The following is a 57,196-nucleotide window of genomic DNA, read 5'->3' as shown; positions in this document are numbered from 1 at the left end:
TCGCCCTCGAGGCCGCCGAGCGCGCCCTGTCCCGGGCTGCCGCCGAACGTGATCGCCTGAGCGAGCGGCGCTCCCAGGTCTCCCAGGAGGTCTCGGACGCTCGCCGCGCCCTGGACCGGCTGAGCGCCGAGCTGTCGGAGGCCACGGCCTCGGCCCACCAGGGGCAGATCGCCGCAGAGCAGACACGCTTGCGCGTCGAGGATCTGCAGCGGCGCGCCCTGGAGGAGCTGTCCCTCGAGCCCGAGCAGCTGCTCGCCGAGTTCGGTCCGGAGACGCTGGTGCCGATGCTGCCGCTCGACCCCGATCAGGTCGACAAGGCTGCGGCCGCCGAGCCGAGCGCGTACGTGCGCGCCGAGCAGGAGCGTGCCCTTGCGAAGGCGCAGAAGGACTTGGAGAAGCTGGGGCGCGTGAACCCCCTGGCGCTCGAGGAACACGAGGCGCTGGCCTCGCGGCACAAGTTCCTCGTGGACCAGGTGCAGGATCTTAAACAGTCGAAGGCGGACCTGCTGCGCATTGTGCAGGACGTGGATCGCCTGGTGGAGGAGGCCTTCGCGTCGGCCTTCGCCGAGACGCGCGAGCAGTTCGAGCACGTGTTCGGCGTGCTGTTCCCGGGCGGGGTGGGCGACCTGGTGCTGACCGACCCGGACGACATGCTGACGACCGGCATCGAGATCGAGGCTCGGCCCGCGGGCAAGAAGGTGAAGCGCCTGTCGCTGCTGTCGGGCGGCGAGCGTTCCCTGGCCGCGATCGCGTTCCTGGTCGCGATCTTTAAGGCGCGTCCGTCGCCGTTCTACGTCATGGACGAGGTCGAGGCCGCCCTGGACGACATGAACCTGACGCGCCTGCTGGCGATTTTCAAGGAGCTGCAGGAGACCTCGCAGCTGATCGTCATCACGCACCAGAAGCGCACGATGGAGATCGCGGACGCCCTCTACGGCGTCACCATGCGCGACGGTGTCACGACGGTGGTCTCCCAGCGCTTGGCGGACTAGGGTAAGGGTCCTCGCGTGAAAGGCCGTTGCTTCTACTCGCGATGACACCGCCTTCAAAGAAAATGAAGACAGAATTTGGACTTGAGAGGAGAGGGTAATGAGCAACAAGCAAGAGGGGACCTACCGTCTCGCGGGAGGGATCACCGTTACCGACGCTGATCTTGAAGCGGATGCTCAGCGCTTCGAAGCGGGCGAATGCGACGGAGCGTGGAAGGTTCTCCCGGAGCGCCCGCCGCGCTCAGGCCTCGACCCTCGTTAGCGTGCCGTGCGTGAGCTCATAGATCGTGTCCACGTAGGGCAGGATCGAGCGATCGTGCGTCACCATGATGGCGCTCTTGTTCTGTGACTTCACTTCCTTGCAGATCAGCTGGGCGATCTCCTGGCCGCGATCCGGGTCCAGGCTCGCGGTCGGCTCGTCTGCCAGGATCAGCTGCGGGTTCCCGATGAAGGCGCGAGCGATCGCCGCGCGCTGCTTCTGGCCACCCGACATCTGGCGCGGATACTTGGCGTAGGAAGCCTCAATACCCAGGTCCTCCATGAGGGAACGGACCTCGGCCTGACGCGCGGCCTTGTCCTTCTCGCCCTTGAGCTTCGCGACCAGCTCGAGCTGGTCGCCGATGCGCATGTAGGGCAGGAGCTGGTGGTCCTGGAAGATGAAGCCCAGCAGCTCCAGGCGCTTGCGCGTCCACTGCTTCTGGCTCAGCTGTGTGAGGTCCTGGCCGGCGATGGAAATGCGCCCCTCGTCGGCCGACAGCAGCAGGCCAGCGATGGACAGGAGCGTCGACTTTCCGGAACCTGAGGGCCCCAGGATCGCCACGAACTCACCGGCGTCGGCGCTCAGGCTCAGGCCACTCAGCACGCGGTGCGTCTGGTCGCCGTCGGCGTAGGACTTTCCGATCGAATCCAGTTCGATGATTGCCACTTTATTCTCCGTTTCCGCCGATGACTTCGATGGGATCCACCTTCTTGATCTTCAGCAGCGACAGCGCGCCGCACAGGATCGACGTCACGACGAAGCTGATCGCGACGGTGACGCTGTCTGCGAGAGTCATGATCGACGGGACGGTGCTCGGCAGGAACGGCGCCATGGCGGCGGCGAGGCCGAGGCCGATCACGACGCCGATGATCGAGATGATCGTCAGCTGGGAGATCTGAATGTAGGTAATGGTGCGCATCGGCATGCCAATCGCCTTCAGGACACCGAACTGGCGCAGCTTCTGCAGGGTGAGGATGTAGAAAAAGACGCCCAGGATCGCGGACGAGGCCACGAGGAGTACCCACGTGATCATCTTGAGCGTGAGGTTCTGGGCCTTGTAGCCGGGGATCTTGTCGATGACCTGCTGGCGGTCGGCGGTCATCAGGTGAGTGGGAAGGGCGTCCTCCGCAATCTCATCCGAGGTCACGACCGTCTGGGCCTGCCACCGGTAGTTCGGATCCGTCTTGGTACGCATACCCGCGTAGGTCTGCGAGCTGACGAAGCCGATGTCGCTGTATCCGTAGTTAGCCCTCTTGGCAAAGGCGACGACCGTGAGCTCCTGCTCCGAGATCTTGTCAATCACTCGATCGCCGACGCGGACGCCCTCGTTTTCAAACGCGCTGTCGAGGATGACTTCGTTATCCCCGAGCATGGAGATCGTCAGGTCGGAGTCGATGAGGGTCGGCTGGAGAACGTTACCGTCGTTGTGATCCGTCGCGAAGTACGTGATGTCCAGGGTGTTCGAGTCGTCGCCCTGGGTGATAGTCGCGCGCTGGATGACGAGGCTCGCGTAGTCGCGCATCCCGGCCGCTTCGAGGGCGTCGATGTCGTCGGAAGTCACCGACGAATAGGGGATGACGCCATCGGAGTCCGTCGACAGGACGTAGGTGAGGGGACCGTAGTTCGCGATCTGCGCGGACACGGAGGCGGCGAGGCCGTTGGTGAGGCCCGAGAGGAACACGACCATGAACATGAGCGTGGCGATCAGGAACTCGATGAGAACGAACTTCTTTGGTTGATATGTAATTTCGTTCCACGCTATTTTCATGGCTTTGCTCCAATGCGGGCGAAAGTGTGTCAGCTCGCCACCTTTTGTGCCCGAAAGCGGCTCGCAACTGTACCACGCGGTTTTTGACAGGCGCGCGAGGGAGATGTGCGACAGAGCGGGTCAGGGGTGGTTTCGTGACGTAGTCGTCGCAAATGGGCACAACAACGATGCGCACAAGAAAAACGCGGGCGGGGACCCCGTTGGTCCCCGCCCGCGCCTTCACGCCGTGCGTCCCGCCGCCGCGGGGGGCTCGCTCTCAGTCGTTCATGAAATGACGTTCGTCCAGGATCTGCGCGCCGCCGCCCACCAGCGAGGGCAGGTGCTCGTTTGCGTGGTGGCCGCAGAAGTACAGCTGGCCACCCGAAGGCATCGTCGCACGAACCCAGGCGCGAGCGCCGCAGGCGTCGCAACGATTTGCCGCATTCAGCTGCGGCTCGTCCAGTACGGGGCGTTCAAGAGTCTGTGCGTTCATGCTTCCATCACACACCATCACCCCGCCCCGTGCACCCCTGTTCACCCGGGGCGCAATCGACCGCCCGCACGCCGACACAATGAAACGGGGGAGTGGAAATCACTCCAACGACAGCCCCAACACGCCCCGAAACGGTACCCACCAGCGCGATCTGGCCCCGGCCTCGTCAATCGTGGAAAGCGTCCCAGAACCGGCGCCACGCGCACCGTTGGCCACAAACGAGCGCCCAGCCACATATGATGCACATCGTGACTCCTACCGACGCATCCGACTACAACGCACGGCACCTCTCGGTCCTCGAGGGGCTCGAGGCCGTGCGCAAGCGCCCCGGCATGTACATCGGCTCGACCGACCACCGTGGCCTCATGCACTGCCTCTGGGAGATCATCGACAACGCGGTCGACGAGGCCCTGGAAGGCCACTGCGACACGATCGACGTGCGCCTGCACCCCGACCACTCCGCCTCCGTCGCCGACAATGGCCGAGGCATCCCCGTTGACATCGTGCCCGGTCAGGGCCTGACGGGCGTCGAAGTCGTCTACACCAAGCTCCACGCCGGCGGTAAGTTCGGCGGCGGCTCCTACGCCGCCTCGGGCGGCCTCCACGGCGTCGGCGCCTCCGTCGTGAACGCCCTGTCGGCCCGCCTCGACGTGCAGGTCGACCGCGGCGGCAAGACCCACGAGATGTGCTTCCGCCGCGGCGAACCCGGCGAATTCGACGACTCGAAGCAGCGCACCCCTAACTCGCCCTTCAAGCCGTTCGTGGACGGCTCGACCCTCAAGACCGTCGGCAAGGTGAAGAAAACCCAGACCGGCACGCGCGTGCGCTTCTGGGCGGACTTCCAGATCTTCCCGTCCACCGAGGGCTTCTCCTGGGAGAACCTGCTGGCGCGCGCCCGCCAGACCGCGTTCCTCGTGCCCGGCCTGACCATCAACTGCTACGACGAGCGCGGCGAAGAGGAGCTCCACGAGAGCTTCCGCTTCGACGGCGGCGTCGTCGACTTCGCGAACTGGCTCGCCTCCGACGGCCCCGTCACCGACACGTGGCACATCACGGGCGAGGGCACCTACAACGAGACCGTGCAGGCCTTGGACTCCGAGACCGGGCACCTGCGCGCCACCGAGGTCGAGCGCACCTGCGAGGTCGATATCGCGCTGCGCTGGGGCATCGGCTACGACACGACCGTCCAGTCTTTCGTCAACATCATCGCCACCCCCAAGGGCGGCACCCACGTCACCGGCTTTGAGCAGGCGGTCCTCAAGACCCTGCGCGCCGCGATCGACAAGAACGCCCGTAAGCTCAAGGTCGGTGCGAAGGACGGGCGCCCCGAGAAGGACGACGTCCAGGCCGGCATGACCGCCGTCATCACCGTGCGCTTCCCCGAGCCCCAGTTCGAGGGGCAGACCAAGGAGACGCTGGGCACGCCCCAGATCCGCACCGTCGTCAACCGCGTGGTCTCCGACTGGCTGAAGGCCAAGTTTGCCTCCTCCAAGCGCGACGACAAGCAGCAGACCTCCCTCCTCATGGAGAAGGTCGTTGGCGAGATGAAGGCCCGCGTCTCCGCGCGCCTGCACAAGGAAATCTCGCGTAAGAAGAACGCGCTCGAAACCTCCTCGCTGCCCGCCAAGCTCGCGGACTGCCGCCTCGAGGACGTCGAGGAGACCGAGCTCTTCATCGTCGAGGGCGACTCCGCCCTGGGCACGGCCAAGGCCGCGCGCAACTCCCACTACCAGGCCCTGTTCCCGATTCGAGGAAAGATCCTCAACGTGCAGAAGGCCTCGACCGCGGACATGCTGGCCAACGCCGAGTGCGCCAACATCATCCAGGTGATCGGCGCGGGCTCGGGCCGTACCTTCGACCTGTCTCAGGCTCGCTACGGCAAGGTCATCCTCATGACGGACGCCGACGTGGACGGCGCGCACATCCGCACCCTGCTGCTGACCCTGTTCTTCCGCTACATGCGACCCATGGTCGAGGCCGGCCGCATCTACGCTGCTGTCCCGCCCCTGCACCGTATCGAGGTTGCGGGCAAGGGGCGTAAGAAGCGCGAGTACATCTACACCTACTCTGAGGACGAGCTGCATCGTAAGCTCGCCGCCCTGCGTCGCTCGGGCCGCACGTGGAAGGAACCGATCCAGCGGTACAAGGGCCTGGGCGAGATGGATGCCGACCAGCTCGCGGAGACCACGATGGACCGGGCCCACCGTTCGCTGCGTCGCATCACGCTGGCGGACGAGGAAGCCCTGCGTCAGGCTGAGGATGTGTTTGAGCTGCTCATGGGCTCGACCGTGGGTCCGCGCAAGGAGTTCATTGTCGAGGAGTCCGCGGGGCTGGATCGTACGCGTATCGACGCGTAATGACGGGCGTAAGTGCCCGCGTTCTGCACAAACGTTCATGTGTGTTGACCATATGTCAAGCATCAGTGTGACTAAAGGCCCTATCAGCCGGTAGGATGTTACGCATGACAGGACTTGCGCAGCGACTCACGCCGCCCGGGTCCGTCCCGTACCCGGGCAATCACCTCGGGTTGCGCTGGCGGCCCATGATCGGCCGCGACGCGCCCGCCGTGTACGCACTCATCTCCCTGATCGAAGACGACGACAACGCCATTCGGCGCACCTCCGTCGAGGACATTGCGGACATGATGGAGGGCGAGAACGGACGCGACTGGGTCGACACGATCGTTGGTCTCGACGCGAAACGAAACATCTGCGCGGTGGCGTCCGTGCGCGTGCTGCGCGGTATCCATGAGGCTGCGACCGCCGTCGTCAGCGCCTTCATTCACCCGCACTGGCGTGGTCGAGGTGTGGGGCGCGCCCTGCTCTACTGGCAGGATGGACGCGCCCGACAGATGCTCGTCGAGGAATTCGGCGCCGAGTCCGAGGTGCCGGTGTCTATCTCGAATCTCGTCGACGCGCACATGACCGACCGCCGCCGCCTCTACATCGCGGCCGGTTTCTTCGCCAAGCGCACCTATCAGGTGATGTACCGCGACCTTGCGGGCGGCGAGGTCGCACCGCAGCCGCGTCACGGCTACCGGATCCTGCCGTGGAATCAGGTTCCGCAGGATCAGATTCGTGCCATCCATATGGAAGCTTTCCAGCAGGCGTTCCGTTCCCCACTGCGTGCCCTGTGGTGGGACGATGCGATGAACCACTTCGACCCGCGGTGGTCTTTCGTCGCCGTCGATTCTGAAGGCGAGGTGGTCGGCTACGCGATCACGGGTCGCCCCGCGCAGCGCTGGGTGGCAACGGGTCGTCCGGAGGCCTACGTCTACCTGCTGGGCGTCGCGGAGGCTCACCGTGGTCGTTCTGTGGCGACGGCCCTCGTGGGGCACACGGTTGCGGCAGCGTCGGCCTCGGGAGCGTGCCGTATCGGCCTGGATGTCGACATGTCGAGTCCCGATGGCGCGCATAATATCTACGAGCACCTGGGCTTCGTCGATGAAGCCGCCGAGGTTTATTACACGATCGACCAGTAGAGACGGAAGGAGGCGAGCATGAGCATTCCTCTCGCGCAGCGAGCAAATGCCCCCGAGTTCGTCCCCTTCCCGGGCGAGCATCATGGGATCGAGTGGGAGCAGCTGACGGCAGCTCACCACGTCGGTCTTTCTGCTCTTTTCGCCCGTATGGAGGCTCGCGACAACCCGCCGTATCGCACGAGCCCCGACGAGGTTGAGGAGATGCTCTCGGGTGCATCGCAGTGGCGAGGCCTCGTCGGCATCGCCCGCAAGGGTATCGCGGCCGGTCGCATCGTCGCCTTTGCGCAGGTGGTCCTTCGTTTCCCCGGGCGCGTGGAGTGCGTGTGCGTCGGGGGAGTGGATCCCGACTTCCGGCGCATCGGCCTCGGCAATGCGATCGTCGACTGGCAGGAGGGTACCGCCCGACAGATGCTCGCTGGTGTCGAGGGTGACGCCCCGGCTCAGATCACCTGTCACGTCGAGGCCGGCCAGGACGATCTTGAGGCTCAGCTGAAGGTGCACGGCTTCCGTTGGGCGCGCACCTACTACGAGCTGCGTGCCTCCCTGGATGACCTGCCGCCGGTGCCCGACCTTGGGTCGTACATGAGCATCGAGGCCTGGGAACCTCAGTGGGAGGAGCCCGCTCTGCGCGCCGCAAACCGGCTCAATGAGTCCGAGTGGGGTCGTCCTCCGCTGACGCAGGAGCAGTGGATGCAGGGGCGCACGGCCTTTGCTCCCGAATGGTCTTTCGTCGCCGTTGACCGGACGGGCGATCGCCCCCGCGTCGCGGGTTTCCTCCTGGCCTCGCGTTACGAGCAGGATTGGGCGGCTCTGGGCTGGCGCGAGGGGTACATCGATCAGATGGGTGTGCTCTCGCAGTGGCGTGAGAGCCGTGTTGCGGATGCCCTGATCCTCGCGTCGATGTGGGCGCAGAAGCGCGACGGTATGGATCGCGCGGGCACGGGAGTGGGGTCTGCGAACCACACGGGCGCGCTCGCCATCTACGACTACCTGGGCTTCCGCACGGTGGGACAGACCAGGCTCTACGCCATCGAGATCTGACTGTCGTTTCGCATGGTGGATGTTTCCGCGCATCCTCTTGTGTTAGCGTCGTCACTTTTTTCTCTCTGATGGGATCATTTCTTCCGGTTTTCTTTTCAGTTTTCACATAAATGATCCCTAGGTCCTAATTGTCTGACCAATTAATTTTTTAGGCTCCCAGCAGAGGCCACGAGCGGCCTCGGCGCCACGCGCGTCCCTTCCCCACAGTGCGGAGCCAGCATGACTACGAAGTCGTCAGCACCAACCAAGTCCATTCCGCCTCTGGTCATTCGAAGCGCCATTGTTGCCTCCCTCGGCGGCCTGCTCTTCGGCTTTGACACAGCGGTCATTTCCGGCGCGGAAGAAAAGCTCACCGAGCTCTACGCGCTCTCCTCTATGGGTGAGGGCATGATCGTTGCCATTGCAACCATTGGCACGATCTGCGGTGCTATCGTCGCCGGAAAACTCGCCGACCGCTTTGGCCGTAAACCCATCCTCTTCTGGATCGGCATCCTCTTCGGCGTGGGTGCACTGGCCACGGCCCTGGCGCCTGTGCCCACCCTGGTGACAGCTGCTGACGGCACGGTCTCGGCCTCGTCCGCCTTCCCGATCACCTTCTTCATGGTGTTCCGCTTCCTCGGCGGCGTCGGCGTCGGCCTGTCCTCCGTGGTCGCTCCCATTTACACCGCCGAAATCGCCCCCGCCCGCGTGCGCGGACGCCTGGTCGGCCTGGTCCAGTTCAACATCGTCTTCGGTATCCTCCTGGCCTACGCCTCCAACGCGGTCATCCGCGAGATTGCGCACGAAGACACCGCGTGGCGCTGGATGCTCGGCGTCATGGCCGTCCCCGCCGTCTTCTTCCTCATCTTCCTGGCCACCGTCCCCGAGACGCCGCGCTGGCTGCTGGCTCACGGACACGAGGAACGCGCCGTGAAGATCTCCGAGCGCCTCACCTCCACGCAGGAAGAAAGCAGCGAGCAGATCGCCGAGATGAAGGCGCAGATCGCCGAGGACGCCGCCGGCGGCAAGGTCGCCTTCTTCACGCGCCGCTACCGCAAGGTCATCCTCATGGCCTTCTGCATCGCGATGTTCAACCAGCTCTCCGGCATCAACGCGATCCTCTACTACGCGCCCAAGGTCATGAAGCTCGCCGGCGGCGCCGCCGTGCTGGGTGATGCTTTCCCCTACATCGGCTCCGTCATCGTCGGCCTCATGAACCTGATCGCCACCATGGCCGCCCTCACCGTCATCGACCGTATTGGCCGCCGCCAGCTCATGATCGTCGGCTCGATCGGTTACCTGATCTCGCTTGGCTTCCTCGCCGGCATGATGTTCGCCTACGAGGGTGGCTACTTCGAGGAGGGTAGCGCGGCGCCCGTGTGGCTCATTCTCCTCGGCCTGCTCGGCTTCATCGCCTCCCACGCCTTCGGTCAGGGATCGGTCATCTGGGTCTTCATCTCCGAGATCTTCCCGAACCGCGTGCGCGCGCGTGGCCAGTCGCTGGGCTCGCTCACGCACTGGGTCTTCGCCTTCATTACCACCTACGCCTTCCCCGTGCTCACCGATAAACTCGGTGGTGGCTACGCTTTTGGAATCTTCTTCCTCGCGATGGTTGGTCAGCTATTCTGGGTGCTGAAGGTCATGCCCGAAACCAAGGGCATTCCGCTCGAAGAAATGGAAGAGAAGCTGGGGTTGACCAATGACTAGGATCGTGAACATCGGGGAAGCTCTCATCGATGAGATCACCCGCCCAAACAGTGAACCCGTCGAGGTTGTCGGGGGATCGATGCTCAACGTTGCCGCCGGCCTGACCCGGCTCGGCCACGAATCCGAGCTGGCGACGTGGTTCGCCCGTGACGCTCGCGGCGACAAGGTGCGCGCTCACGCCGAGGCCGCCGGCGTCACCCTGACGCCCGGTAGCGACGGTGCCGAGTTCACCACGGTGGCTCACGCTGCCGTCGACGAGAAGGGGCACGCCACCTACGAGTTCGACCTGTGCTGGGATGTGCCCTCCGTCGAGGATCCCGACACTGTTGGACACGTGCACACCGGCTCCTACGTGGTCGTCGTCGAGCCCGGCGCTGACAAGGTCCTGGCCGCCGTCAAGCGCCAGGCCATCCGCGGAACCGTGTCCTACGACCCGAACATCCGCCCGGCTCTCCTGGGCACGCCCGACGAGGCCCGCCCGCACGTCGAGGCGATCGTGGCTCTCGCGGACGTTGTCAAGGCGTCGGACGAGGACCTGAAGTGGCTGTACCCGGGCCGCCCCGTCGAGGACGTCCTGCGCGAGTGGCTGCAGTCCGGTCCCTCCCTGATCCTGTGCACACGCGGTCCGTGGGGTGTCTACATCCTGACCGCCGCCGAGCGTGACATGCTCGTCGTCGATCCCCTCGACGTCGAGCTGGTGGACACCGTGGGCGCGGGCGACTCGCTCATGGCCGGCCTGATCTCCGGCCTGGTGGATGCGGGTCTACTGGGCTCGGCCGAGGCGAAGCAGCGCCTGCGCGAGGCCTCGTGGGATCAGATCCTGCCCGCCATTCACCGCGGCATCATCACCTCCGGCATCACCATCTTGCACCAGGGCGCGTACTCGCCTACGCGCGAGGAGGTTGCCGGCATTCTGGCCGCCGACCCGACGCTGCGAGGCTGATGGGGGAGCGTTCCTCAACTGATGGGTGTGGGCCCGGCCGATTGGCTGGGCCCACACCCATATCCGCATGGATCACGAAAACGGTGGGGTGGCCGGGAGCAATCCCGGCCACCCCACCGTCATGACTAGAAGGGGGCGTCAGCCGATCGACGCGATCGCGAAGGTGATCGGCACGCCCGAGCCGTCGCGGCGCTCGTCCTCGGCGGGCAGTTCAATGGGCGAACCATCCGCGGACGCGGCGCGTGCCGGCTTCGTGCCCACCCACGCGATATCGAGTCGATCCTCACCGCGCAGGAAGCGCTGGCAGCGCACGCCCTGGCCGCCTCGGCCCTTCGCCGGGTAGCACTCGAAAGGCGTCACCTTCACCGTCGTCTGGCCCGTGCCCGGCAGTGCGCCCAGAGCGGCGGCCACAGTCACGACGACGGCGTCGATGGGAGCCTCGACCACCCAGAAGCCCAAGGCCTCGGCACCGGCGTTCAGCTTCATACCCGCCATGCCGCCGGCCGTACGACCCTGCGGGCGAACCTTCGCAGCGGGGGTACGCAGCAGCTGCGCGTCCGACGAAATAAACACCAGGTCCGCCTCGTCCGAGCAGCGATCGAAGCCCACTAGACGGTCACCATCCTCCAGGGCGATGACCTCCCACTCGTCGCGCTGCAGCACGTCCGGGCGCAGGCGCTTGACCGTGCCGCGAGCCGTGCCCATCGCGACCACATCGGTGCCCTCGGGATCGAGCAGACCCACGGCGGGAACGTCCGTGTGCAGCAGGAGTGACGCAGGCATCGCCCCGGCAAGGGACAGGCCCGTCTCAAAGCGGGGGAGTGCTGGCAGATCCACGACGTCGATGCGGTGGGCGATGCCGTCCTCCGTCACCACGGCTACCTGCGAGCGGGCCGTCGACGGCAGCTGCACGCGCCAGCCGTCCGACGCCGCGCGAGGTCCGGGCTCAAGGGGATCCCCGCCCTCGACGCGGGCGAGAGCCCCCGAGGAGGACAAAACCACGACGCACGGGTCATCCGGGATCTGCAGGTCCAGGCCCTTGCCGGAACGCGACACCGACGGCAGGGCCGCCAGTGCGGCATCGTCGGACGCGGCTCCCACGGGCGTGCCCGTCGAGGCCAGCAGCAGCGTGCGGCGCGGCGTGCCTAGGCGATCCGAGACCTCGCGCAGCTCCTTCTTCACGAGCGCGCGCAGCAGCTCCGGATCCTCCAGGATCTCGCGCAGCGACGCGATCTTCGCCAGCAGCTCGTCGCGCTCAGTCTCCAGCTCGATGCGTGAGAACTTCGTGAGGCGACGCAGGCGCAGCTCGAGGATGTAGTTCGCCTGCGCCTCGGACAGGTCGAAGGCCGTCATGAGGCGCTCGCGCGCGATCTCCGCGTCGTCGGAGGAGCGAATGATGGCGATGACGTCGTCGATATCCAGGATCGCGATGAGCAGGCCCTCGACCAGGTGCAGGCGATCCTCGCACTTCTTCAGGCGGAAACGGCTGCGACGCGTCGTGACATCAAGGCGATGATCCAGGAAGACCTGCAGCATCTCTTTGAGGCCCAGCGTGCGCGGCTGGCCGCCCACGAGCGCCACGGCGTTGATCGAGAAGGAATCCTCCAGCGGCGTGCGCTGGTAGAGCTGCTGGAGCACGGCCTCGGGGTTGAAACCGTTCTTCACCTCGATGACCAGGCGCAGGCCGTGGATGCGGTCCGTGAGATTCTGAACCGAGGAAATGCCCTTCAGGCGTCCCGCGTTCGCGTTTTCCTTGATCTTCTCGATGACCTTTTCGGGACCGACCATGTAGGGCAGCTGCGTGACGATGATGCCCATCTTGCGGGCGGTCACGCGCTCGATCTGGACCTTCGCGCGGGTCTTGAACGCGCCTCGGCCCGTCTCGTAGGCCTCCTTGATGCCCTCGAGGCCGACGATGACGCCACCCTCAGGCAGGTCGGGACCCGGAATGTAGCGCATGAGGTCGGCGACGGACGCGGAGGGGTTATCCAGCAGGTGAATGGCGCCCGCGATCGTCTCCGACAGGTTGTGCGGGGCGATATTCGTCGCCATACCCACGGCGATGCCCGAGGCGCCGTTGACCAGGAGCTGGGGGAAGGCCGCCGGCAGGACGTCGGGCTGCATGAACTGGTTGTCGTAGTTGGGGACGAAGTCGACCGTGTCCTCGTCCAGGCCCGTCACGAGGTCCAGCGCGGCGGGTGCCATGCGTGCCTCGGTGTAACGCGCGGCGGCCGGGCCGTCGTCCAGAGAGCCGAAGTTACCGTGCCCATCGACCAGGGGAACGCGCAGGTTGAAGGGCTGCGCGAGGCGCACCAGGGCCTCGTAAATCGCGGAATCGCCGTGCGGGTGGAGCTTACCCATGACCTCGCCGACCACGCGCTGGGACTTCACGTGTCCCTTGTCGGGGCGCAGCCCCATCTGATCCATCTGGAAGAGGATGCGGCGCTGTACGGGCTTGAGGCCGTCGCGCGCGTCGGGAAGCGCGCGCGCGTAGATCACGGAGACGGCATACTCCAGGAAGGACCCACGCATCTCATCGGACACGTCGATCTCTGTGATGTTCTCGTCCTTCTCAGGGATGTCGACGACCTGGTCCTTCTTAGCCATACGCGCAATTATTGCGCGGCTTGGCGCTCATTTCGACTGGCGCGCCGCTTCGGGGCACAATTGGGGCATGGACACATGGACCCGTATCGAACGTGGGGGCTTCTACCCCAAGGCGGTGCAGCGCGCGCTGCGCCGGGCTCTGGGCGCCGCGGAGCCGCTGGCGACGCTGTGCCAGGTGGATACGGGTTTCGACCGCGGATCGGTATTCCGGCACCTGACCGTTGCCTCGCTGACGGACCGCGCCATCGTCCAGCTGCACGTTGATGAGATGGACGGTGGCTCTGCGACGATCGCGACGGCTGTGCATCGGGTGGGTGACATCGCCGGATACTCCACGATGGAGGTCTACACCGACCCCGAGAACGCGAGCGGCCTGTCCGAGATGACGATTGCGCTGGACCTGAAGGGCGCGCGCCGCCTCGAGCTCGAGCCCGCTCGCTGCGATGACCCCAATTGCATGGCCGACCACGGCCTGGCGGGCACGTCCTTCCCCGACGATATGACCTTCCGGATCTCTGCGGCCGCCGACGGCCAGGATGCCCTCGACGAGGCCATGGTCTTCGTCGATCATCTTGCGCGCCTGATGGGAACCCGCAGTGAGTGAGCGCGCGCTGACACTGGACCTGCCCGGCGCCGACCTGCCCGGCGCGGGGGATCCGGTCATCACGGACATCGTCGCGGGTGCCCTTTCGTCGATTGATGCTGATTTGCCCGGTGCATCTGCTCAGGCGGCTGCATCCCTCGGGATCGAGGACGGGGCTGAGCAAGTCCTCCTCATCCTGGTTGACGGCCTCGGGTACGAACTGATCCAGGACTACGCCGGGCATACCCCGACGTTGCGCCGGCTGCGCGGGGACATGCGGTCGATCCACACGGTCGTTCCCTCGACGACGGCCGCGGCCATCACGGCTTTCGGGACGGGTGCTCGCCCGGGTGCGACCAACATGGTGGGCTTTTCCGTCGCCTACGGTGGCGGCGTCATGAACCTGCTGGCCATGGAGGGTGGGCCCGCGCCCACCGAGTGGCAGCCCACCCCCACGTACTTTGAACGCCTCGCCGCGGTGGGCGTGTCCTCGGCGGTCATCTCGCCGGCTCGTTTCGCGGGATCCGGGTTGACGGGTGCCGCACTGCGCGGAGCGCGTCACGTGCCTGCGGAGACGCTCGATGAACGCGTGAGCGCCGCCCTGCGCGAGCTGCGCGCGGGAACGCCCGTGGTGTACCTCTACTGGTCCGAGATCGACCACGCCGGCCACGGCTCGGGCGTCGGCTCGGACAGCTGGATCGGTGGCCTCGAAGAGTTCGATGCGGGCCTCGCCCGGCTGTTGAGGTCGCTGCCCGCGGGCGTGCGCACCGTCATGACGGCTGACCACGGCATGATCAACGTCGACGCCACGCAGATCCTCGACGTCGCATCCACGCCCGCCCTGCGCGATGGCGTGCGCATCATCGCGGGAGAAACTCGCGCGGTGCACGTCCACGCCGAGGAAGGACGCGCCGACGAGGTGGAGGCGCGCTGGCGCGACGTCCTGGGGGAGAGCGCCTGGGTCGTGTCCGGTGACGACATCAGCACCCTTATCGGTGCGGGTGACGGTGCGTCGGTTATCGGAGACTTCCTCGTTCTCGCACGAGGCCGGGGTGGAGTCGTCGACTCACGCACGCAAAGCGCTTCGGCGATTGCTATGCCCGGTGTGCATGGATCGCTCACCTCCACGGAAATGCGCATTCCCGTCATCGTGCTGTCGTGAGCGCACTCGCTCAGATACGACCAGTGGCCGCCCTCGGAGGAGAGCGGCCACGACGACAAACGATTGCTTAGGACTTCGAGCCGAATAGGATCTCGTCCCAGCTGGGCACGGACCTGCGGTTCTTCTTCGACGACGCGCGGGCCATACGCGAGCCCGTGACGCCCTGGGACGGCACGGCGCCCGTTGCGCCTTCCTCCGCCTTCGCGGGAGCCGTGTCGACGGGAGCGACGGCCTTCATGGGAATCGCCGACGTCGACTGCTCCTCAGCCTTGGGCTCATCTGCCGTGTCATCCTCGGAGGAAGCGGGGGTATCGGAGAGCCAGGGCAGGACGCCCGACGAGGCCGGGGCCTCGTTCTTCTGCGACCGCGAAGCCACGGGGATGGAGCCGGTTGCGGCGGGGCGAGCCGAAGGAATCTGGCCGGTCGCGGGGAAGAGCGCGTCTTCGGAGGTCTGTGCCGGTGCCTCAGACTTCGTGCGAGCCGACGCGAGCGAATAGATGCGGGCCGAAATGGGACCGGTGGACGTGTCGGGTTCGGTGACCTCCGGCTCGTCCTCGCCAGCGATTGCGGCCAAGTACTCGGCTTCCTCGTCCACCTCGTCGTCCAGATCCAGGTCAATCTGCTGGCGCTTGCCGCGCACGGCGTTGAGCTGATCGACGATTGCCTCGCGGTTACGCAGATCCTCCTCGTCCGGATCCGGAGTGGGAGCCGTGCGAGGCAGGGGAGTGAAGATCGACGCCGTCGGAGAGACGGACACCTGCTCGGTCAGCCACTGAGCCTCTTGGTCGATAGCCTCCAGTGAGCCGGAATTCGACAGATGCCAGTGGGCCGCATGCTCTGCGGCGCCCTGCACGAAGGTCACGATGATTTGCCAGGGCTCCCCGGCCTCGCGGGTCGCAGACCATTCCAGGGAAGCCGGGTCGACGCCGCGTGCGGCCAGGCGATCGACGACGAGATCACCCATCGTCGGGCCACCCTCGCCGACGCGAACGGCGCGCGCACGGGTGAGCGCATAATCTTTTTCGGCCTGCACGGGAGCCTCAAAACGCTCGACCGCGCTGACTTCCATTCCGTGTTCGGACGCAATCTCCTGAGGAGTTGCGCCAGCGCGCAGGAGGGCCTGAATGTCACGAGGAGCGAGGGTAGGGCGAGCGGGAGCAAGCTCCACCCGCGGACGGTCGCGGCGCGTCGCACCGCGGAGCTCGTCCGAGATCAACACCGAATAGCGTTCACCCTGGGCATCGGTGAGCACCAGGGACTCGCCATCGGCGCTGGTCCCGAGCAATTCGAGCTCAATCATCACTTCCTCCTCAAACGTCTAGGTCGAATCGTCTCAAATAATGCAAAGAATGTCGCGTAGCTGGGCGCGTGTCACACATACGATGGCACATTACTCTCACAAGTGTTATCCTCCCTGCGCATAGACCACTCGCGCAAACCGGCTCGAGAGGCGAAAGGGGAGAACCATGGCAACCGATTACGATGCGCCGCGCAAGAACGAAGACGAGGTCGCAGAGGACTCGATCGAGGAGCTGAAGTCCCGTCGCAACGACGCCGGCTCCGCCGAGATCGAGGAAGACGAGAACGAGGCCGCCGAGAATTTCGAGCTTCCTGGCGCTGACCTGTCAAAGGAAGAACTGACCGTTCACGTCGTTCCCCGTCAAGAAGACGAGTTCACCTGCTCGCAGTGCTTCCTCGTGCACCACGCGTCGCAGCTCGACCACGTGGACGCCAACGGTGCCCCCGTGTGCACCGAGTGCGCGATGTGAGGTAGGACGATGTTCGGACGCAACAAGAAGAACGCTGAAGAAGACATCGAAGAGGTCGAGGTCCTGCCTCGCCTCAGCGACGAAGATGCGGACATCTGGAGTGAGCCCGGTCCTCGCAACTACGGTGAGGTCGACGCCTCCGACGGCTACGTCGACATGGGATCCATCCTGTTCCCCGCGGTTCAGGGCATGCAGCTGCGCACGCAGGTCGCCGACGACGGAACGACCGTCCTGCAGATCCTCGTCGTTCTCGGTAGCTCCGGCATCCAGATGAGCGTCGCCGCCGCGCCCCGTTCCGGTGGCGTGTGGGAGGAACTGCGCGAAGAAATTCGCAAGGGCTTCGAAGACCAGGGCGCCAAGGTAGCCGACTACCCGACGCGCTACGGCAACGAGCTCCTCGTCGACATGCCAATGCAGATGCCCGACGGACGCTCCGCGACCTCGCGCATGCGCATCATCGGCCGCGAAGGCGACCGCTGGTTCGCCCGCATCGACATCCTCGGCCCCGCCGCCGCGAACGCGGAAGCCGGCGTCGAGATCGAAAAGGTCATCGACCGCATCATCGTGCGACGCGATGAGCACCCGCGCACACGCCTGGAGCTGCTCCCGGTACACCTGCCTGCGGGTGCCCAGGAAGCCTGACATGGCCTCGTGGATCGCTCGGGTCGGCGCGGCACTCGGTCTCGACAAGGACACGCGTTCCCTGGACGCTGCCCTTGACGAGGACTCGGCGCGCGCCGCCCGCGGGGTCACGCCCATCCGCGACGTGACTGACCGCTCTCATGTGCTCGTGTTCGGCACGCTGCTGGGTATGACGTACCCGCCCGAGGAGGGAGCCCAGCGCGTCCTCGTTGCGACCCTGTACGACGGTACTGACACCCTGGAGCTGCGCTGGCCTGGCCGCGCGTCCATTCCCGGGCTCAGCGTCGGCCAACGTCTCGAGGCCGAAGGTACCGTCGGTCGCGTGGGCGAACGCCTCGTCATCATTAACCCCCTCTATCGCGTGATCGCGGGGGAAGGCTGATGCCGACCCCACGCTGGATGAGTCAGGCAACCTCCGATGACTTCTCGTGGTCCGACGCGCTCGGAGGCACGCGCGGCGTCATCGAAGCAACCGCACCCGGCCTCGTGTTCGTTGTCGTGTACGTGGCCACGCGTGCGCTCGTCCCCACGCTGATCGCGGCGTTGTGCGTCGCGCTTCTTGCCTGCGTGATCCGCCTCGTTCAACGCCAGGGGCTCCAACAGGCACTGTCCGGGCTGTTCGGTGTCGCCATCGGCGTCATCTTCGCGGCCGCGACGGGGCGCGGAGAGAATTACTTCGCGTGGGGTATTGTCACGAACATCGCCATGGCCCTCGTATTCGCCGTGTCCGTTCTGCTCAGGAGGGGCCTCGTCGCCCAGTTCTACGGCCCGCTGACCGGACTGCCCAAGGGGTGGCAGTCAGACCCCACGTACGCGGACCTGCGCCGCAGCTGCAGCTTGCTGACGTGGATGTGGGCCGGTATCTTCGCGCTGCGCGTCCTCGTCCAGGCACCCCTCTGGCTCGGCGGACAGGTCGCGGCGCTCGGCGTGGCCAAGCTGATCCTCGGCCTGCCGCTCTTCGGGCTCGGCGCCTGGGCCACGTGGTGGGGCCTGCGCCGTTACTCCTCGTCCTCCGATGATTCCTCCGACTCCGGGGAAGCGACCAACTGACGCAGGTCCTCCAGCTCGGCGGTGTCCGCATCGGGCACGAGAAGCAGAAGCTCATCGGAGGCCTCGAACACGTCGTCGGCGCTTGGCGTGATCGGACGGCCGTCGCGTAGGAGCGCGGCGAGGACCGAACGGGCCGGCAGCGCCAGGGAATGGACGCGCTTGCCCACAACCGGGGAATCCTCGGGCAGGATGAGCGCGTGCATCGACACGGCGGCCGTGTTGAAGGAGAACAGGCGCACCGGAACGCCCACCGACACCGCCTCCTCGACGAGGGATGTCATAATGCGCGGCGTCGACACGGACACATCCACGCCCCACGCCTGATCGAACAGCCACTCGTTCTTCGGGTTGTTCAGGCGAGCAACCACGCGGGGGACCGCGAATTCGGTCTTGGCCAGCAGGGAGATGACCAGGTTCGCCTTGTCGTCGCCGGTCGCGGCGACCATCACGTCGGCCTCGTCCACGCCCGCGTCGTGCAGCGCGTCAGGCGAGCACGCGTCGGCGAGCACCCAGTCCGCGTCTGCCACGGACGAGATGCGCAGCTTCTCGGGCATGTTGTCGATCAGGGTGATGTCGTGTCCGTGAGCGAGCAGTTCCAGGGCGACGCTGCGGCCCACCGATCCGGCTCCAGCAATCACAATCTTCATGCTCACACCTCCGTCTTGGGCGAGTTAGCCAACTGGTCGCGCAACTGCGCGGTCTCGGTCCCGTTGATCGCGAAGTACAGCTGATCATGCTCCTGGACCACGAGGTCCGGCGACGCGGTGCGGATGGATCCCAAGCGCGATGTGAAGACGATGCGGCAGCCCGTGAGCTCCTCGACGACCTGGAAACTCAGGCCGTACCATCCGGGGGAAGGTGTCGCGTTCACGAGGCCGACCTCGCCGGTTGGGTGGGACCAGATGAGCGATGCATCCGGAGGGAGCAGGCGGCGCATCACCGACTCGGTGGTGCGCTGCACCGAGGCGACCGTCGGAATGCCGAGGCGCTCGTACAGATAGGCGCGCGTCGGGTCGTAGATGCGCGCGACCACGTGCTCGACGTGGAAGACCTCACGTGCGACGCGCGCGGCGATAATGTTCGAGTTATCACCCGACGAGACTGCCGCAAACGCATACGCGTCCTTGATGTTCGCTTGACGCAGGCAGTCGCGGTCCATGCCCACGCCCGTCACGCGACGACCGGAAAAGTCCGGGGAGAGGCGCGAGAAAGCCTTGGAATCCTGGTCAATAACCGCCACGGAATGGCCCGCAGCGTCCAACGTTGATGCCAGGCGAGCGCCGACGCGCCCGCAACCCATGATCACAAAGTGCACGACTACCAAAGTACTCCGGTCCTCGCGTAATAGCCAAGTGTGCGCTTCGCCGCTGCCACTGGACCGTCAGGTGGACTACGCTTAACAACCGTGACGAACTTGTTGGCCTACGCAAAGCGCGTGCTCATCGGGCGCCCGATGCGATCGGACGCGATGGGCCACCAGCTTCTCCCCAAACGCATCGCCCTGCCGATCTTCGCGTCGGACGCGCTCTCCTCGGTCGCCTACGCGCCCGACGAAGTCCTCCTTACCCTCGCACTCGCCGGTTCGATGGCCGCGCTTCAGTCCGTGTGGGTGGGCGTCGTCGTCGCGATCGTGCTTGCGGTCGTGGTCGCGTCGTACCGTCAGACGGTGCACGCCTACCCGTCGGGCGGTGGCGATTACGAGGTCGTCACCACGAACCTGGGCCGTTCCTGGGGCCTGCTCGTGGCCTCGGCACTGCTGGTCGACTATATCCTGACGGTTGCCGTCTCGATCTCGTCGGGCGCCAGCTACATCACGACCGCCGTCCCGGCTCTCCTCGGCCATGAGGTGCCGATCGCGGTAGCGCTCGTCGTCATCCTGGCGACCCTGAACCTGCGCGGCACGCGCGAGGCCGGCGGAGCGTTCGCCGTGCCCACGTATCTGTACATGGGGGCCATCGGCCTCATGGTCGTCGTCGGTTTCGCGAAGATGGCGACGGGGCACCTCGGCGAGTCGCCCACCGCCGCCTACGACCTCGTGACTGCGCCCGGCCACGCGGACGGCCTGGCAGGGCTCGCGGGAGCCTTCCTGCTCATGCGCGCTTTCTCCTCGGGCTGCGCGGCTCTCACCGGCGTTGAGGCCATCTCCAACGGCGTGCCCATGTTCCGCCGCCCCAAGTCCCGCAACGCGGCGACCACGCTGGCGATGCTCGGTCTGATTGCCGCCTCAATGATGATCTCGATCCTTGTGCTGGCGCGCGCGACCGGCGTGAAGATCGTCGACGACGCCGCGACCCAGCTGACCTACCAGGGCGCGCCCGTCCCGGAGAACACGCCGATCGATCCGGCAATCTCGCAGATCGCCTCCGCGGTGTTCGGTCAGGGATCGATCCTCTTCATCCTCATCACCGTTGTCACCGGCTTCATTCTGGTGCTCGCGGGCAATACGGCGTTTAACGGCTTCCCGACGCTGGCATCCGTCCTGTCGCGCGATTCCTTCCTGCCCCACCAGATGGTGCGCCGCGGCGACCGCTTGTCGTACTCGAATGGCATCGTCGTTCTGACGGTCGCCGCGATCGCGCTGATCGTCGGCTTCCAAGCGCAGACGACGCGCCTCATCCAGCTCTACGTTGTCGGTGTCTTCATTTCCTTCACGCTCTCGCAGCTGGGCATGATCAAGCACTGGAACCGGCAGCTGCGCACGCGCCAGTCCGGTCAGGAACGCATGTCCGTCCTGCGCTCGCGCGCCGTCAACATCGTCGGCTTCATGATGACCGGCCTCGTGCTCATCATCGTCCTGGCCACGAAGTTCACGCACGGCGCGTGGATCACCCTGCTGATGATCGCTGTTGCCTTCGGTATCCAGATTTCGATTCACCGCCACTACGAGACGATCCGCTCGCAGCTGCGCGTGGACGACTGGAACGCGCGCCGCGCCCTGCCGACCCGCGTGCGCGCCCTCGTCCTCGTGTCCTCCCTGTCCCGTCCCGCCATGCGAGCGATCGCGGCGGCTCGCGCGTCCTCGCCGACGTCGATCGAGCTCGTCTCCGTCGTCGCCGATGACGAGGAAGAAAACAAGATCCTCCGCCAGTGGAAGGCCTCCGGCGTTCCCGTGCCGCTGACGCTCCTGTCTGCGCCCTACCGTGACATCGCCTCGGTCATCCTCCAGTACGTGCGCGGGCGCCGTCGCGCGATGCCCACCGAGATGCTCGTGGTTTACATGCCGCAGTTCCTCGTCTCTCACTGGTGGGAGAACTTTGTGCACAATCAGTCGGCCCTGCGTCTGCGCGCCGCGCTCCTCGGTGTTCCCGGCGTGGTCATCACGATCGTCCCGTGGCAGCTTGGTGAGGACGACGTCGTGGAAGGCCGACAGCGCGTCAATGACCCGTTTGCGCGCGTTGCCCCGCCTTCAGATGAACCAAAGTTCCGTACCGAGCAGCCCGGCGGCACTCGCAGCGAAAGCCCCGCCGAGGAGAACGAATGAGTCCCCGTCCGTCCCGCCGTCGTCCCTCTCCGCGCCGTCGCACGGCATCCGCTCAGCCCCGCGAGGGGATCGGCGAGGTCCTCCAGCTGACCGTTGGCGAGCCTGCCCACGGTGGCGCGTGTGTCGCCCGCGATGAGAGTGGTCGCGTCGTCTTCGTACGCCACGCGGCACCCGGCGAGATCGTCCGCGCGCGGGTGACCGCCGTCCAGAAGAAGCTCGCGTGGGCGGATGCCATTGAGGTCGTTGAGGCCTCGGCCGACCGCGTCGAGTCCGTCTGGCCCCAGGCCGGTCCGGGAGGCGTCGGAGGCGGGGAGCTCGCGCACCTGACCCCGGCTGCTCAGCGCGATTGGAAGTCCCGCGTGATTGCCGGGCAGCTGCGTCGCGTGGGCGGCGAGGCCCTGTCCGAGGCCGTGGACGCCCTCGGTGGAGTGCGTGTCGCTCCTGCGCCCGGTGACGAGGATCCGGGCGATTCGCTCACCGGTCGTCGCTCGCGCATTGACGTCGTTATCGACGCGGATGGCCGCGCCGGGATGCACGAGTTCCGCGGTCGCCGCGTGATCGCGCTCGAGGACATGCCGCTGGCTGTCCCCGCGATCCGCGAACTCGGACTCTTCGATCAGGACACGCCGTGGCGTCGCCTGTGGAAGCCGGGTGACCGCGTGCGCGCGGTGGCCCCCTCAGGCGGCGATCCGGTCGTTCTCATCGGCGAGGACACGTACGCCGCCGACGGCGTGCGCATCGACGCCGACGTGTTGCGCTGGAATGTGCCCGTCGGCTCCGGCGTTGAGTCGTACTACGTGCGTCCCTCCGGCTTCTGGCAGACGCATGTGCGCGGCGCTGAGGTGCTTGCGAACGCCGTGCTGACTGCTGCGTTCGGCGCGGGCGAGGCCGGGGCTGGGCGTGCGGTCATGGAGCTGTACTCGGGCGCGGGTCTTTTTTCCGTGCCGCTCGCGCGCGCCGTCGGCGAGTCGGGGCGCGTTGTGACGCTCGAGGGTGACGAGGGCGCCGTGCGTGACGCCGGCGAGAACCTTGCTGCCTTCGACTGGGTGGACGCGTTCGCCGGAAACGTTGATCGTGAGGGAGTCGTCGACCTGTCGGGCCAGCTGGGAACGGTGCCGGACGTTGTCGTGGCTGACCCGCCGCGTGCCGGCGCGGGAGCCGAGGTGTGCGTGGCAATCGCCGCCACGGGTGCCCCTCGTGTCGTCCTGGTGTCATGCGACCCGGCGGCGGGCGCACGCGACCTGCGTACCCTCACCGAGGCCGGATACGAGCTCGAGTCACTGCAAGCTTGGGACCTCTTCCCCCACACCCACCACGTGGAGATGGTTTCGGTCCTGAGCCGCTAGCGGGTCTTCCTGCGCTCCTGCATGCGCGAGCCCCACGACGTCTGCGTGCGGGCCTCGATCGCGCGGCGCTGATCGCGGTACATGCGATCCACCAGGTCGCGCTCGGACACCCAGCCGATGACTTGGCGATCCTCATCCACGACGGGCAGCGACTGCAGGCCTGTGCGCCGCAGCGCACCGAGAACCTCGGACGGGGGAGCGGAGGCTGCCACGGCCTCGTCGATGAGAGGCAAATCCGACAGGGGAGCGTCCAGCGATCCGTCCTCCTGCGTGAGCTCAGCCAGGCGCAGCGACGACACGAGGCCGATGAAGTGCCCCTCTTCATCAACGATGGGCAGAACCGTTTCTTTCGTGCGGCGCAGGGCGGCAATCCCTGACGCGGCGCTCGCCCGGTACGAGAGTGTCTCTGGCGCCTCCGTCATCCACTCGGACGCCGCGCGAGTACCCAGCAGGGTGCCTTCGACCGGGTCGTCGAGCACATCACCGCGTCGGCGCAGCTTCTCCGTGTAGATTGTCGCGCGAGTCAGGAAACGCGACGCACCCGTCGCGATCACGACCGCGAGCATCATCGGCAGGATCAACGAGAACTGGCCGGTCATCTCCACGATGATGAGGACCGCCGTCATCGGGGCGCGCGCGGCACCCGCGAAGGCGGCTCCCATGCCCACCACGGCAAACACGCCGACGGGAGAATCGGACAGGGGAGAGACGAGATCTCCGAAGGCGGCGCCCGCCATCGCGCCGATGAATAGCGTGGGCGCGAAGACGCCGCCCGAACCGCCCATACCAATCGTGAACGACGTGAACACAGCGCGGCCCAGCATGAGGGCCAGCAGGAACGCGATCGAGTAGTTCCCCGCGATTGCCTCCTCCTCGAGCGGATAGCCCGAGCCGAACATGTACGGGAAAGCAACGAGTGCCGCGCCGAGGGCGAGGCCGAGCACGCCCGGACGCGCCCACTCCGGCAGGTGCGTGCGTGCCCACAGCCAGTCGATTGCGTCCTCCGAGGCATACAGGAGCTTCGAGAAACCGAGGCCGCACAGCCCCGCGACGAGGCCGAGGAGCGCCACCCACCAGATGTCCGACATTGACGCGAAGGTCAGGTTGTCGGCGACGCGAATGACCATCTCATCGCCCTGCAGTATGCGCGCGACCACCGAGGAGGTCACGGCTGAGAGCACGACGAAGCCGAAGGTCTCGGCCGTGAACTCGACGAGGATCACCTCGAGGGCGAACACCGCGCCAGCGAGGGGAGCGTGGAATGTGGCCGCAATGCCGGCCGCCGATCCGCACGAGGCCAACAGGACCACGCGGGAGACGGGCATGCGCAGCCACGACGCGATGGTGGATCCCAGTGACGCGCCCACCTGCACGATCGGGCCCTCGCGGCCAGCCGATCCGCCCGAGCCGATGGTGAGGGCCGAGGCCAGGATCTTGACGACCGCGACGCGCCCCGGGATGCGCCCACCCTTACGGCGCACTGCGAGCATCACCTCGGGGATGCCGTGTCCCTTTGCCGAGGGCGCGAAACGCTGGATGAGCGGCCCGTACAGCAGGCCGGCGATGGCGGGGGAGAGAAGCAGGAAGAGCCAGGGCGCCCAGCCCCACACGCCGTGCGACTGGCCGACGTGGGTCGTGTACTCGTCGAAGCCGGTGGAGACCCACGTCCACGCGCGAATCGCGAGGTTAAAGACGACGGCTGCTGCGCCGACGACTGCGCCAACGAGTGCGGAGGCGACGCCGAGCAGGGAACGATGCGCGGCGACCGTATGGCCGATGCGCAAGCGAGTCCCCGCAGCCGGTTCCTCTGGCTGCGGGGACTGACTAAGAGGTGTCACAGGTTTGCGATCTCCACGTGAATGGGGGCGTCAGTGGCGATGCCCCAGACGGTCCTGTAGAAGGCCAGCTCCGACTGCCACGCATCCTTGATGTTGATGGCCGAGCGGAAGAGGTGTCCCTCTCCTTGGTAGAGCTTGAGGGCGACCGCGTTACCGTTGGCGCGCAGCGCCTCATACATCTCCTGGGCCTGCGAGGCGGGAACGACCGGGTCGTCGGTGCCCTGCAGAAGCATGAGCGGCGCCTTAATATCACCGACACGGTTGATGGGCGAACGCTGCGCCCACACCGGGTCGGAGGTGTCATCGGTGCCGAGCAGAATCGCGTCGTAGTGCGACTCAAACTTGTGGCTGGTTTCCTTCAACTTCACCAGGTCGGCGATGCCCGAGAACGACGCACCGGCGGTGAACACGTCGGAGGAGGCAAGCGCGTTGAGCACGGTGAAGCCACCGGAAGAACGACCACGGATCGCGATTCGCTTCGGATCGACGCGGCCCAGATCGATGAGGTACTGAGCGCCGTCGATGCAGTCCTGAACGTCCATGACGCCCCAGTTGCCGTTGATGCGCTCACGGTAGGGACGGCCGAAGGACGTCGACCCACGGAAGTTTACGTCCAGAACCGCAAAGCCGCGGCTGGTCCAATACTGGAAGGGAACCTGTAGGCCGGGGCGCGCTGCGTCAGTCGGTCCGCCGTGCACGTTGACGATGAGCGGTGGCAGCTCGCCCTCGGGGGCGGTGAACTCGGGGTTCACGGGCGCGTAGTAGAAGCCGTGAGCCTCCTCGCCGTCCGAGGTTTTCCAGGTGAGCATCTCAGCCGTGGAGACGAGGGCGGTGGGCACCTCGGCCTCCGACGAGGGACGCAGCACCTTGGTCTTGCCACGCGACACCTCGATGATCGCGGGAGTGTGCGTCGCGGAATCAGCGAGGAAGACGACGCGGCCATCCGCAGCGGCGACGTTCCCGATGGGCCACCAACCGGTTGCCCACTCCTCGGCCATGCCGTTATCGATGCGCACGGTACCGATGTGCCAGACCTGGTCCTCGGCCCACGAGCACACGAGGTAGTCGTTGTCGTAGTTGTCGTAGGAGTGCAGGCCGAGCTGCCAGTGTGGGTGCGAGAACGCGTGAGGTCCCGGGTGCAGCGCGCGAGTGCGCAGACGCGAGGTCCACGCGTTCAGGTCCTCGCCCTCCTGCCACACGAAGCCCTGGGTGCGGTACAGGTTCGCCCAGCCAGAGGAGTCATCCACGTGGATGAGATCGCCGTCGAGCGTCCAGCGGGGCTCGTAGACGCATACGCCCGGGCGATCCACCAGGACGACCTCCTGATCGATGGCACCCTCGAACGTCAGGGACGCGACACGCAGCTGCGAGTACGTCCACGGCATGTTCGGGTGGTTCCACGTGATCCAGGCGATCTTCGTGCCGTCGGGGGAGACGGTCGGCGCCTGAGCGAAGTCCGTGCCCTCAAACACCGTGATGATTGCGCTGTCGTCGCGGGCGGCGGAGCCATCGAGAGGGATAGCGACAATCTTGTTGACGGGCTCGCCCGGGGCGGAGTGGTCCTCGGCCACCGCGTACACGAGGTCGCGCACGTCGGCGATCCAGAAGTCGCCGTAGCGGACCTTCGACAGGGTCGTCAGGGGACGCACGACGCGGCGTGGATCGGCCGTATCAAAGGTGTAGACGCGGCCGTCGGTCTGATCGGAGAACACGATGACGCCGTGGTGAACGGCGTATGCCTTGCCGCCGTACTCGTGCACGCGCGTGCCGACATCGGGCAGGCGGGAACCGTCGATGAGAGGCAGGACCTCGCCCGTTTCCCCCGTACCGCGACGGCGCAGCAGCGTCCCACGTCCGCCCTGGCGCGGATGCCCCTCGACCCAGTAGGTGTCGGGTCCGTCGACGCGAACCTGGGAGAGCGTGACCGAACGGGCAGTGAAAGAATCGCCCGAAATGGGGGACTTCCACAGGCCGTGGGGTGCGACGGTGACGGACATAGTGCCTCCTTAAGCGGTACGGCGAGCCAACACCACCTATCTTAGTGCGCGCGCTTGTCGCCTGCGCGGGCCGAACGTACCTGACATGCACTTTGATCTGTAGATGAGACGCTTCGGCAACTACACTGGTTCTCATGTCTGGAACACGAGAGTCACGCGACCTGCTGTCGCGCTGCAGCGCACCGCGGGAACTGCGTCGCCTGGAACGCGAGCAGCTGGACGAATTGGCGGCGGAAATTCGCGCGTTCCTGATTGACAACGTGTCGCGCACGGGCGGGCATCTCGGCCCGAACCTGGGCGTTGTCGAGCTGACGATCGGCCTGCACCGGGTGTTCCGCTCCCCGCAGGATACGATCATTTTTGACACCGGCCACCAGGCGTACGTGCATAAGCTCCTCACCGGACGTCAAGATTTCTCCTCGCTGCGTTGCCCGGGAGGCCTGTCCGGCTACCCGTCGCGCGGTGAGTCTGAGCACGACGTCGTCGAGTCCTCGCATGCGTCGGCGTCGATCGCATGGGTGGATGGCATCTCGCGTGAGAAGCATCGCCAGGGGGATCGCACCTGGACCGTGGGTGTCATTGGCGACGGCGCGCTGACGGGAGGCCTCGCCTGGGAGGCACTCAACAACATCGCGACGGCGAAAAACCGCCGCATCATGATTATCGTCAACGACAACGGTCGTTCCTATGCGCCGACGATCGGCGGTCTCGCGGCTCACCTGGACGCGTTGCGCACCTCCGCCAGATACGAGAAGGCTCTGGCGTGGGGCAAACAGCACCTGCTGAGCCACGGTACGCCGGGACGCGCGGCCTACGACGCGCTGCACGGCCTGAAATCGGGCATCAAGGACGCGCTGATGCCCCAGGTTATGTTCGAAGACCTGGGCCTGAAGTACATCGGCCCCGTGAACGGCCACGACATCGCGGCGGTGGAGACCGCTCTGCGCCGCGGTCGCTCCCTCGACGAGCCGGTCCTCGTCCACATGATCACCGAAAAGGGCCGCGGCTACACGCCGGCCGAGGAAGATATCGCTGACCGCTTCCACGCGGTCGGCCCGATTCACCCCGAGACCGGGCTTCCGGTCGCCCCCGAGCGCTTCGGTTGGACGGGAGTCTTTGCCGATGAGATCTGCGCTCAGGCCGCCTCACGCGATGACATCGTCGGCATTACGGCCGCGATGATGCGTCCCGTGGGCCTTGGCCCCATGCACGAGGCTTACCCGGGTCGCGTGATCGACGTCGGTATCGCCGAAGCCGAGGCCGTCGCCTCCGCCGCCGGCATGGCCTACCAGGGCGCGCACCCCGTCGTGGCGCTCTACGCGACCTTCCTGAACCGAGGCTTCGACCAGCTTCTCATGGACGTCGCCCTCCACCGCGCGGGCGTCACTTTCGTACTGGACCGCGCGGGCGTGACGGGCGCGGACGGCGCCTCGCATAACGGTGTCTGGGACATCGCGATGTGCTCGATGATCCCGGGCCTGCGTCTGGCAGCTCCCCGCGACGAGGAGACGCTGCGCGCACGCCTTCGTGAGGCGCTCGACGTCGATGATGCTCCCACCGTCATCCGGTATCGCAAGGGATCGCTGCCCGAGCCCATGCCAGCACTACGCAGCGTTGGGGGAGTGGACATCCTCTTCGACGAGGCAGTGGCTGATTCACGCGCTCGGGTGCTCATCGTGGGCACCGGCGCCTGCGCGCCCGATGCGATCGAGGCCGCGCGTCGCCTGTCGGCCGACGGCGTGAGCGTCACGGTCGCGGACCCGCAGTGGATGATCCCCATCTGCCCGGATCTGGCGACGCTGGCGTGGGACTACGACTGCGTCGTGAGCGTCGAGGACGGTATCGTCCAGGGCGGTTTCGGCTGGTCGCTGCGCGACGCGGTCGCGGAGACGGGTGTTCCCGTGCGCTGCCTGGGCGTGCCGCAGGGATTCCCCGAGCACGGCGACCGCGCGGCCATGATCGCGCAGTTCGGCTTCGACGCGGACGGCATCGAACGCGCGGCCCGCGAGCTCGTCGAGCGAATCGGCGAGCGCTAGATCATTCGAATCAGACGCCGAGCGCGTCGCAAATCGGGTCGAGCGTCAGATCGATCTGCCAGTCGCGCGCACCGCGATTGACCATACGCTCCTCAACCTCATCACCCGAGGGGCGCGTCGGATCCAGGGGAGCCCACGCGAGGTAGCGCTGCACCTGGGGAGCGAGCACAACCTCGGGTGCCAGACCGAGACTCGACGCGACCGAAGCGACCGCGTGACGCACCGTTCCCAGGCGCGCGGCCGAGGCCTCGTCGATGCGATTCCAGTGGCGCGGTTCCGGGATCGATCCCGGCTGCACGGGCTTGCGCTTGGGAGGCAGCTCTTCCTCCGTCATGGCGGCCACGCTGGCGAGGGCTCGCATCCACTCCTCCTCGTACTGGCGGGCAACGGGGGAGCGGAACTCGCTGATGCTCATGAGTGCGCGTTTGTTGCGCGGAGGATTCGAGGCCGCGCGCACGAGTGCGGCGTTACGGACGAGGCGACCGGGGCTCAGGTCGATGCGCTGGGCGATCGATTCGCGCGTCTCCCACAGGGCCTTGAGGACCGCGAGGCCGCGGCGAGAACGGATCTTGCCCGCGCCGGGCACGGACCGCCATCGATCAGCCTTCGGACCGGGAGGGGTGACCGACAGCGCGTATGCGAACTCCTGCTGCGCCCACTCCCAACGGCCCATCTGATCCAGCCGCTTCGAGAGGCGGTAGTACAGCTCCGTCAGCAGCTCCACATCGAGGGCGGCGTAGCGCAGCCATTCCTTGGGCAGGGGACGCACCGACCAATCCGAGGCCTGGTGATCCTTGACGAGGCCCAGGCCGAGCACCTGCTCGGCGACGGCCGCCAGGCCGAAACGCTCCAGGCCGATGAGGCGCGCCGCGATTTCGGTGTCGAAGAGAGAGGAGGGGCGCAGTCCAACCTGGCGCAGATTCGGCAGATCCTGCAAACAATCGTGCAACAGCCACACGTCCTCCACACCCGGCTGAAGCACGGACAGGTCAGGCAGTGCGTGCGTGTCGATGAGGAACGTGCCCACGTCCTCGCGGCGAATCTGCACGAGGTAAGGATCGGAGCCGTAGCGGAAGCCCTGAGCCCGTTCCACGTCCAGGGCGATCGGAGCCGAACCAGTACTCAGTGCACGAGCTGCGGCCTCAAGGTCCTTCGGGGTGTCAATGACAGCGGGGGTACCCCCACGCGGCTGCGCAATGAGCTCCGGATTATCCGTATCGCCCTGCGGCAAACCGCCGCCATTGTTGACCAGCACTCAGACTCCTTCGAGATGACGGGCAGGCACGATTCCTGCCGTCCGACGCATGACATCCGCCCAGCCGGACAGATGCTCACCAAGATACTCACTGTTCGGTGTCCACGACGCGCGGACCTCGACAAACAGTGACGATCCGCGCAACTCCAGGCCGCCGAAGGTCTCGCTCATCTCCCGGGTCACCGTGCCGGTCAAGTCGTGGAGACCAGCGCCAGCCGTGTCCAGGCAGTCGAGCATCCAGCCCCAGATTCCCTCCGAGAGCATCGGATCGCCGATCATCTCTGAGTCCACCTGTGCGCGCATCTGAGCGACGACGCGGAAGGTGCCGTTCCAACCGATCTGCTCCACGGGGTCGTGTAGGATCACCATGCGACCAGTCGATAGGGGCTGTCCAGCCTCGTCCTCGTCGGTGGTTCGCATCGCGAGCGCCGCCGTGAAGGGCGCCAAACGACGAGGTGGGGGCACCTCCTCGAGGAGTATGTGCGGCAGGTGGTCCGCCTGTCGCAGGGACAGCAGAGCCCGCATAAACTCCTCGGGCACCGCGTTTTCATTCACAAATCAAATCGTACGGGTGTCCATGCGCCTTTTGGTCCAGACGCGCCGCCAACCTTCATGTCGATAAGTAGCCGGTAGACGTACCCGGAAGGTGGTGGTCAGTGTCGGTGGCCTACAGTCCGCGCGGATTGCGCAGAATGAACGACGTGCGCGGCCCGACCTGGACGACGTCGCCCGAGTGGTACTCGTCGCGATCATCATCGCCGGCCGTGTCGACGACGGTGTGCCAGATTTGACCGTATTTCGTGTCTGGAAGCGTGAAGTCGACTGCCTCCGGAGCGGCGTTGAGCAGCAGCAGGAAATCGTCGTCGAGGATGCGGCGACCGTTCGCGTCGGGCTCACGGATGGCATCGCCGTTGTAGAAGACCATCGTCGAGCGCGCCCACGGCTGGTTCCATTCCTCTTCCGTCATGTGTGTGCCCGCTGGGGTGAACCATTCGATCTCGCCGAGCTTGGACTCACCGCCGCGCTGCGCGGGCCCTTCTAGGAAGCGCCGGCGGCGCATCACCGGATGATCGCGTCGCAGGTGGATGAGGTGACGGGTGAACTGCAGGAGCTTGTGATCGTGCTCGTCTAGGTCCCAGTTGATCCACGAGAGCTCGTTGTCCTGGCAGTACACGTTGTTGTTGCCCCGCTGGGTGCGGCCCAGCTCGTCGCCGTGAGCGATCATCGGCACGCCCTGCGAGAACATGAGGGTCGTCAGGAAGTTGCGCTGCTGGCGGTAGCGCAGCTCGATGATTTCCTCGTCATCCGTGTCGCCCTCGACGCCGCAGTTCCACGAACGGTTGTCGTTCGCGCCGTCCGCCCCGCCCTCGAGGTTCGCCTCGTTGTGCTTCTCGTTGTAGGACACGAGGTCACGCAGCGTGAAGCCATCGTGGGCGATGACGAAGTTGATGGACGCCATGGGCTTGCGACCGGTAGTGCCGTAGAGGTCGGAGGAGCCGGCCAGACGGGACGCGAAGTCGGGGAGCGAGGAGAACTCGCCGCGCCAGAAGTCACGCACCGTGTCGCGATACCTGCCATTCCACTCGGACCACAGGGGAGGGAAGCCGCCGACCTGATAGCCGTCCGCGCCCACGTCCCACGGCTCCGCGATCAGCTTGACCTGCGAGACCACGGGATCCTGGTGGATGAGATCGAAGAATGCGGAGAGTCGGTCGACCTCGGCGAACTGGCGAGCCAGGGTGGAGGCAAGATCGAAGCGGAAGCCGTCCACGTGCATCTCTGTCACCCAGTAGCGCAGCGAGTCCATGATGAGCTGGAGGACCTGAGGGGAGCTCATGAGGAGGGAGTTGCCCGTGCCCGTCGTGTCGAAGTAGTGCTGGCGATCCCCGTCGACAAGGCGGTAGTAGGAGGGATTGTCGATGCCGCGGAAGGAGAGGGTCGGCCCCATGTGGTTGCCCTCTGCCGTGTGGTTGTAGACGACGTCGAGGATGACCTCGATGTTAGCCGCGTGCAGCGCCTTCACCATCGCCTTGAACTCGGACACCTGTGCGCCGGGGTCCTTTGTAGCCGCGTAACCGTTGTGCGGGGCGAAGTAGCCGATCGTGTTGTAGCCCCAGTAGTTCGACAATCCCTTGGCCTGCAGCGTCGTATCGTTTGTGAACTGCTGGATCGGCATGAGCTCGACCGTGGTGATGCCCAGCTTCGTCAGGTGCTCGATAATCGCCGGGTGCGCCATGCCGGCGTAAGTGCCGCGCAGCTCATCCGGGATGTCCGGGTGACGCATCGTCATGCCCTTGATGTGGGCCTCGTAGATGATCGACTCGGAGTAGTCGTGGCCCGGGCTGCGATCCCCCTCCCAGTCGAAGAAGGGGTTGACGACGACAGAGTGCATTGTCGCGTCGGCGGAATCGCCGCCCTTGAGCGTGAGAGGATCATCGGCCTGATAGGAGAGAAGGTCGAGGGAATCTTTGAGCTGTCCTTCGATCGCCTTCGCGTAGGGGTCGAGGAGGAGCTTTGAGGGGTCGCAGCGAAGACCATTGCGGGGATCCCAGGGGCCGTCGATGCGGTAGCCGTAACGCTGGCCGGCCCGCACCTGCGGGACATAGACGTGCCACACGTAGGCATCGACCTCCGTCATGGGGATGCGCATTTCGTTGAGGTCGTCGTCCAAGAGGCACAGCGTCACAGACGTTGCGACCGAGGAGTAGATCGCGAAGTTCGTTCCGGTTCCGTCAAAGGTGGCACCCAGGGGGTAGGCCTTGCCAGGTCGCGTTTCCATACCGACAAGCCTCGCACGAATATGGACTGATAGGCGATAATCCGCCCGAAAATGAGCGTGTGACTTGGATAACGGGGGTTTGGTTTTGCGTTCTGGCCAGATCTTCTGTTAAGGTTTTACCCGTTGCGAAGAACGGTTGACGTTCTGAGAAACGCGGATGTGGCTCAGTTGGTAGAGCATCACCTTGCCAAGGTGAGGGTCGCGGGTTCGAGTCCCGTCATCCGCTCGGGCGATTGGCGCAGCGGGAGCGCGCTTCCCTGACACGGAAGAGGTCACTGGTTCGATCCCAGTATCGCCCACGGTCGTCCTGGTAACAGGATTGGCGGGCTATAGCCCGGCCGCACATGCGGTTCACGCGGATGTGGCTCAGTTGGTAGAGCATCACCTTGCCAAGGTGAGGGTCGCGGGTTCGAGTCCCGTCATCCGCTCTCAATCGGGAATCCACTCGATCCCATTGGGTGTGGTGGGTTGGCCGAGAGGCGAGGCAGCGGCCTGCAAAGCCGTATACACGGGTTCGAATCCCGTACCCACCTCGGGCGATTGGCGCAGGGGTAGCGCGCTTCCTTCACACGGAAGAGGTCACTGGTTCGATCCCAGTATCGCCCACCAGTAAGTCGGATCTGATGATCCGACTTCTTGTTTTTCGCGCTCCCGTCGATTGGCGACGGGAGCTTTTCTGTTCGTATTCTGTTGGCGTCGGGTGTGTCATGTGGTGCCGTGTCGTGCTTGCATATTGTGGGCCTACGCGTTGTCAAGGTTGGTCTCGAGTGGGCGTGCAGTGTGGCGTGACCCTTCGATTCGCTGACCGACCGGTGAGTTTGTCGGTGTTGTGGGGCGGTTGTTCGCTCATCAGACGACACGCCCGGGTAGCAAATTTTGTCAGTTTATAAATTAGTTCGATAAATCGTGGACATTTGCTTTTGTCGCTCGTGTTAGTTGTGGTGCCCGAGAAACTAATCGCTCCAATTCTTGACCAAATTGCAGGTGATTGGCATAAACTGGTTCGGTATGCGGCGACGCCGTCGCACATCCCGTTGACAGGAGTTTTCTATGGTTGCCCTGAAGCGCCGTCACTTAGGTGTTCTTCTTGCGACTTTCGCATTGGTTCTGAGTTTCTTCGGTCTGGCGCAGTTTGTCGGCGCTCAGGCTCCTGCGCATGCCGCTCCCTTGAGCTGCCCGGCGCCCACCACGAATGTGAGCAACAAGGTCACGTTGGATTGGGACAACGCTCAGCTCGTCGATCATGCCGGCCGCGAAACCAAGGCTGTTGGCGACTGGTGGGACCTCGGCATCAAGCTGCCGTGGAAGACCGACGGTCGTGTGAAGGCCGGAGACTACTTCACCTACGACGCGTCGATCGTCAACGCTGCGACGGGGGAGAGCGTTCTGCGCCCGAACGTTGCCCGTAAGTTCGAGGTCATCTCGAACAACGGTGTCGTCGTCGGCTGCGGCACCTGGGGTGCTGACGGCATGGTCACCGTCGTCTTCAATGAGAAGGTCGAGACCGCCGCGCAGTGGTATGGCCATGTCTCCACCAACGGCCTGACCCACTACACCGGTCCCGGCGGTGAGAAGTACACGGTCAAGCTCGGCAAGAAGGTTGAGCGCGAGCTCGACATGCTGCGCCGCACCCCCGGCGTCCCTCGCTACCAGAAGGACGGTTGGCTGAACCTCGCTGAGGATAAGGATGGCGACGAGAACAAGGCCATCATGTGGCGCGTTGTCTTCCCCGCTGGCGACAAGGCCGTGACCGGCGCGTCGATCGTCGACGAGGTTCCCGCGGGCTCCAACTGGAGCTTCAACTGTGACGTCGTTAATGAGTACACGAAGAACCACACCTACCTGGTGACCGATCCGACCACCTCCGAAGGTCTCCGCCAAGACAACGACACCTCGAAGGGCGCCTTCGGTGCTGCCGCGCAGGTCGAGTGCTCCTCGACCAAGGTGACCGTCACGCTCGCTGAGATTCCCGCGAACCAGTCCGCGATCATCCTGCTGCCCGCCCACATCGAGGGTGCGAAGCGCGCTGGCGACGTCGTGGGCGTCTTCTCCAACACCGTCAACTTCAACGTTCCCGGTGGCAAGGTTGTCGAGCCCATCACGAAGACCCTCCACTACGGTGCGGCTGCCGACGCGTACGCCCACCAGACCTTCTCGGTGACCAAGAAGGTCGAGGGAGATCTGCCCGAGTCCGCTCAGAATCTCGAGTATCCGCTGACGATCACCCTGAAGAATGACGCCGATCCCTCGGTGAACAAGACCTTCGAGGCATCCGTCAAGGCTGGAGAGACCTACACCTATCCCACGTCGCTGCCGCTGGGTACTGTCGTGACCGTTGCTGAGGGCGATCTGCCCGCCGGTGTCGGAATCACCTGGGTCGACGGCGAGAGTCGCGTGTTTGAGGCCGCCGACGGCGTGACCCTCTCGGCGGACAACCGCGAGGCTACCTTCACGCTGAGCGATGATCAGGTCTACTCGCTGACGCTGACCAACACGGTGGCACCGACCCCGACCCCGACCCCGTCCGACACTCCCTCTACGCCCACCCCGACCCCCTCGGCTACCCCTTCGCCCGCTCCGCAGCTGGCAAAGACCGGTACCGATGCGGCTGGCCTGGGTGTCCTGGCTGGAATCGTCGCGATCGCGGGCCTATCTCTCGTGGCGGCCAAGCGTCGCAGCCACTGATGATGACGATGAACCCCTGAGGTGCATGAGTGCCTGAGGGCGCACAGTGGGTGGGATGAGCACTGCTCATCCCACCCACTTCTTTGTGTGCGCTTTCTTAGTAGCGGATCATTCGTGGGGGGAGGGTGTGGGGCGTGCGGACAAAAGTCCTGTCAAAAGATGAGTCGGTGAAAATCCTGCTGAGAATGCCGCGCAGGGTAGTGGTGGACTATGTCGTCATCGCTCATCGTGTGCGGTTGCTTGTGGCGCTTATAGTGGCTTGTCGGAGCCGTTGGTGACGATGCCCAGAGGTGGGTCGCGCGTGAAATGAAAGTGAGTGGCTCATGGTCGCGTGAGATGCACATGGGCAATTTTAAGCAGAAATGTGACGAAGAGCATCATTTTGTAAAATCCGCGTTTTTCCTGGTCAAACGCGCTTGACCAGCTGTGTGGAAAATTAATTTGGTTCAATTACAGATTCCTTTTGTGAGCAATGTATATGCAGATTGAGCAGGTTTGACAGGGAAATTTTATTTAAATAGTTTTTCACTAATGTGTTGTCTGCTAGCCATTTAGCTTCGTTACTCTATAATTATGTGCTTGAGGCGGTACTGTCTCATGTCCATCGACAGGAGTATTTTATGGTTGCGTTGAAGAGCAGTCGGCTCGGCGCACTTCTTGTAGCTTTTGCTCTGCTAATGAGCTTCTTTGGCGCTTTGCAGCTGTTGACGACCCGCACGGCGTCGGCCACGGCGCTTGCGTGTCCTGCCCCCACGACGAACGTCAACAACAAGGTTGATCTCGACTGGGACAACCTGCAGCTGGTCAATCCTCAGGGTGCGGAAGCGAAGACAATCGCGAACCTGTGGGATGTCGGCGTCAAGCTGCCGTGGAAGACGAACGGTGCCGTGAAGGCCGGCGACTTCTTCACCTATGACGCGACCGTCGCCGAGGCGAACACGGGTCAGCCGATCCTGCGCCCCACCGCCGAGCGTTCCTTTGACGTCCGTTCCGCGACCGGCGTCGTGGTCGGCTGCGGCACGTGGGGCACCGACGGTATCGTCACCGTCGTCTTCAACGAGAATGCCGACGGGGCCGCCGAGTGGGCGGGCTCCGTGACGACGAGCGCCATGATTCAGTACACCGGCCCCGCCAACGAGAACTTCGTGGTGCAGGTTGGTAACAAGGTGGTCTCGCGCAAGGTCAACATGGTCGTGCGCCCCACCGGTGAAGCCCGTACCGTCAAGGAAGGCTGGATTGGCCTGAGTGACAGCGAGGATGGCGATGAGAACAAGGCCATCATGTGGCGCGTGATTCTTCCCGCCGGTGATACGGCCGTGACCGGAGCGTCGATTGTCGACGAGGTTCCCGCCGGTGAAAACTGGAGCTACGACTGCGCCACGGTGACCGACTACGTCAAGACGCACACCTTTGTCGTCGTCGATCCGACCACGCCCGAGGGTAAGCGCCTGAGCAAGGACACCTCGAAGGGTGCCTTCGGTGCTGGTTCGACGGTCGAGTGCACGCCCCAGAAGCTGACCGTGACCTTCCCTGAGATCCCTGCGAACCAGTCGGCGATCGTCGAGATTCCGACTCGTGTCGAGGGCGCCAAGCGTGCCTCCGACATCGTCGGAAAGTTCTCCAACACCGTGAAGTTCAACGTTCCCGGCAAGAAGGTTTCCCCCGTCACGAAGGTGATGCGTTTCGGTGCGGTTGCGGATGCTTTCGCGCACCAGACCTTCTCCGTGACGAAGAAGGTTGACGGCGAGCTCCCCGACAACGCGAAGGACCTCGAGTACACCCTCAACATCACGCTGAAGAACGACGCCGATCCGTCGGTCAATAAGACCTACCAGGCGACCGTCAAGGCGGGTAAGAGCTACAGCTACCCGGGAGCCCTCCCGCTGGGCACCGAGGTGACCGTCTCCGAGGGTGACCTCCCTGCAGCCGATGGCGTGACCTGGAACGAGGCCGAGAGCCGCGTGTTCGATACCGCGCAGGGCGTCACCCTCAAGGCCAACAACCGCGAGGCGACCTTCAAGCTCAGCGAGGATCACCTCTTTGCGCTGAACCTGAACAACAAGCTGGTCCCTACGCCTAAGCCCACGCCGACCCCGACGCCCACGCCGACTCCGACGCCGACGCCGACCCCGACTCCGACGCCGACTCCGACGCCGACGCCTTCGGTGACCCCGACGCCGACTCCGACGCCGACTCCCTCGGAATCTCCGACGCCCACCCCCACGCCTTCGGAGACCCCGACCCCGACGCCGACGCCCACGCCGTCGACACCCCCCGCACCGCGACTCGCTAAGACCGGTACAGACGCGACGAGTCTGGGCTTCCTGGCCGGCCTCGTGACGATTGCGGGTGTCTCGCTCGTGGCTGCCAAGCGCCGCAACGGCTGAAACAGAGCAACAGAAAACGCGGATGAGAAGATAACTCCTTCTCATCCGCGTTTTCCTTGTCTGGTTTTGGCGGGCGCTCCATGCTGGCAGGTAGAGGATCCACCGCTTGGCGCTTTGTTCGGTGCTGCACAGCGAGGACAGGCTAGAGCACGCGCAGATAGACGCGTGCCTCCCAGGGCTTCATTGAATCGTGCGGACGTACGTCGCGATCCGCCCCGTCCTGGGACCGAAGAGAGTCGACGGTGAGCGGTACATCCGTATTACCCAGGTACAGATTCCAGCGCGAGGGTGCCCATGCCTCGTCCGGGGCCGGAAAATGTGGGGTCTGAACCGAGCCCGAGAGGTTGACCATCACGAGAACTTCGCTGCCCGCCGTCCACCGACGATAGACGAAGAGCGCCGGTGAACCGACGTCGATGCGCTCGAATGAGCCCTCCGTCAGCGCGGGAACGCGGTGACGAGCATCGATGAGTGCCTTGTAATACGACAGGATCGATCCTGGATCCTGGATCTGTGCCGCAACGTTGATGGCAGCGGCGGATGGCGGAATATCGATCCATGGCTCGCTCGAGGTGAAACCGGCGGTGGGGGAGTCATCCCACTGCATTGGTGTGCGCCCGTTGTCGCGCGACATGGCGGCCAGGCCGACCGGTACCTCGTCGCCTTCGAGACCCGCCAGAAAATTGAGGGATTCGACGTCGCGGAAATCGCAGCGCTTCAACAAAGAGCCGCCGAGCATCCCTATTTCCTGCCCCTGATAGATGAAAGGTGTGCCACGTTGTAGGAAATACGCCGTGGCGAGGGCCGTCGCAGACTCACGCCAATAGCTGCCGGGGTCACCGAAACGCGACACCGACCGCGGTTGGTCGTGATTCTCCAGGTAGAGAGCGTTCCACCCTCGATCGCCGAGCGTGTTCTGCCAGCGAGTGAAAACCTCGGCCAGCTCGCCGTCGGCGAGGGGACGGGGCGAGAACTTCCCGTTTTCGAGCCCGAGATTCATGTGCTCGAACTGGATGAGCATATTGAACTCGCCGCGCTCCGGGGCGCAGAACAGCAGCGCGGACTCGGGGGATGCATTCGATGCCTCGCCGACCGTGAAGGATCCATGATGATGGGCGAACGTCCGTGCGTTCATCTCCTGCAAAAACTCGTGCAGGCGCGGTCCGTCCGCGTAGCACTCGTGGCCCACGCCGAATGGGGCGCGTGCAGGGCCGCCGTCTGGGAGGCCCGGTGCCTTGGAGATCACGTCAATGGCGTCAACCCGGAATCCATCGACGCCGCGATCCAACCACCAGTTCATCATCTCGTAGACCGCGTCGCGCACCCGTGGGTTCTCCCAGTTCAGATCCGGCTGCTCGCGGGCAAACAGATGCAGGTAATACTGGCCTGACGTTGGATCGAATTGCCACGCGGAACCACCGAAAAAAGACTCCCAGTTGTTCGGCTCCGCGCCGGGTGCACCGGGTTCCATCCCGGGGCGTGCGTTACGCCAGTAGTACCAATCGCGGCGTGGTGAGTGTGTGGAAGAAGCGGATTCGACAAACCATGAGTGTTCGACCGAGGTGTGGTTGACGACGAGGTCCATGACGACGCGCATGCCGAGCTCGTGGGCGCGAGCGACGAGCTGATCAAAGGCGTCCAGATCCCCGAAGAGAGGATCGATGTCTTGATAGTCGGAGATGTCGTAGCCGTTGTCTGCCTGAGGGGAACGGTAGATCGGGGAGATCCATACGATATCGACGCCGAGGTCCGCCAGATAGTCCAGGCGCCGATGAATCCCGTGCAGATCGCCGTAACCGTCACCGTTCGTGTCCTGGAATGAGCGGGGGTAGACCTGGTAGAGGACGGCATTTTTCCACCAGGGGGAGACGCTGGTGCGTGTCGTAGGGAGCAGATCCGGGTGGTGAATCATGAGTGCCTGCGCAGCGTTCTACTTGGTGTCGAACGTCGCGGTGGCGACGAATTGACCGGTGCTCAGGTCCTGAACGGCATTGCAGGTGAACGCAAAGGTTCCGCTCTTGCCGGAGTTAATCGTTCCCTCGAAGGTACCCTTCAGAACGTACTGCAGATTACCCTTGTCGGTCTTACCGTCACGGGAAATCGTCCAGTCCGTGATGTTGCCCGATGCCGCAGATTTACTGAGGGAATGTTTGCACTGGTCGAAAACATTGGTCTCCTCGTCGTCAGTGAGCGGGTCGTTACCGTTCTTGTCCCGAGGCTTGGAGGCGCCGTGCCCGGAACCGGAAGAAGTGCCTGAAGACGAGCCAGACGATGACCCCGAGGAGGAGCCAGACGAAGAATCTGTCGGCGCCCCAGTCGTGGGTGCTCCGGTCGCCGGAGCCTGACCCGTTGAACGAGGCCTGTTACTCGTGGCGATCACAGCGAAAACGATCATGAGGAGGATGACGAGGATGGCGACGACGATGCCGATGATCAAACCTGCGTGCGACTTCTGGCGTGGCGGCATTGCGCCAACGGAGCCGTAGGAAGGGGCGCCCACGGGCTGCACCTGCGGCATGGGCGACGGAGCTTGGTAATAGCCGGGCTGTGCCTGTTGGTTAACCGTGGGTTGCGCGTGTCCATATCCTGCGCCCGTAGCCCCACTGGGCTGCTGTTGCGCGGATGGAGTCCCGTAGACCGCGCCGCCCTGCGCGCCGACCGGATACTGGCCGTTCGGCGCCTGCGGACCACCCCACTGCGATGGCTGGTGGGGGCCGTAGGGGTTGGACATGAGGACTCCCTGATGTCGATGGTGCTAGACGTCTGGAGATTGTGCGGTCGCCCCTGCAGTGGCCGAGTGCCTAGGAGATCGCGCGGCAAACTGCAGGGCAGTCGCTATTTCTACTCGAAGTGCGTTTCAATCAAACCCGACGACAGGTCATAGTCTGCCTTGCAGGTGAAGTCACTGTCGACGGCCTCGTTGGTTTTGGCGAGTCGGCCGGTCACGTGACCCTTGTACGCGTAGGTGAGCTTGTCAGAGCTCGTGTTGATGAGGAAGAGTTCCTGATTCGTGATAGACGCGCCCTTGATTGCCGTATAGATCTGGCTGTCGCAGGTGGACTTGATCATATTCTCGACGGCGGGGTCAGATCCGCCATTCGAGCCATTCGAGCCTGTGCCTGTGCCAGATCCTGACGTAGGCGACGGCTTCGAGCCGTACGTGGGCGACGAGGAGGGCTTGCTCGTGGGCTTCGATCCGTAGCTGGGGGAGCTCGACGACGTGGGCGAGGGGCTTGCTGATCGGTCTTCCCGCGACGTAGACATGCCGATCTGGAAGATCAGCATGATGATGCCGCCAATGACGAGAGCGGCAATGAACGAGCCTGCGATGATCGCGATGAGCTTGCCACTGTTGGAACCGGAGGGCTGGGGACCCATCGGACCGCCTGCGTAAGCGGGCTGACCGTAAGGGGACGCGCCGTAGGAAGGCTGAGTTGCCTGCTGCTGGTATCCGCCCTGCTGCTGGTATCCGCCCTGCTGGTTCCCGCCCTGAGGGTAGCCTCCCTGCTGGGGGTATCCGCCCATGCCCGGCTGCGGCTGGAAGGGCTGCTGGTTGTGCTGTGAAAATGGCGAACTCATAACGAACTTTCGTAGAGGTGAGAGAGGTCTCAGGGAACGTTCCGTATCCTACCAGGCGCTAGGCTTGTGGCATGACGATCGACTACCTGACTCGGCCTCTCCCCCTGTCGCCCCGCGACGACATCCTGCCCGTCATCATTGGTGGGGACTTCGGTGTGTATGGAATTGGGCGCTGTTTCAATGAGGCTTTCGGATGCCGCTGTATCTGTGTCGGTTCTCAGCCGACTGAGTCGATCACACGGTCACACTTTTTCGACGTTCGTCACGTGAGCGCCCATGCGAGCGACGCTCAGCTGCTTGACATCCTGATGACAATTGCCGTTGAGAACACGGACAAGAAGCTCATCCTGATGGCGAATCACGATATCTTCTCCGCGTTTGTCGCCCGCAATATGGACACGCTCTCACGGCACTACGCGCTGCCTTTTCCGAGTGAAGAGGTCATGGATCGCCTGACTGATAAGGAGGAGTTCTCCCACGCCTGTGAACGCGCAGGAATCGATTCCCCCGGTACGGTTGCCGTCGATTTCTCCGGTGTCGAGGACGAGGCCTGGGTGGCCCCCGAGATTCCGTTCAGCTTCCCGGTTGTGGCCAAGTCCGCAAAAGGCGAGCCCTACGACGTGCTCGAGTTCGAGGGCAAGCGCAAGATCTGGTTCATCGATACGCCCGAGGAACTGACCCAGCTGTGGGAGATGCTCAAGGATGCGGGTTTCCGCGATACCTTCCTCGTCCAGGAACTGATCCCCGGGGACAATACGGCGATGCGCTCGATCACCGCCTATGTTGATTCGCGAGGCAAGGTCACCCTCATCGGTTCCGCTCGCGTGCTCCTCGAGGATCATGCCCCCACGATGATCGGCAACCCGGTGGCCATGATCACCGAGGATTTCCCCCAACTGTGGGCAGACGCGTGCACCCTCCTGACGGAGAACGGCTACCGCGGTTTCGCGAACTTCGACGTGAAGATCGATCCCCGCGATGGGCGCGCACTTTTCTTTGAGGTCAACCCGCGCATCGGTCGTAACAACTGGTACATGGCCGCAGCGGGTGCCAATCCGATGATTCCCATGGTCGCCGACCTCATCGATGGCCAGGAATGCGAGCAGACCCAAGCCCGCGATGAAATCCTCTACACCCTCGTTCCGGACTCGCTGCTCCTGCACTACATCACCGACCCCGACCTGCGTGCGCGCGTCAAGACGATTATCCGGGAGGGGCGCCGCTTCGACCTGCTCCTCAACCCGACGGAGAAGGATCTGCGACGCAACCTCACCGTCTGGCTCCAGAAGCAGAACCACCGACGTAAGTTTGCACGCTACTACCCGGAGCCTACCGAGACGTCCTACTGATGTCACGCCTCCTCCCCGCCCGGCCCTGGCCTCGTCGGTGGGGGAGGCAGCCCTGATAGACTGACCCCCTACGCGACCGATAATTCCGACTAACGAGGACACCATGACGACAACCGCACTCGTGCCCATTTCTCAGGAAGACAAGATCGCCGCGGTCTCTGGCTTCCAGGACCGCTCCCTGCCCATCGAACAGACGTGCGTGTGGGAGGCGTTCGAGGAATCCCAGGGCCACGGCGTGTGGGGACGATACGCCTGGTGCGAGGACGATTCCAAGATCGCCTTCATTACCCTCTACAAGTATTCGGTGCGCGGCGTGCACTACCTGTGGGCGAAGTGGGGACCCGCCTGGGTGAAGGAAGCCTCCCCGGAGCGCGAAGCCGCTCTGCGAGCGGACCTTCTGCGCGAGATCAAGGCGAAGGACAAGACCGTCGCCTTCGTGCGCCTGCACGCTATCTACCAGCACCCCGACCTGTGCATGCCGCTGCAGACGATCTCCTACGACCGTACGGTCGTCATTGACACCTCCGGCAAGACCGAAGAAGCCATCCTCGCCGCCATGCCCAAGGCCGGCAAACGCTCGATCCGCTCCGGCCTGAAGAAGGGAAAGGCCGAGGGCGTCACCTTCCATGAGGACACTGCCAACGCCGAGGCCGTCATCGACGAGTACTACGCCGTCATGGAGGAGACCGCCAAGCGTGACGGCTTCCGTCCCCACCCCAAGGAGTACTACCTCAGCCTGCTCAAGACGCTGGGCCCGCAGCACGCTCGCATCTTCTCGATGCGCGACGCCGACGGCAACATCCTGTGCTGGGACTTCTGTCTCGTCGAGGGAATCCGCGCGCAGGCCGAATACGGCGCCTCCACCGAGGCCGGCCGTCGCCTTCGCCAGCCCCCGGTCCTGGACTTCTTGGCCGCCGAATACCTCGCCCGCGACGGCGTGCGCGAATTCGACCTCATGGGCGCGCATTCGCCGCGCTGCCCCGACCTCTATAGCGTCGGAAAGTACAAGAGCGCCTTCGCCACGCACTTCACAGACGTGCCCGGTGGCTGGGACATGCCCATCAAGAAGGCCACCTACCGTGCCCTGACCGCCGCGAAGGCCGTGAAGGACTGGCGCGCCCGCTCCTGAAGCGTTCGCGCCACGGGGCTAGAATTCAATTCGCAACACAATCTCGCGTATCTAACGAAACTAGGAGACACAGTGCCCGATATCTCGCTCGTCATTGACGGACACGAACAGACCGTACCGGCGGGGACCACGGGCACGACGTGGTTCGAGAAGTCACGCGACGTCGTCGCCATCAAGGTTGACGGCACGCCGCGTGACCTCGAGACGCCTTTTGAAGCAGGAACGACTGTCGAGGCGATCACGCTGGACAGTGAGGACGGCCTGAACATCCTGCGCCACAGCGCCACGCACGTGCTCGCGCAGGCCGTCCAGGATGTGTTCCCCGACGTGAACCTGGGCATTGGCCCCTTCATCACCGACGGTTTCTACTACGACTTTGGCAATATCGACGCGGTGACCCCCGAGCTGCTGCGCGACCTCGAGAAGCGCATGAAGCGCATCGTCAAGGAAGGCCAGCGCTTCGTGCGTCGCGAGATCTCCGAGGAGGAGGCCACCCGCGAGCTGGCCGAACAGCCCTACAAGCTCGAGCTCGTCACGACGAAGGGCAAGGGCGCCGAGGGCGCGTCCGTCGAGGTCGGCGGCGGCACGCTCACCATGTACGACAACGTCCGCCGCGACGGCTCCGTCGCGTGGAAGGACCTGTGCCGCGGCCCCCACCTGCCCTCCACCAAGCTTATTGGTAACGGCTTCGCGCTGACCAAGGCCTCGGCCGCCTACTGGAAGGGCGACCAGTCCAACGATCAGCTCCAGCGCATCTACGGCACCGCCTGGGCCTCCAAGGAAGACCTCGTCGCCTACCAGGAGCGCATCAAGGAGGCCGAGCGCCGCGACCACCGTCGCCTCGGCGCCGAGCTGGACCTGTACTCCTTCCCCGAGGAGATCGGCCCCGGCCTCGTTGTCTTCCATCCCAAGGGTGGCATCCTGCGCCACGAGATCGAGTCCTACGTGACCGACCGCCACAAGAAGGCCGGCTTCGACTTCGTGCACACCCCCGAGATCTCCAAGGGCGGACTCTTCCACACGTCGGGTCACCTGCCCTACTATGCGGACACGATGTTCCCGCCCATGCTCGTCGACGAAGAGCGCGACGAGGACGGCAACGTCACCAAGGCAGGCCAGGAGTACTACCTCAAGGCCATGAACTGCCCGATGCACAACCTGATCTTCCGCTCGCGCGGCCGCTCCTACCGCGAGCTGCCCCTGCGCTTCTACGAGCTGGGCCACGACTACCGCTACGAGAAGAGCGGCGTCGTCCACGGCCTGACCCGCATGCGCGGCTTCACGCAGGACGACTCGCACACCTACTGCACGCCTGAGCAGGCTTCCGAAGAGATTCGCACGCAGATCGAGTTCTTCCTGTCGATTCTCTCGGCTTTCGGCCTCAAGGACTTCTACCTGGAGCTGTCCACGCGCGACGAGGACGGAAAGAAGAAGGACAAGTTCATCGGCTCTGACGAGGACTGGGCGGCAGCCACCAAGGCGCTTGAGGACGCCTGCGCGGCGACCGGCCTCGACCTCGTTCCGGATCCGGGCGGCGCCGCCTTCTACGGCCCCAAGGTCTCCGTGCAGGTCAAGGACGCGATCGGCCGCACCTGGCAGATGTCGACGATCCAGTACGACTTCAACCAGCCCGACCGCTTCGACCTGGAGTACACGGCAGCCGACGGCTCCCGCCAGCGCCCCGTCATGATCCACTCCGCCAAGCTGGGCTCCGTCGAGCGCTTTATCGGTGTGCTCACCGAGCACTACGCAGGTGCGTTCCCAGCGTGGCTCTCGCCCGTCCAAGTCCGACTCATTCCCGTCGCCGAGGCTTTCGATGGCTACGTCAAGGACGTTGCCGCGAAGCTGCGCGAGCACGGCGTGCGCGTCGAGACCGACCTGTCGGACGACCGCTTCGGCAAGAAGATTCGCAACGCCTCCAAGGACAAGATCCCCTTCACACTCATCGCCGGTGGTGAAGACGTCGAGGCCGGGGCCGTGTCCTTCCGTCTGCGTGACGGCTCGCAGCACAACGGCGTCGCTGTTGATCGCGCGGTCGAGCTGATCGTCTCGCACATCGAGCAGCGCAACAACGCCGATCAGATCGACGGCCTCGACGAGGTGTGAGAGTCATGAGCCGCGACGCCGGTTCGGACTCGATCGGTACCCCGAACGGCCCGTTGCCGACCGAGGACGCCCGCTCGCTGGCGGGCGTCCCGGACGGCTTCGGTCGTTTCTGGACCCCCTACCGCATGGCCTACATCCGCGGCGAAGGCAAGCCCGCCGACGCCTCGGACGTGGGGTGCCCGTTCTGCACGGCGCCCGGTAAGGACGACCAGACGGGACTGATCGTCTACCGCGGCAACACCTGCTTCGTGCTCATGAACCTGTTCCCCTACAATTCCGGGCACCTGCTCGTGTGCCCGTATCGTCACGTCTCCGACTACACGGAGCTCACCGACGAGGAACGCGTGGAGCTGGGCAACCTGACGGCGGCCGCCATGCGCGTCACCCGTGAGGTCGCGTCTCCGGCGGGTTTCAACCTGGGTATGAACCAGGGTGAGGTGGCCGGCGCCGGTATTGCCGCTCACCTGCACCAGCACGTTGTTCCGCGCTGGCTGGGGGACGCGAACTTCCTGCCGATTATTGCGCAGACGAAGGCCGTGCCTGAGCTCCTGGAGGACGCTCGCGCCCGGCTGGCCGCCGCCTGGCCAAAGGAGGACTGATGCTCGGAAACCACGGGCGTTCCATCACGAAGGCTATCTTTACGCCTCTCGCTCGCGTTCTCGCGCGCGTGGGCGTCACCCCCAACATGGTGACGGTCGCGGGCACCGTCGCGACGGTCGCGATCGCGGTCATCTGTATTCCTCAGGGGTGGATCTGGCAGGGCGGTATCGCCCTGGCCGTCGTTATGTTCGGCGATTCCGTGGACGGCACACTCGCGCGGATGACAACGGGCGGTACGCGCTTTGGGGCCTTCCTCGATTCGACGCTCGACCGCCTGGGCGACGGTGCCGTGTTTGGCTCCCTCACTGCCTACGCCGTTTTCCAGATGGCCGATACCCCTGTTCGCACATGGGCGATCATCGCGGGCATCTGCTCGATAGTCGGCGCCGCGGCCGTTCCTTACGCCCGCGCCCGAGCGGAATCCGTCGGGGTCGTCGCCAAGCTGGGTATCGCCGAACGCACCGACCGCCTCATCATCGGCATGGGCACGGCGATTCTCATGAGCCTCGGGCTGCCTGAATGGATCTTCGCGGCTGGTTTGACCTGGGTCGCTTTCGCGTCGTTTGTGACCGTTTGTCAGCGAATTTGGTTCACCGCCCGCCACATTGACGAGGGAGCCCAGTGACGTTCTCGCTCCTGTCCTGTGCCTTCGCCATTGCTCCTCGCCTCCCGCTGCGCGTCGTCATGCGCATGGCGGATACGGGCGCAACGATCGCGGCCAGGCGCGGGGGAGCCATGATCGACCGGCTCCGCGCCAACATGGAACGTCTGACCGGAACGGAGCCGTCTGCCGACGAGCTGCGCGCCGCGGTTCGCTCCCACATCCGCAACTACGCCGAACAGCTGATGCTTGGATCGCGTCGTGGCGCGCCGTTGCTTGAGGGAGTCTCCTTCGAGGGTTTTGAGGCCTTGGCCGCGGCCAGCAAAGATGGCCCGGTCGTCCTCGCCCTCGGACACTCCGGCAGCTGGGATCGCGCTGGCGCGTGGGTGTGTGCGCACGGCCGGGGCATCGTGACTGTCGCGGAGAAGGTTGAGCCTCCCGCGCTGTTCGAGCGTTTCGTGTCGTTGCGCGAAGGCCTCGGCATGGAGATTATCGGCGTCGCGAAGGGCGAGTCGGTCTTTTCCACCCTCATTGAGCGCGTGCGCGGCCGCAGCGTCATCGTGCCGCTTCTAGCAGACCGGGATATTTCGGGTTCGGGCATCGAGGTTGATCTCGGCACCCGGCGGGCACTCGTCGCCGCGGGGCCCGCTGCGCTTGCGACCAAGCTGGAGCGCCCGCTTTTCGCTGCATGCATCACCTACGAGAACGAGACACCCACCGGGGCCGATGTCCGCGTGCGTTGTGTTGGGCCGATCAGTGCCGATGAACAGGAACGACCCGGTCTCAACCGCGTCGAGGCCCTTACGCAGGCATGGGTGGACGAATTTGCCGCCATGATGGCGGCCAAGGCGCAGGACTGGCACATGATGCAGCGCGTGTATGTGGAGGATCTTGACCCCGAGCGCCTGGCGCGCGCGAGGGCCGAGCACGAGAGGAAAAATCGATGAAGATCGGGATCGTGAACCCATACTCCTGGGACGTGCCCGGGGGAGTGGGCTTTCATATTCGCGACCTCGCATTGAAGCTGCGCTCGCGTGGCCACGACGTGCAGGTGCTGACGCCGTCGACCTCGGACGACCTGCCCGACTGGATCACGTCCGCGGGTTCGTCCGTATCGATCCCCTTCAACGGATCGGTGGCGAACATTTCGGTGAAGCCCAGGGCGCTTGCTCGAACGCGACGCTGGCTGGCGGACAATGACTTCGACGTCGTCCACGTGCACGAACCCGTGGTCCCCTCGGTCTCGATGGCTGCCGCGATGCTGTCGACTGCCCCTCTCGTGGGAACATTCCATGCAGCCTTGGGGCGGTCGGTCTCGCGCGCGATTGCCTCGGCGCCCATGCGCCTGTACATGGAACGCATCGGAGTGCGCATCGCCGTCTCCGAGGAAGCTCGACGTACGCTCATCGAACACCACGGCGGCGACGCCGTCATCATCCCGAACGGCGTGGAGACGGCCTCCTTCCGCAGCGCGCAGCCCCTTGAGCAGTGGGTAGGGACGGATGAACGTCCGGTCATCGTGTTCCTCGGCCGCCTCGACGAGCCTCGCAAGGGACTGAGCATTTTCGCGGGTGCCATCGCTGGGGTGCTCGAGCGTTTCCCGGGCGCCTGTTTCTTGATTGCCGGCCGAGGAGACGCTCCGGAGATTCGCCAGGCCGTCGAGCGTTTTGGCGATTCCGTGTCGTTCCTCGGGGGAATCAGTGACGAGGAGAAGGAATCCTTGCTCGCCGGCGCCCACATTTACGTCGCTCCCCAGACGGGCGGCGAGTCTTTCGGCATCGTCCTCGTCGAGGCGATGGCGGCCCATACGGCTGTCGTTGCCTCGGATATCCCCGCCTTCCGTGCGGTGCTCGAGGATGGGCGAGCCGGCGCGCTCTTCGAGACGGGCAACAGCGACTCGCTCGCACGTACCCTCATCGACCTGCTGACCGACCGCGACCGTCTCGAGGAACTGTCCGCTGCCGGAGCGCGCTCATCGGCGCAGTACGACTGGGAGGTCGTCGCAGACAAGGTCTTCGAGGTCTACAAGCTCGCCATCGACATGGGCAGCCCCGCGGATTCGGGGACGAGGAGGGCACGTGACCTCATCCGTGGCCGCGACGACGAGGAAGAGGAGTCGCGATGATTCACATCTCTCCCTGGAGCATCGCTCTTGCCTGCATGTGCCTGATCGTGGTGGCGCTGATCGCGGGCGTTGCCATCACGCGAGCCCGTCGACTCGATCGCCTGCACCAGCGCATCCTTGCTTCCCGTGATGCGCTCTCGCGACTGCTGCTGCGTCGCGCCTCCGAAGCCGAACTTCTCGCTCACGCCGCCCGCCTTGAGAGCGGGGGAGACCCCGGCCTCGTCGATGCTGCGCGCGCGTACATTCGCGACGGTGGCGATCAGCTGACGACCGACGGACTTGATCGACGCACCAGCGCTCAGCGTCAAGCGGATCGCGTCGAGGTCAACGCCCGCCTCGAGCGGGCATCCGCTGTGACGCGTGCGATCCGAGAAACGCTCACTCCCTACGTGCGTGCGCAGATCGAGGCGGACCCGCAAGCTGCCGCCTGCCTCGAGGCCCTCGACGCGACCTGCTACCGTATCGAGCTCACCAGAAACGTCCACAACGTCGATGTGGCGGGAGTCCGCGCCCTGCGTTCCGCACGGATGGTAAAATTGCTTCGGCTCGCCGGACACGCACCGGTTCCCGAGCCCATTGACTTTGATGACGACACACATATCGGCGGACGGGGATACTGACATGCACACGACCCACTGGGGAGGGCCGGGCGAAGACTACCGCCTGAAGAAGATCAGTAGCGTCAACATCGACGTCGTCAGTGGTATCTCCGGGCCCGCGCCCGATGACGCCGCACCCGTGTGGCAAACGCCGAAGGCACGCCACTCGTTCCCGTGGTTCGAGGTCATCATGACGACGGTCGGCACCATCGGCCTTCTCAGTATGGTCATCTTCTGGCTCAGCCCCGCGTCATCGGGTGTCGCCTCTCTTGTCAAGACGACTCTTCTCGCTGCCGTTCCGCTCCTCATCGTTGTCAGCTTCATCCTGTTCATCGACCGATGGGAGCCAGAGCCCTGGAAGACGAAGGTGGCTCTGTTCCTGTGGGGCGCGGGAGTCGCAACTCTGTCCTCGGGTATCCTTAACACCGCCCTCAAGGAGAACATCATCCTCTCGATCGGCGATCTCCAGCAATCCAATGCCCTTGGCGCAACTTTTATTGCCCCTCTCGTCGAGGAGACACTCAAGGGCCTCGGCGTCCTCATCGTTGTCGTTGTGCGCCGCACCAACATTAATTCGCTCATCGACGGCGTCGTCTACGCGGGTTTTTCCGCCTGCGGATTCATGTTTGCCGAGGACATCCTCTACTTCATCAGGGTCGATAATCCAGAAGCGGGCGGCGTCCTCTTGACCTTTGTCCTTCGAGGTCTGTTCAGCCCCTTCGTGCACGCGATGGCGACGTCGATGACCGGCATCGGCCTCGCCCTGGCACTGCTGAAATTCAAGCGCGGCTGGTCCAAGACCGGCATCGTGCTGGTGTTCTGGTTCTTCGCCATGGTCATCCACTTCGCGTGGAACGGCACCTCGACCTTCCTGTTCCGATATTTCTTCCTCCTCTACGCAGTTATCGGCGTGCCAGCCTTCATCGTGTGGGCGGTCGCGCTCATCATCATGTCCCGCAAGGAAGCCGAGAAGATCCGCGTCGGACTCGTGCCCTACGTGCGTACCGGATGGTTTATTCCCGGCGAGGTCACGATGGCCACCGACAGGCGCGCGCGCCGAGCCGCCCTCAAGTGGGCGCGATCGGGCGGCCGCGAGGCAAAGCGTGCCATGCGCTCCTTCCTCATCAATCTTGCCTCTCTGGGCATGGATCAGCGCCTCATGGCCAAGAACGGCCCCGACCCCGCGCGTATCGAAGCCGACCGCCAGATGCTCGCTGAAGCAGTCGACAACAGGCGAGAATTCCTGCGCCTGACATCGATCGCTGAACAGCAGCAGGACGTGACGGATGCCGTGTCCCGCCTCGCGCAGGCACACTAAGAAAGAAGACGAGCTATGAGTAACAACTACCCTCACCCCGTGCCCCAGCAGGGCTTTATTCCGCCGAACCAGCCGCAGGGACAGCCTGCTCCCGGTGCGCCGTACGGTGCTCCGGCCTCGCAGCAGGGTATGCAGGTTCCTGGCGGGCAGTATGGCGCTCCTGGACCTCAGCAGGGTGCGCAGTACGGCGCTCCGGTGCCCCAGCAGGGCATGCAGGCTCCGGGCTCGCAGTTTGGTGCGCCCGCGGGGTCCGGTTATACTCCCGCGCCTCAGCAGCAGGCTCCCGCCGGGCAGTATGGTGCTCCGGCGCGATCCGGGTACGCTCCTGCGCCTCAGCAGGGCGGTCAGGCACCCGGTGGGCACTACGGTGCTCCTGCACCTCAGCAGGGCTCGCAGTACGGTGCCCCGGTGCCCCAGCAGGGTGTGCAGGCTTCGGGACCGCAGTTTGGTGCGCCAGCGGGCTCCGGTTATACTCCCGCGCCTCAGCAGCAGGCTCCCGGTGGGCAGTATGGTGGTCCGGCGGGATCTGGTTATGCTCCCGTGCCTCAGCAGCAGGCTCCCGGTGGGCAGTATGGCGCTCCCGCAGCCTCGAGCTACGCCCCCGAACCTGAGCCGGAAGATAACGCTGACACGGCCTCGGATAGCGATGCCATCCCCCAGCCGTCGTCTGATCCTCAGCCCGGTGCCTCCGAGGCCCCTGCGTCTGACGATGCTGGCGTTCCTCAACCCACTAGTTCGGTTATCCCGCAGCCGCAGGCGGCCTCGGCCTACGCCCCTGCTGTTTCAACAGGGCAGCCTGCCACTGAGTCGACGCAGATGCCTGCCCCCGACCCGATGACGCGATTCGAGCCCGAAGCGCGATTCACCTCGTCCTTCCAGTCGTTCGTCAATTCGGCGCCGACTATGCCCGGGCCGAGCGCCGCACAGTACCCGCAGGCAGCGCCGCAACAGGTGCAGTCGTGGGCCATGCCCACCTCTCCCAAGAAGGCACCGGTTTTTGAAGCCGTCGTGATCGGTGTCGGCGCGGCAATGATGCTCGTGGGTACCAGCAGCTTCCTTTTCGCCAGTGGACCCTTCCTCGGCTTCTTCCTAGCGATCATGTGCCTGGTCCCGCTTGTCATCATCCTGGCGTTCCTTCAGTTCGTGGATCGCTTTGAGCCCGAGCCCTGGTGGACGAAGATCGCGGCGCTCCTCTGGGGTGGCGGCGTGGCAGTCTTCTTCGCGGGGATTACAAACGGACTTGCCGGAGTCGCTGTCGCCAGTGCAACCGGTAGCGGTGCTGCGGGGAGTGTCTTTGAGGGCGTGGTTGCCGCTCCCCTTGGCGAAGAATTCCTCAAGGCTCTCGGTGTGCTCGTGATTGTCATGATGCGGCGTCACAGAATCTCCTCCCCGCTTGACGGCCTCGTCTACGCCGGTTACTCGGCGGCGGGATTCCTCGTCGTCGAAGACTTCAGCTACTTCGTGATTACCTTCTACAATGGGGTTCTTGCCGAGACGTTCATCATGCGCGTTCTTTTGGGCGTCTTCGGGCACGTCATGTACACGTCATGCACCGGTTGGGCGATCGGATGGGCGGTGACACGCACGCGTTCGATCGGTGCCGGCATCGGTGTTGTGACGCTTGGCTACCTGATCGCCGTGACGATGCATGGTCTGTGGAACGGATCCGCCACGATCTCGGGTTCCCGCGGCGGTTTCCTCGTGCTCTACTTCATCTTCCAGGTTCCTCTGTTCTGCGGCTGGCTGTTCTTTGTCGCTCGAACGATGCGTCGGGAGCGGCGCGACATCGCTGCCGGTCTCATGCCCTACGTCAACCAGGGGTGGATTCTGCCGAGCGAGGTTCAGATGGTCTGTGACCCGGGCTCGCGTCGCAACGCTCTGGCCTGGGTCGCGGGCGGCGGTCCCGCTGCCAAGCGCGCGATGAAGTCCTTCATGAACAACTTGGCTTCCGTCGGACTCGACCAGATCGTCATGAACGTGCGCGGGCCCGAGAAGGCCCGGATCGACGAGACTCAGAGCAAGATTCAGGAGGCGACGGCACAGCGTCAGACCTTCCAGTCGCTCATGGGCATCCGCCCCATGTGAGTGTTTCGATTCTCACGGGCCGCGCATCGTCTTTTCATAGGACACACATAGGTTCATGTCTCACGATAGTGGGGACAGAAAGGAAACCTACGTGACTGATGAACTATCGACGCGCCCACGTTCCTGGGCGTTGATCGTCTGCTCCGCCGTGCTGATCGCACTGAGTATCCCGGCGGCTATCTATGAATTTAGGAACGCCCTGGCGGGTACATCCTCATCCGATGCTTGGCTCGCGGTCGGCGCCTCGACCCTGAGCGCAGTCGTGGGCCTGGTATTCCTCGGTGTGTGGGCGCGCATGAAGCCTTCGGTTCTTGCGTGGCTTGCCGCGTTCGGCTGGGGAACCGGCGGTGCTCTTATTTTTGCTGGCTTCGGAAACGGCTTTGTAGATTTTGCCGTTGAAGAGTCTGGCTTAGGGGACAGTGCCGTTGACTTTGCGACCTCCGTGCTGACGGGCCCCGTCGTGGAAGAAACGGGTAAAGGCCTGGGTGTTCTTGCCCTGATTCTCGCCGCACGCAAGGTGCTCGAGCGTCCCGCACAGGGCGGCGTTCTTGGCGCCCTCGTTGGCATGGGCTTCGCCTGGGGTGAGGACGTGGGCTACTACGTGAGCGCGCTCGAAGACGGAATGAGTGGACTGTGGGAATCGTTCCTCGTGCGTGCCATCCTTGGCGCATACGCTCATGCCATCTTCACCGGCGTGTTCGGATATGCGCTGGCCTGGGCCGTTCTGCGTGCCAACAGCGCGATGCGTGCAGTCCTCATTGGTGCCCTGGGCTTCGTCGGAGCGCTCGCTCTGCATGCTCAGGCCAACGGCTTGGGGTTCGTGGCTCCCGAAGACTCGTGGAACCTGACCTACGGTGCCATCGAAATCCCGGTTTTCGTCGTGAGCGCAGCACTCCTGGTGTGGGGCCTGCGCCGCCGCCAGGCTACTCTGGAGGCATGAGCGCACTCGACTGGCCATTGGACGCGGACGGCTACCCCCACCGGGAGGCCGCCCGCGTCCTCTTGTTTGATGATGAGGGACGCGTCCTGTTGGCGAAGGGCCACGACGAGGACCAACCGGAGCGATTCTGGTGGTTCACGATTGGGGGCGGCATCGAGGAGGGGGAGGACCCCCGCAGTGCCGCGGTGCGTGAGGTCTTCGAGGAAACGGGGATCGAGCTGGACCCCGACGACTTGGTCGGTCCCGTCCTTTATCGGACCGCCGAGTTCGACTTCCTAGCCGTCACTGCGCGCCAGGACGAGTGGTTCTTCATCACACAGGCGCCTTCGACCGTGCTGAGCAGGGAAGGATGGACCGAGCTGGAGCGCTCCGTTATCGATGCCCAAGCGTGGTGGGATATCGACGAGGCCTCTACCCAGATCAACGGTGAGATCTACCCCGCGCAGATCCTCGAGTATGCGCGCGCCTGGCGCGACGGGTGGGACGGGCACATGATCCGCCTGACAGACACACGCGAACCCTGACACCTTCGGCTAGGCGAGGCCGAGGGGAGCAATCGCTAGGGACAGATCCGGCGTATTGAGCTGGACGGAGACCTGCTCGCGCACGGCGGGCTTCGCGCAGAACGCGATACCGACCCCGGCCTCGTTCATCATGGGGACATCGTTCGCCCCGTCACCGATCGCGACCGTACGCTCAAGGGGGACACCGAGGGACGAGGCCCACGAACGTAGGCAGTCGACCTTCACGCGGGAGGTCACGATACGCCCGAGCACTCGGCCGGTCAGGACGCCATCCACGACCTCGAGGCGGTTCGCCGCGTAGAAGTCGATGTTGAGGGACGCTGCCAGGGGAGCGACCACTTCCTCGAATCCGCCCGAGACGATGCCAAACTTTCCACCCGCACGATGAACCGCGTCGATCAGCTCTCGCGCGCCCTTCGTGGGGGTGATGGCGGACAGGACATCACCGAAGACCGACTCGGGGACACCCGCGAGGGTTGCGACGCGCTCGCGCAAAGACTCTGCGAAATCGAGCTCCCCATTCATGGCACGAGACGTAATCTCGGCGACCCTCTCACGGGTGCCCGCAGCGCCTGCGAGCTCCTCAATGACTTCCTGGCTGATCAGCGTCGAATCGACGTCGGTGACGACGAGGCCGGGTGCCCCGCTGGCACACAGCAGCGGAGCACCCGGCTCGTCGAGACGGTGAGTCATGCTCACTTGCGGACGACCGCACCCTTGGGAACGACCGTAATGCCGGACTCGGTGACGGTGAAGCCACGCTCGCGATCATGCTCGAGGTCGACGCCAACGACTGCGCCTTCTTCGACGACGACGTTCTTATCCAGAATCGTCTTCACGACCCGGGCCGAGCGGCCGATGCGACAGCCATGCATAACGACCGAATCCTCGATCTTCGCCCACGAGTGGACGTAGGTGTTCGGGGAAACGACCGAGCGCACGATCTCGCCGCCGGAGACGATGACGCCGGGGGAGACGAAGGAGTCGATCGCGTGACCCAGACGATCCGCATCGCCGTACACAAACTTGGCCGGCGGCAGTGAGCCGTCGATCATCGTCATGGTCGGCCAGTCGCGGTTGTACAGGTTGAACACCGGGTGCACCGAGATCAGGTCCATGTTCGCCTCGTAGTAGGCGTCCAGCGTACCGACGTCACGCCAGTAGTCGCGGTCGCGGTCGGTCGACCCCGGCACGTCGTTGTCCTGGAAGTCGTAGACGCCGCACTCGCCGCGCTCGACGAACCACGGAATGATGTTGCCACCCATGTCGTGCTTCGAATCGGGGTCGGCCGCATCCTCGCGCAGAGCGTTGACCAGGTCCTTCGTGGTGAACACGTAGTTGCCCATGGAGGCGAGGACCTTGGTGGGATCGTCGGGCAAGCCCACGGCGTTCTTGGGCTTCTCGAGGAAGTTCTTGACAACCCCGTTCTCGCCGTCGATGACGCCGAGTGCCGAAGCCAGCTCGATCGGCTGACGGATGCCGGCGACCGTGGCGGGCAGGCCAGAATCGATGTGGTGCTGGACCATCTGCGAGAAGTCCATACGGTAGATGTTGTCCGCACCGATGATGACGATGTACTCCGGCTGCTCGTCGTCGACGATGTTGAGCGACTGGTAGATGGCGTCGGCGCTGCCCAGGTACCAGTGCGGCCCGCGACGCTGCTGAGCCGGAACAGGGGCGATGAAGTTGCCGAGTAGGGGAGACGTGTACCAGGTCTTTGTGACGTGGCGGTCGAGTGAATGGGACTTGTACTGCGTCAAGACAACAATCTTGAGGTATCCGGAGTTCACGATGTTCGACAGTGCGAAATCGATCAGACGGAAGTGACCACCGAACGGAACTGCCGGCTTTGCACGGTCATCCGTCAGGGGCATCAGTCGCTTACCCTCACCGCCCGCGAGAACGATTGCCAGAACGTGGTTCTTTGCCATGTGGCACCTCTTCGTTGGTCGAGTGGACCCGCATCGGCGCGGATCCGTGGGAGT

General features: G+C 64.7%; 47 protein-coding genes and 5 tRNA genes. 35 read left to right on the top strand and 17 right to left on the bottom strand.

What is annotated here, in order from left to right:
* Together HMPREF1137_RS07405 and HMPREF1137_RS10425 are read left to right on the top strand one after the other, a co-directional pair.
* Positions 1-992 (top strand): AAA family ATPase (locus HMPREF1137_RS07405; RefSeq protein WP_007590548.1); only part of this gene is annotated, 992 nt, incomplete at its 5' end.
* 97 nt (positions 993-1,089) lie between these two features.
* Positions 1,090-1,251 (top strand): hypothetical protein, encoded by a 162-nt coding sequence (locus tag HMPREF1137_RS10425; RefSeq protein WP_007590516.1) that lies wholly within the window; start codon positions 1,090-1,092, stop codon positions 1,249-1,251.
* Here the strand turns inward: HMPREF1137_RS10425 and HMPREF1137_RS07400 are convergent.
* The 3 genes from HMPREF1137_RS07400 to HMPREF1137_RS07390 all read right to left on the bottom strand — a co-directional run bounded on the left by HMPREF1137_RS07400 (position 1,231) and on the right by HMPREF1137_RS07390 (position 3,488).
* The gene (locus HMPREF1137_RS07400; RefSeq protein WP_007590400.1) at positions 1,231-1,914 is read right to left on the bottom strand and encodes an ABC transporter ATP-binding protein; all 684 of its coding nucleotides are present in this window, start codon (positions 1,912-1,914) and stop codon (positions 1,231-1,233) included. The two genes, HMPREF1137_RS10425 and HMPREF1137_RS07400, sit on opposite strands and share 21 nt — an antisense overlap.
* Position 1,915: 1 nt before the next feature.
* Entirely contained in the window at positions 1,916-3,016 is a 1,101-nt protein-coding gene (locus HMPREF1137_RS07395) for an FtsX-like permease family protein (RefSeq protein ID WP_007590460.1), read from the bottom strand.
* Between the two features lie 256 nt (positions 3,017-3,272).
* Positions 3,273-3,488 carry a DUF7455 domain-containing protein gene (locus HMPREF1137_RS07390; RefSeq protein WP_007590381.1) on the bottom strand — a complete coding sequence of 72 codons (216 nt, stop codon included), beginning with the start codon at positions 3,486-3,488 and terminating at the stop codon, positions 3,273-3,275.
* A gap of 236 nt (positions 3,489-3,724) precedes the next feature.
* Here HMPREF1137_RS07390 and HMPREF1137_RS07385 point away from each other — a divergent pair, with 236 nt between their 5' ends.
* From HMPREF1137_RS07385 to HMPREF1137_RS07365, 5 genes are all read left to right on the top strand, one after another.
* Positions 3,725-5,845, top strand: a complete 2,121-nt coding sequence (locus HMPREF1137_RS07385) for a DNA gyrase/topoisomerase IV subunit B (protein ID WP_007590499.1) — start codon at positions 3,725-3,727, stop codon at positions 5,843-5,845.
* A gap of 185 nt (positions 5,846-6,030) precedes the next feature.
* Positions 6,031-6,969, top strand: a complete 939-nt coding sequence (locus tag HMPREF1137_RS07380; protein WP_007590398.1) for a GNAT family N-acetyltransferase — start codon at positions 6,031-6,033, stop codon at positions 6,967-6,969.
* An 18-nt stretch (positions 6,970-6,987) separates the two neighbouring features.
* Positions 6,988-8,010 carry a GNAT family acetyltransferase gene (locus HMPREF1137_RS07375; RefSeq protein ID WP_007590544.1) on the top strand — a complete coding sequence of 341 codons (1,023 nt, stop codon included), beginning with the start codon at positions 6,988-6,990 and terminating at the stop codon, positions 8,008-8,010.
* Positions 8,011-8,229: 219 nt separating this feature from the next.
* Positions 8,230-9,696: a sugar porter family MFS transporter gene (locus HMPREF1137_RS07370; RefSeq protein WP_007590525.1), complete on the top strand. Its 1,467-nt coding sequence runs from the start codon at positions 8,230-8,232 to the stop codon at positions 9,694-9,696.
* Positions 9,689-10,639: a PfkB family carbohydrate kinase gene (locus HMPREF1137_RS07365; protein ID WP_034497280.1), complete on the top strand. Its 951-nt coding sequence runs from the start codon at positions 9,689-9,691 to the stop codon at positions 10,637-10,639. The genes HMPREF1137_RS07370 and HMPREF1137_RS07365 overlap by 8 nt, the downstream gene beginning before the upstream one ends.
* Positions 10,640-10,777: 138 nt before the next feature.
* Here HMPREF1137_RS07365 and HMPREF1137_RS07360 read toward each other — a convergent pair whose 3' ends face one another.
* A complete protein-coding gene (locus HMPREF1137_RS07360; RefSeq protein WP_007590467.1) occupies positions 10,778-13,246 on the bottom strand; it encodes a DNA gyrase/topoisomerase IV subunit A in 2,469 nt (822 codons plus the stop codon).
* 67 nt (positions 13,247-13,313) lie between these two features.
* On the opposite strand from HMPREF1137_RS07360, the gene HMPREF1137_RS07355 reads away from it, so the two are divergent.
* The gene (locus HMPREF1137_RS07355) at positions 13,314-13,850 is read left to right on the top strand and encodes a DUF5998 family protein (RefSeq protein WP_007590532.1); all 537 of its coding nucleotides are present in this window, start codon (positions 13,314-13,316) and stop codon (positions 13,848-13,850) included.
* Positions 13,843-14,991: an alkaline phosphatase family protein gene (locus tag HMPREF1137_RS07350; RefSeq protein ID WP_007590538.1), complete on the top strand. Its 1,149-nt coding sequence runs from the start codon at positions 13,843-13,845 to the stop codon at positions 14,989-14,991. The genes HMPREF1137_RS07355 and HMPREF1137_RS07350 overlap by 8 nt, the downstream gene beginning before the upstream one ends.
* Before the next feature lie 67 nt (positions 14,992-15,058).
* Here the strand turns inward: HMPREF1137_RS07350 and sepH are convergent, their stop codons facing one another.
* Entirely contained in the window at positions 15,059-16,291 is a 1,233-nt protein-coding gene (gene sepH / locus HMPREF1137_RS07345; RefSeq protein WP_007590493.1) for a septation protein SepH, read from the bottom strand.
* Positions 16,292-16,457: 166 nt separating this feature from the next.
* On the opposite strand from sepH, the gene HMPREF1137_RS07340 reads away from it, so the two are divergent.
* From HMPREF1137_RS07340 to HMPREF1137_RS07325, 4 genes are read left to right on the top strand one after another with little or no spacing between them, the layout of a single operon-like run.
* Entirely contained in the window at positions 16,458-16,760 is a 303-nt protein-coding gene (locus HMPREF1137_RS07340) for a DUF4193 domain-containing protein (RefSeq protein WP_003792577.1), read from the top strand.
* 9 nt (positions 16,761-16,769) lie between these two features.
* Positions 16,770-17,402 (top strand): DUF3710 domain-containing protein, encoded by a 633-nt coding sequence (locus HMPREF1137_RS07335; RefSeq protein ID WP_007590503.1) that lies wholly within the window; start codon positions 16,770-16,772, stop codon positions 17,400-17,402.
* 1 nt (position 17,403) lies between these two features.
* Entirely contained in the window at positions 17,404-17,784 is a 381-nt protein-coding gene (locus HMPREF1137_RS07330) for an OB-fold nucleic acid binding domain-containing protein (protein WP_007590497.1), read from the top strand.
* Positions 17,784-18,452, top strand: coding sequence for a DUF3159 domain-containing protein (locus tag HMPREF1137_RS07325; protein WP_034497276.1), 669 nt, complete (start codon positions 17,784-17,786; stop codon positions 18,450-18,452). Before HMPREF1137_RS07330 ends, HMPREF1137_RS07325 begins: the two co-directional genes overlap by 1 nt.
* On the opposite strand, the gene HMPREF1137_RS07320 is transcribed toward HMPREF1137_RS07325, so the two are convergent.
* Complete coding sequence (locus HMPREF1137_RS07320; RefSeq protein ID WP_007590488.1) at positions 18,401-19,099, bottom strand: potassium channel family protein; 699 nt, start codon at positions 19,097-19,099, stop codon at positions 18,401-18,403. The two genes, HMPREF1137_RS07325 and HMPREF1137_RS07320, sit on opposite strands and share 52 nt — an antisense overlap.
* Positions 19,100-19,101: 2 nt before the next feature.
* Complete coding sequence (locus HMPREF1137_RS07315; protein WP_207760487.1) at positions 19,102-19,752, bottom strand: potassium channel family protein; 651 nt, start codon at positions 19,750-19,752, stop codon at positions 19,102-19,104.
* Positions 19,753-19,857: 105 nt separating this feature from the next.
* Between HMPREF1137_RS07315 and HMPREF1137_RS07310 the strand changes: the two genes are divergently transcribed.
* Together HMPREF1137_RS07310 and HMPREF1137_RS07305 are read left to right on the top strand one after the other, a co-directional pair.
* Positions 19,858-21,933, top strand: coding sequence for an APC family permease (locus tag HMPREF1137_RS07310; protein ID WP_007590505.1), 2,076 nt, complete (start codon positions 19,858-19,860; stop codon positions 21,931-21,933).
* Positions 21,930-23,279: a class I SAM-dependent RNA methyltransferase gene (locus tag HMPREF1137_RS07305; protein ID WP_007590481.1), complete on the top strand. Its 1,350-nt coding sequence runs from the start codon at positions 21,930-21,932 to the stop codon at positions 23,277-23,279. Before HMPREF1137_RS07310 ends, HMPREF1137_RS07305 begins: the two co-directional genes overlap by 4 nt.
* On the opposite strand, the gene HMPREF1137_RS07300 is transcribed toward HMPREF1137_RS07305, so the two are convergent.
* Positions 23,276-25,063: a chloride channel protein gene (locus HMPREF1137_RS07300; RefSeq protein ID WP_007590396.1), complete on the bottom strand. Its 1,788-nt coding sequence runs from the start codon at positions 25,061-25,063 to the stop codon at positions 23,276-23,278. The two genes, HMPREF1137_RS07305 and HMPREF1137_RS07300, sit on opposite strands and share 4 nt — an antisense overlap.
* A gap of 50 nt (positions 25,064-25,113) precedes the next feature.
* The gene (locus tag HMPREF1137_RS07295) at positions 25,114-27,114 is read right to left on the bottom strand and encodes an alpha/beta hydrolase family protein (RefSeq protein WP_007590434.1); all 2,001 of its coding nucleotides are present in this window, start codon (positions 27,112-27,114) and stop codon (positions 25,114-25,116) included.
* 134 nt (positions 27,115-27,248) lie between these two features.
* Between HMPREF1137_RS07295 and dxs the strand changes: the two genes are divergently transcribed.
* Positions 27,249-29,150 carry a 1-deoxy-D-xylulose-5-phosphate synthase gene (gene dxs / locus HMPREF1137_RS07290; protein ID WP_007590483.1) on the top strand — a complete coding sequence of 634 codons (1,902 nt, stop codon included), beginning with the start codon at positions 27,249-27,251 and terminating at the stop codon, positions 29,148-29,150.
* 10 nt (positions 29,151-29,160) lie between these two features.
* Here the strand turns inward: dxs and HMPREF1137_RS07285 are convergent, their stop codons facing one another.
* The 3 genes from HMPREF1137_RS07285 to glgX all read right to left on the bottom strand — a co-directional run bounded on the left by HMPREF1137_RS07285 (position 29,161) and on the right by glgX (position 33,184).
* Positions 29,161-30,405, bottom strand: coding sequence for an HRDC domain-containing protein (locus tag HMPREF1137_RS07285; protein WP_007590457.1), 1,245 nt, complete (start codon positions 30,403-30,405; stop codon positions 29,161-29,163).
* Positions 30,406-30,930, bottom strand: a complete 525-nt coding sequence (locus HMPREF1137_RS07280; RefSeq protein ID WP_034497300.1) for a DUF3000 family protein — start codon at positions 30,928-30,930, stop codon at positions 30,406-30,408.
* A gap of 142 nt (positions 30,931-31,072) precedes the next feature.
* Complete coding sequence (glgX, locus tag HMPREF1137_RS07275; RefSeq protein ID WP_007590469.1) at positions 31,073-33,184, bottom strand: glycogen debranching protein GlgX; 2,112 nt, start codon at positions 33,182-33,184, stop codon at positions 31,073-31,075.
* 153 nt (positions 33,185-33,337) lie between these two features.
* Between glgX and HMPREF1137_RS07270 the strand changes: the two genes are divergently transcribed.
* The 7 genes from HMPREF1137_RS07270 (at position 33,338) to HMPREF1137_RS10275 (ending at position 38,256) form a co-directional block, all read left to right on the top strand.
* A tRNA-Gly gene (locus tag HMPREF1137_RS07270) sits at positions 33,338-33,410 on the top strand.
* Position 33,411: 1 nt separating this feature from the next.
* Positions 33,412-33,483, top strand: a tRNA-Val gene (locus HMPREF1137_RS07265).
* A gap of 56 nt (positions 33,484-33,539) precedes the next feature.
* A tRNA-Gly gene (locus HMPREF1137_RS07260) sits at positions 33,540-33,612 on the top strand.
* A 34-nt stretch (positions 33,613-33,646) separates the two neighbouring features.
* A tRNA-Cys gene (locus HMPREF1137_RS07255) sits at positions 33,647-33,717 on the top strand.
* 1 nt (position 33,718) lies between these two features.
* Positions 33,719-33,793 (top strand) — tRNA-Val (locus HMPREF1137_RS07250).
* 441 nt (positions 33,794-34,234) lie between these two features.
* Positions 34,235-35,869, top strand: coding sequence for a DUF5979 domain-containing protein (locus tag HMPREF1137_RS07245; protein WP_007590405.1), 1,635 nt, complete (start codon positions 34,235-34,237; stop codon positions 35,867-35,869).
* A 620-nt stretch (positions 35,870-36,489) separates the two neighbouring features.
* Positions 36,490-38,256 carry a DUF5979 domain-containing protein gene (locus tag HMPREF1137_RS10275; protein WP_007590443.1) on the top strand — a complete coding sequence of 589 codons (1,767 nt, stop codon included), beginning with the start codon at positions 36,490-36,492 and terminating at the stop codon, positions 38,254-38,256.
* A gap of 142 nt (positions 38,257-38,398) precedes the next feature.
* On the opposite strand, the gene HMPREF1137_RS07235 is transcribed toward HMPREF1137_RS10275, so the two are convergent.
* From HMPREF1137_RS07235 to HMPREF1137_RS07225, 3 genes are all read right to left on the bottom strand, one after another.
* A complete protein-coding gene (locus HMPREF1137_RS07235; RefSeq protein ID WP_007590385.1) occupies positions 38,399-40,168 on the bottom strand; it encodes an alpha-glucosidase in 1,770 nt (589 codons plus the stop codon).
* A gap of 18 nt (positions 40,169-40,186) precedes the next feature.
* Entirely contained in the window at positions 40,187-40,987 is an 801-nt protein-coding gene (locus tag HMPREF1137_RS07230) for a hypothetical protein (RefSeq protein ID WP_007590476.1), read from the bottom strand.
* 110 nt (positions 40,988-41,097) lie between these two features.
* Complete coding sequence (locus HMPREF1137_RS07225; RefSeq protein ID WP_007590504.1) at positions 41,098-41,835, bottom strand: hypothetical protein; 738 nt, start codon at positions 41,833-41,835, stop codon at positions 41,098-41,100.
* Positions 41,836-41,906: 71 nt separating this feature from the next.
* Between HMPREF1137_RS07225 and HMPREF1137_RS07220 the strand changes: the two genes are divergently transcribed.
* The 12 genes from HMPREF1137_RS07220 (at position 41,907) to HMPREF1137_RS07165 (ending at position 55,211) form a co-directional block, all read left to right on the top strand.
* Complete coding sequence (locus HMPREF1137_RS07220; protein WP_007590537.1) at positions 41,907-43,184, top strand: carboxylate--amine ligase; 1,278 nt, start codon at positions 41,907-41,909, stop codon at positions 43,182-43,184.
* 103 nt (positions 43,185-43,287) lie between these two features.
* A complete protein-coding gene (locus tag HMPREF1137_RS07215) occupies positions 43,288-44,313 on the top strand; it encodes a lipid II:glycine glycyltransferase FemX (protein WP_007590417.1) in 1,026 nt (341 codons plus the stop codon).
* Positions 44,314-44,385: 72 nt separating this feature from the next.
* On the top strand, positions 44,386-46,419 hold the full coding sequence (gene thrS, locus HMPREF1137_RS07210; RefSeq protein ID WP_007590470.1) for a threonine--tRNA ligase: 2,034 nt from the start codon (positions 44,386-44,388) through the stop codon (positions 46,417-46,419).
* Positions 46,420-46,424: 5 nt separating this feature from the next.
* The gene (locus tag HMPREF1137_RS07205) at positions 46,425-47,018 is read left to right on the top strand and encodes an HIT family protein (RefSeq protein WP_007590542.1); all 594 of its coding nucleotides are present in this window, start codon (positions 46,425-46,427) and stop codon (positions 47,016-47,018) included.
* Positions 47,018-47,644: a phosphatidylinositol phosphate synthase gene (gene pgsA / locus HMPREF1137_RS07200; protein ID WP_007590536.1), complete on the top strand. Its 627-nt coding sequence runs from the start codon at positions 47,018-47,020 to the stop codon at positions 47,642-47,644. Before HMPREF1137_RS07205 ends, pgsA begins: the two co-directional genes overlap by 1 nt.
* Complete coding sequence (locus HMPREF1137_RS07195) at positions 47,641-48,567, top strand: phosphatidylinositol mannoside acyltransferase (RefSeq protein ID WP_007590445.1); 927 nt, start codon at positions 47,641-47,643, stop codon at positions 48,565-48,567. Before pgsA ends, HMPREF1137_RS07195 begins: the two co-directional genes overlap by 4 nt.
* Positions 48,564-49,745, top strand: coding sequence for a glycosyltransferase family 4 protein (locus tag HMPREF1137_RS07190; protein WP_007590473.1), 1,182 nt, complete (start codon positions 48,564-48,566; stop codon positions 49,743-49,745). Before HMPREF1137_RS07195 ends, HMPREF1137_RS07190 begins: the two co-directional genes overlap by 4 nt.
* Positions 49,742-50,365 carry a hypothetical protein gene (locus tag HMPREF1137_RS07185; RefSeq protein ID WP_007590541.1) on the top strand — a complete coding sequence of 208 codons (624 nt, stop codon included), beginning with the start codon at positions 49,742-49,744 and terminating at the stop codon, positions 50,363-50,365. The genes HMPREF1137_RS07190 and HMPREF1137_RS07185 overlap by 4 nt, the downstream gene beginning before the upstream one ends.
* Position 50,366: 1 nt before the next feature.
* Positions 50,367-51,662, top strand: a complete 1,296-nt coding sequence (locus HMPREF1137_RS07180) for a PrsW family intramembrane metalloprotease (RefSeq protein WP_007590502.1) — start codon at positions 50,367-50,369, stop codon at positions 51,660-51,662.
* A 15-nt stretch (positions 51,663-51,677) separates the two neighbouring features.
* Positions 51,678-53,747: a PrsW family glutamic-type intramembrane protease gene (locus HMPREF1137_RS07175; RefSeq protein WP_231284051.1), complete on the top strand. Its 2,070-nt coding sequence runs from the start codon at positions 51,678-51,680 to the stop codon at positions 53,745-53,747.
* A 91-nt stretch (positions 53,748-53,838) separates the two neighbouring features.
* Positions 53,839-54,687 (top strand): PrsW family intramembrane metalloprotease, encoded by an 849-nt coding sequence (locus HMPREF1137_RS07170; RefSeq protein ID WP_007590534.1) that lies wholly within the window; start codon positions 53,839-53,841, stop codon positions 54,685-54,687.
* Positions 54,684-55,211 carry an NUDIX hydrolase gene (locus tag HMPREF1137_RS07165; RefSeq protein WP_007590412.1) on the top strand — a complete coding sequence of 176 codons (528 nt, stop codon included), beginning with the start codon at positions 54,684-54,686 and terminating at the stop codon, positions 55,209-55,211. Before HMPREF1137_RS07170 ends, HMPREF1137_RS07165 begins: the two co-directional genes overlap by 4 nt.
* Positions 55,212-55,220: 9 nt before the next feature.
* On the opposite strand, the gene serB is transcribed toward HMPREF1137_RS07165, so the two are convergent.
* Together serB and HMPREF1137_RS07155 are read right to left on the bottom strand one after the other, a co-directional pair.
* Positions 55,221-55,904 (bottom strand): phosphoserine phosphatase SerB, encoded by a 684-nt coding sequence (gene serB, locus HMPREF1137_RS07160; RefSeq protein WP_007590425.1) that lies wholly within the window; start codon positions 55,902-55,904, stop codon positions 55,221-55,223.
* A 2-nt stretch (positions 55,905-55,906) separates the two neighbouring features.
* Positions 55,907-57,142 (bottom strand): glucose-1-phosphate adenylyltransferase, encoded by a 1,236-nt coding sequence (locus HMPREF1137_RS07155; RefSeq protein ID WP_007590384.1) that lies wholly within the window; start codon positions 57,140-57,142, stop codon positions 55,907-55,909.
* Positions 57,143-57,196: the final 54 nt, after the last annotated feature.

This window comes from Actinomyces sp. ICM39 (genome assembly GCF_000282935.1).
Taxonomy (GTDB): Bacteria; Actinomycetota; Actinomycetes; order Actinomycetales; family Actinomycetaceae; genus Pauljensenia; species Pauljensenia odontolytica_B.
Note: the sequence above shows the minus strand (reverse complement) of the source record. Positions and strands in the feature narration are given on the sequence as shown.

Coding starts and splice junctions, on each gene's coding strand:
- HMPREF1137_RS07315 (WP_207760487.1), bottom strand. CDS start 19,752: ATGGGTTGCGGGCGCGTCGGCGCTCGCCTGGCATCAACGTTGGACGCT.
- HMPREF1137_RS07325 (WP_034497276.1), top strand. CDS start 17,784: ATGCCGACCCCACGCTGGATGAGTCAGGCAACCTCCGATGACTTCTCG.
- glgX (WP_007590469.1), bottom strand. CDS start 33,184: ATGGAAACGCGACCTGGCAAGGCCTACCCCCTGGGTGCCACCTTTGAC.
- HMPREF1137_RS07190 (WP_007590473.1), top strand. CDS start 48,564: ATGAAGATCGGGATCGTGAACCCATACTCCTGGGACGTGCCCGGGGGA.
- HMPREF1137_RS07230 (WP_007590476.1), bottom strand. CDS start 40,987: ATGTCCAACCCCTACGGCCCCCACCAGCCATCGCAGTGGGGTGGTCCG.
- HMPREF1137_RS07320 (WP_007590488.1), bottom strand. CDS start 19,099: ATGAAGATTGTGATTGCTGGAGCCGGATCGGTGGGCCGCAGCGTCGCC.
- HMPREF1137_RS07305 (WP_007590481.1), top strand. CDS start 21,930: ATGAGTCCCCGTCCGTCCCGCCGTCGTCCCTCTCCGCGCCGTCGCACG.
- HMPREF1137_RS07355 (WP_007590532.1), top strand. CDS start 13,314: ATGGACACATGGACCCGTATCGAACGTGGGGGCTTCTACCCCAAGGCG.
- HMPREF1137_RS07370 (WP_007590525.1), top strand. CDS start 8,230: ATGACTACGAAGTCGTCAGCACCAACCAAGTCCATTCCGCCTCTGGTC.
- HMPREF1137_RS07205 (WP_007590542.1), top strand. CDS start 46,425: ATGAGCCGCGACGCCGGTTCGGACTCGATCGGTACCCCGAACGGCCCG.
- HMPREF1137_RS07155 (WP_007590384.1), bottom strand. CDS start 57,142: ATGGCAAAGAACCACGTTCTGGCAATCGTTCTCGCGGGCGGTGAGGGT.
- HMPREF1137_RS07175 (WP_231284051.1), top strand. CDS start 51,678: ATGAGTAACAACTACCCTCACCCCGTGCCCCAGCAGGGCTTTATTCCG.
- HMPREF1137_RS07375 (WP_007590544.1), top strand. CDS start 6,988: ATGAGCATTCCTCTCGCGCAGCGAGCAAATGCCCCCGAGTTCGTCCCC.
- HMPREF1137_RS07295 (WP_007590434.1), bottom strand. CDS start 27,114: ATGTCCGTCACCGTCGCACCCCACGGCCTGTGGAAGTCCCCCATTTCG.
- HMPREF1137_RS07340 (WP_003792577.1), top strand. CDS start 16,458: ATGGCAACCGATTACGATGCGCCGCGCAAGAACGAAGACGAGGTCGCA.
- HMPREF1137_RS07385 (WP_007590499.1), top strand. CDS start 3,725: ATGATGCACATCGTGACTCCTACCGACGCATCCGACTACAACGCACGG.
- HMPREF1137_RS07335 (WP_007590503.1), top strand. CDS start 16,770: ATGTTCGGACGCAACAAGAAGAACGCTGAAGAAGACATCGAAGAGGTC.
- HMPREF1137_RS07395 (WP_007590460.1), bottom strand. CDS start 3,016: ATGAAAATAGCGTGGAACGAAATTACATATCAACCAAAGAAGTTCGTT.
- HMPREF1137_RS07180 (WP_007590502.1), top strand. CDS start 50,367: ATGCACACGACCCACTGGGGAGGGCCGGGCGAAGACTACCGCCTGAAG.
- HMPREF1137_RS07360 (WP_007590467.1), bottom strand. CDS start 13,246: ATGGCTAAGAAGGACCAGGTCGTCGACATCCCTGAGAAGGACGAGAAC.
- HMPREF1137_RS07245 (WP_007590405.1), top strand. CDS start 34,235: ATGGTTGCCCTGAAGCGCCGTCACTTAGGTGTTCTTCTTGCGACTTTC.
- HMPREF1137_RS10275 (WP_007590443.1), top strand. CDS start 36,490: ATGGTTGCGTTGAAGAGCAGTCGGCTCGGCGCACTTCTTGTAGCTTTT.
- HMPREF1137_RS07380 (WP_007590398.1), top strand. CDS start 6,031: ATGATCGGCCGCGACGCGCCCGCCGTGTACGCACTCATCTCCCTGATC.
- HMPREF1137_RS07165 (WP_007590412.1), top strand. CDS start 54,684: ATGAGCGCACTCGACTGGCCATTGGACGCGGACGGCTACCCCCACCGG.
- dxs (WP_007590483.1), top strand. CDS start 27,249: ATGTCTGGAACACGAGAGTCACGCGACCTGCTGTCGCGCTGCAGCGCA.
- HMPREF1137_RS07330 (WP_007590497.1), top strand. CDS start 17,404: ATGGCCTCGTGGATCGCTCGGGTCGGCGCGGCACTCGGTCTCGACAAG.
- HMPREF1137_RS07185 (WP_007590541.1), top strand. CDS start 49,742: ATGATTCACATCTCTCCCTGGAGCATCGCTCTTGCCTGCATGTGCCTG.
- HMPREF1137_RS07215 (WP_007590417.1), top strand. CDS start 43,288: ATGACGACAACCGCACTCGTGCCCATTTCTCAGGAAGACAAGATCGCC.
- HMPREF1137_RS07365 (WP_034497280.1), top strand. CDS start 9,689: ATGACTAGGATCGTGAACATCGGGGAAGCTCTCATCGATGAGATCACC.
- serB (WP_007590425.1), bottom strand. CDS start 55,904: ATGACTCACCGTCTCGACGAGCCGGGTGCTCCGCTGCTGTGTGCCAGC.
- HMPREF1137_RS07220 (WP_007590537.1), top strand. CDS start 41,907: ATGACGATCGACTACCTGACTCGGCCTCTCCCCCTGTCGCCCCGCGAC.
- HMPREF1137_RS07235 (WP_007590385.1), bottom strand. CDS start 40,168: ATGATTCACCACCCGGATCTGCTCCCTACGACACGCACCAGCGTCTCC.
- HMPREF1137_RS07280 (WP_034497300.1), bottom strand. CDS start 30,930: ATGCGGGCTCTGCTGTCCCTGCGACAGGCGGACCACCTGCCGCACATA.
- HMPREF1137_RS10425 (WP_007590516.1), top strand. CDS start 1,090: ATGAGCAACAAGCAAGAGGGGACCTACCGTCTCGCGGGAGGGATCACC.
- HMPREF1137_RS07225 (WP_007590504.1), bottom strand. CDS start 41,835: ATGAGTTCGCCATTTTCACAGCACAACCAGCAGCCCTTCCAGCCGCAG.
- HMPREF1137_RS07390 (WP_007590381.1), bottom strand. CDS start 3,488: ATGAACGCACAGACTCTTGAACGCCCCGTACTGGACGAGCCGCAGCTG.
- sepH (WP_007590493.1), bottom strand. CDS start 16,291: ATGATTGAGCTCGAATTGCTCGGGACCAGCGCCGATGGCGAGTCCCTG.
- pgsA (WP_007590536.1), top strand. CDS start 47,018: ATGCTCGGAAACCACGGGCGTTCCATCACGAAGGCTATCTTTACGCCT.